This window comes from Ureibacillus xyleni (assembly GCF_900217795.1).
GTDB classification, from domain to species: Bacteria; Bacillota; Bacilli; order Bacillales_A; family Planococcaceae; genus Ureibacillus; species Ureibacillus xyleni.
In genome coordinates, this window is record NZ_OBMQ01000006.1 from 57,672 (window position 1) to 115,342 (window position 57,671).

Sequence of the window (57,671 nt, forward strand, 5' to 3'; positions counted from 1 at the left end):
GCAGGAAAAACAACGATTATGCAATTAATTGCCCGATTTTACGATGTAGAAAGTGGCGAGATACTATTTGACGGAATCAATGTAAAAGACATAAAACGCTCCACATTACGTAATCAAATGGCCTTTGTATTGCAAGATTCCTTTTTATTTCAAGCAAATGTTTATGATAATATCCGTTACGGTAGGCTTACAGCGACTAATGAAGAAATTGAGGAGGCGGCAAAAAAGGCAAATGCCCATGATTTTATTTTGAAACTACCGAACGGGTATAACACAATATTAACAGCTGACGGTAGTGGGATTTCGCAAGGACAAAAGCAACTGCTTTCAATTGCGCGGGCACTTGTAGCTGATCCTAAAATATTATTGCTAGATGAAGCAACAAGTAGTATTGATACTTTAACAGAAATGAAAATTCAACAGGCGTTAGAAGTGTTGATGAAGGGTAGAACTAGTTTTATCATTGCTCACCGATTAAATACAATTCGTCATGCGGATATCGTTTTAGTACTAAAAGAGGGACAATTAGTAGAATCTGGTTCTCAACAACTACTATTACAAAAAAATAGCATATACGCTAATATGCTTAGGCAATCTGGTATTTTATGATAAGGGAATTACATGCAATTACTGATTTAACCTTGCTACCTGAATAGTGTTCCTCTAAAATTAAGAACATATTAAAATAGGCTTTAGGAGCGAGAGCATTACATGAACTTTTCAATTATTACAGCATCCTTTCCAATTGATGAGGAAACATATAAAGAAATTAAAACTTTGTGTGATGATGCTTGTACAATAGATCAATATAATTATAGCGCAGTGTTAAATTTAAATGATTCCCAAAAGGTGAATATTAGAGGATTTTTTGTGCTTGCTTACGATGATGAAAAAGACGAACTTGTCGGAGCGGCAAGTGCAATGGATCAAATGGGGTTGAATACATATGAATGGTCGATTCTAGTAGCCCCTATGTATCGTGAAATTGGGATTGATGAAGCTTTGTTAAAAGTATTAGGTGATGGCCTACATCAAAGGGGAGCAGAAGGTGAACTTTCATTAGTCATTGAAAGTGATAAATATAGAAGAAACTTTGTTGAGAAGTACGGATATACTTATAGCTTTTCAGAAGCCACTTTTGAAGCAAAGCCACAAATATTTGAGCAAAACGAACGAATTTTTATAAGACCTTACTTTGAAGTGTCAGATATAGACCAGTTAATTGAAATTTATGGTGAAGCATTCGGTGATATTAGGGAAGAATCTCTGGAACTAATTTCATATAATACAACAACTGAAGGGCGCATTTTGTGGATTGCACTTTTAGATGATAAGCTTGCAGGAACTGTTACATCAGCTAAAGAAGGTGACGTGCAATGGATTACAGCACTAGCAGTTCATCCAGATTTTCAAGGACAAGGTGTCGCAACGGCTCTACTTAATTGGGTAAAAGATTTTGCTTTAAGAAATGGTGAAAATTTAATTATGCTTGAAGTAGAAATCGAAAATGAAAGAGCGCTTGCTGTTTATGAAAAAGCAGGATTTATTAAGTCCATGCAAGTGGATTATTTTATATATAGTGGAGAATGATTTTAATGAAGTCCTCAGATTGTAATTTGATCTGGGGCTTTTTAGTTAGCAAGAGAACCATTGCCATTACAGCTTTAGTGGGGGGTTATTAAATCCGAAAGTTACTGATTGAGCAATGAAGTGTTTTTGTTATAATGTAAAGATGTGAACTTAAAGGTAAGGAAGTTGAATAGATTATGGAACAGGAAAACTTGAGTCCAGCAAAATTAATGTGGAAAATGACTCGACCACATACATTAACAGCAACCTTTGCACCGGTTATTTTAGGAACTGTTATTGCTCTTTTTGAAGCAAAAATAGATTGGTTGTTATTTATCGCAATGATGCTTGCCTGTTTAGCATTGCAAATTGCAACGAATTTGTTTAATGAATACTATGATTTTAAGAGGGGATTAGATACAGCCGAATCAGTTGGGATTGGTGGTGGGATCGTTCGTCATGGTTTGAAACCAAAAAATGTACTTACGGTTGCATTGCTTTTATATGTAGTAGCAATGATTATCGGTGTCTATATTTGTATGAGTAGTAGCTGGTGGTTAGTAGTCATTGGATTATTTGGAATGGCGGTAGGTTACTTATATACAGGAGGACCAATTCCAATTGCTTATACACCATTTGGAGAACTGTTTGCGGGTGCTTTAATGGGGACCGGTTTTGTATTAATTTCTTATTTTATTCAAACTAATACGTTATCAGATACAGCAGTGTTAATATCTATACCAGTAGGAATTCTAGTTGGTGCAATTAATATGGCCAACAACATTCGTGATATTGCGGAAGACACAAAAGGTGGACGTAAGACTCTCGCAATCCTTCTAGGTAGAAAAAAAGCAGTAAGTGTATTAGCAATGTCATTTATTGTAGCTTATTTATGGATTATTATTCTTGTCTTAATAGGAAATATTAGTCCGTGGGCGCTTATTGTACTGTTAACAATTAAAAAGCCTATTTCTGCAGTGAATGGATTTAAAAAAGGAGCAACTGAGCCACAATACATGCGCGTTGCAATGAAGTCCACAGCAATTACAAATACATTATTTAGTTTTGTGTTATCCATTGGTTTATTTATTAGTTATATAATTTAACATTAAAGAAGTAGAGGGAGTAGCTTCAGTTGCACCTTCTATTTTTTATATCAGTTGCACCTTCTATTTTTTATACACATGTGGTAAAAAATGTATCCCTATCTTATAGTATAAGAGTAGTTTTTGTTAATGCTATTAAGGGAGAATGAGTCATGAATTCATTACGGAGAGAAGTTTATATTTTTAGTAAAGATGGAATGCAAGTAGAATACTCTATTGTCGGAAAGGGAAAGCCGATTCTAATTTTTCACGGTGGTCATTCAAATTGTAATGAAGAATTTGGTTATAAGGAATTAGTAGAGAATGGTTTCTCAATCATTACTCCCACAAGACCAGGATATGGTAACACAACTCCTATAGAAACTCTCGACGCGGCTTGTAGTCTATATGTAGATTTACTAGATCATTTAAACGTTGAAAAGGTCCATGTGATTGCAATCTCTGCAGGTGGACCAAGTGGGATTACATTTACATCGCTTAACCCAAGTCGTGTTTTGAGTCTTACTCTGCAATCAGCTGTTACAAGGAAATGGTTAACCACGAAGGATAAAGAATATAAGGCAGCACAAATAATATTTCGCCCTGGGGTAGAGAAATATACTTGGAAGTTAATCAGCTTACTGAGTAATCTTTTGCCTAAATTTATTTTTAAACAAATGGCATCTTCTTTTAGTAAACTTCCATACTCCCAAATAGTTACCAATATTGATAACCACGACCTTGTTGCGTTTAGGAAGATGAACAATAGGCAACGTTCTGGTTCTGGTTTCTTAATAGATTTATCACAAACTGCCTTATTTTCAATGGCCAACTTAAACCCAATAGAATGTCCTACTCTAATAGTGCATAGTAAAAACGATAGTTCCGTTCCAATTGAACATGCATACTACGCGCAAAAAAGTATGAAAAATTCAAAACTATGTATATTAGATACTTGGGGTCATTTAATTTGGCTTGGAAAGGGCTCAAATCAAGTGCATGATGAATTGTTAAAGTTTCTTTCTACAATAAAATAATGTTCCGAAAAAGTGTTAGACTGTATAGGTTTATCACTTTTTTTATGGCGTATTTTCTAAAAGAGGTTTCCTAGCTTTACTATAGACATGGGGTTACGTTGTTAGCATGAACTTTTCGATTGTTAAAAAGAGAAGATATTGGGCAAATTGTACGAAACATACTGGGGAATCGAGCTTGTAACGAAGTGTCGAAATGAGTAATGAGTAGTTACACGGGAATATAATAAAATATTTTAAAGAATATTTACGTTTAGAGGAAACTAAATAGTTGAAATGGCAAGCGGTATCAAATTATTTGTCAACCTAGATGACAAAATTGTTATACTAAAGATGTGAAATTTCACGAAATTTGTTATTGATTTGAAACTATTTTTTAAAATTACTTTTTCATATAATTTTAATGAAAATATGAAGATTGTCCCGGTAATATTTATTTTCAACTATTGTTTTTTCGTAAACTTGATTGACGAAAAAGTTATTGCTATATAAAGCGGAATGTAGAAATTTTAAGAAAATGGGCGAAAAGTAAAAACAATTCATTAATAATCTCTCTTTTTTGTTCAAACAGTTGAAATGGAAGGGAGACGAGGTGAATTTTTTGTGAACTAAGTTGACTAAATTAGTATTTTTGAATAATTAATTTGTCTGAGAAAGTAAATGTTTGTCGCCTATCAATGTAAAATAAATAAAATTAAATGAAATTATAAAAAGTTACTAAAACGCTATTATTAAAAGATAATATGTCCAATTTTTTGTAAACTTAATTGACGATTAAGAAATATTGAAATAATAATTGTGTAGATTTCTAGCTGTTTCTGTCGTTATGTGCACATATAAAAAGCGGATTTATAAACTAGTGTGTATCAACGTGTAAACTTCCCGTAGTTTTCCAAAACAGATTGGTTTAGTAGAAGTAGAGTTTCATAATAAAGCAGATGAAATAATATGATGTGAAGAAGTAGAAATGTTGCTGTGGGACAAGGTGGTAGAATAATTGAAACTTGTACAAGCTTTGTTTTTATTTGTTTTGATTTACATTGCATCGTTCATTCTTTTGTATGATGGTTCGGTATTAGAGACTCTGCAATATTCAATTATAATGTGGACAATCGTAATAATGATTAAAAGATAGCTTAATGTTTAGGATCCTGTGAATTAACAGGATCTTTTTCTTATAACTATTTGAAAATATGAAAATGTCAACTTGATTGACATAAAAAATAATACGCTACATTAATGTATCTATTTTCGCTGGTGACTCAAAAAAATTCTTTGGATTAAATTATTATATTTAAATATCTATAAAAAGATAATATGAATTTGGGTTTATTATCTGAATAAAGTTTATTTGTTAACTAAGTTGACAAAAAAATTAGGATGGCTATCTTTCATATCATTATTTTGGATTTCTAGAATTAATTAATGATATTCCAATTTTTTATTGTAAAAAATCATTTGTATTAAAGTTAATAGAGTACTATTGAGCTCTCTATTAAAATAGTAATGTTGTAAATTAAGTTGACAAAAAATAATGATACTGCTTCTTAAGTGATAACATATGAGTAGTTTACAAGATTAATTTGAAATTGGACATTAACTTTATTAGTAAAACAAACCGTATCGTATTAATAAAAGTTTCTGGTTATAAACCAATTAATATCATGACTTTGTGTGCTGCTTTAGGAAATATGAGTGTTTATTAAGGTGAATAAAGAGTTTATTATTAATAAAAAGTATTTTTGTCAATAAAGTTTACATAAAAATCGCATATTGTTGTTAATTTATTGCCTTCGTTTACAACCTTTAATTAAAAATAAAAAAACCATAACGTATATCAATAAAGTATTTTCTATCAAGTGAGTTATTATTTTTTGCACAAGTAAAATTGTCAATTAGGTATACAAAAAACCCCTTATAGAATGGTCAATTAATAAGGGGTTTGTAAGAGTATGTGATTATAAGGAAAATAAATAATATTATTTTAGAAGATTAAGATGTTGTTGCAACAAGTCAACCGGGATAAATAAACCAACCCTTCCATATTGTTTTGTTTTTGTTGTTGCAAAGATAATTCCAATAACGTTACCTTCATTATTAATGACCGGACTTCCGCTATTTCCATGATAAACAGGGGCATCCAACATAATTACTTCTTCATTCCAATTTTCTAGCAAAGTATAATCGATCACCTTACCTTTATTAGCAATTCCAGTAAAGTATAATGGGTTTCCAATAAAATAGATGGCTTCATCCTTAATCGGTTCATATGTATCTGCCAGTGAAAGATGGGGGAGGTTCTTACCTTCGACTTTTAATATCGCTAAATCAATTTCAGGGTAACTTTCAATGATTTCTCCTTTATACAGGCCATCATCTGGGAATGTTATCGTGATTGTAAGTGCATCATCTATGACATGTTCATTTGTAACGATATATCCATCTTCTGATATAGAAAAACCTGTTCCTTTCCCACTATTTGTTTTTACTTCAACTACTGATTGTTTATAATTTTGAATGTCTTCCTTAGTAGAAAGGGATGCTGATGTTTTTAAAAATTCAATTGCAGGAATTGAGTAAATTTCAAAAATCAATGCAAATGTACTAAACATTAACATCAGTGCCATTACCCAAGCAAAAATACGAACAAATCTCGGTTTCTTCTTCACTGGTTGAACACCGGATAATCTTTCTTGTCGTGCTTTCTCAAGAGCTTCTTTTTGGGCTTCTAGGACTAATTCGATAAGCTCTTCTTCACTAATTGAGTCTTGCTTATCATCGTGATTATTCTCCATTCAACCCCTCCTAACAGTAGTCTCTCATTCTACTATAATAGACAAAATAGATATTTGAAAACATTCGCAAAAAAAACACTTCCAAAACCTTCAAAATGATACAAATTGAAATCCGTTAAAAGATGTGAAATAATAAATGCAACTACATATATTAAGTTTTCTAGGGTTCCGCATAATTGATTGATGGTCTGGTCCGAGAGAAAACCACAAATATTTTGTGACACGGAAGGATAAAAGCCTGGGAGATACTATTAAATAGTAATCTCTTTAGGCTTTTTTATTTTGAATGGAGGTAAGAAAAAATGAATATTCAATGGATCAAAGTACTCGTCGCGGCTGTATTCGAGGTATTTTGGGTTATTGGACTAGCCCACGCAAATGACGTATGGACTTGGACGGGTACAATCATCGCGATTATCATCTCGAACTATTTGCTAATTACAGCTGCCCAAACTTTACCAGCCGGGACGGTTTATGCAGTCTTTGTAGGCTTAGGTACTGCTGGGGCAGTTTTATCAGAAATCTTGTTTTTTGGCGAACCATTTAAACTGGCTAAAATCTTATTAATCCTATTATTACTTGTAGGTGTAATTGGTTTAAAGCTGGTTACAGATCAAGATGAGCAAATAGGAGCTGAAAACTAATGGCATGGGTGGCATTGATTTTGGCTGGACTATTTGAAACTTTCGGTGTTGCAATGATGAACCAATTGAGTAAAGATAAAAACTGGAAACCCCTTGCACTATTTATTCTTGGCTTTTGTATGAGTTTGTTTCTTTTACAATATTCCATGGACTACATCGCAATGGGTACAGCATATGCAATCTGGACAGGAATTGGTGTTGTAGGGGGCACCGTTGTAGGAATGATTTTTTACGGTGAGTCAAAGGATTTGAAGAGAGTGTTGTTTATATCAATTATTTTAATTTCAGCCATAGGATTAAAACTAATTGATGGATAGTTTACTTACAGATGGAAAGTATAATATTGATATACAATTTTACAGGGGTTGAAAGAATGGCAGAGAGATATCATTACTTTTTTGCAGTAAAGCTTCCAAATGAAGTGAAAGCCTTTATAGGGAATTGGATTGAGCGTAATAAAAGAGAATTTCCATTTAAACGTTGGGTGCATGAAGCAGATTATCATATTACACTGGCATTTTTAGGATTTGCTGAGGATGAAATGAAGGCAAAAGCTGTTGAATCGATGGCTACAGCTATTTCGGATATTCCGCCATTTTCTTTAACTTTAACTAAAATAGGAACATTCGGACCAGCGAAAAGCCCACGTATTTTTTGGACTGGTGTGAATGAGTCACAAGTTTTAAACGATTTACAAAAACAAGTGTATCAACATTGTATAGAGGCTGGATTTCAATTAGATAAGAAACCTTTTCGCCCACATATTACTTTGGCTAGAAAGTGGGAGGGAGAACAACCTTTTGAAAAAGGAACAGCTACCCCTATTGTCACGGAGGATGGTAAGGAAGTTTCATTTCAAATTAATGAAGTTGTACTGTATGAAACTCACTTAGATAAGGCCCCTAAATATAAAGAATATGCTGTTTTTCCTTTGATTAATAAAAAGTGATTCTTTCGTATGAAGAATCACTTTTTCAATATTTCTCTCCACACGATTTTGGTAATAGTACTCCTATAATTTATTAATAATTTTCTTGCATTGGAGACATATTTTATTTCGTATTCTATATATTAAAGTAAAGGAGTGAATAGTATGAGAATACCTGCGTTGCCACAACCGACAGAAACTAAGAAGATCCCAAGAAGAAATATAATTCATTATGTTAAAAAATTCTTTTATAACAAAATAGGGAAGAAGCGATCTTTTGTACGAATCCCACCTAGACATTAGCTGTTCTGTGCCAATCTTTGTTGCATAGAACAGCTTATTTTTTTATTTACCTAATAAAAAGGTCTCCTTATTAGGCCCCACTAAATATAAATCGTGCATTGCTCGAGTTAACCCGACATATAACAATTTTCGATCAATTGGTGTATCAAAATAGGGTGTTTCAAAGGCTACAATAATGACAGCATCGAATTCTAGCCCTTTTGCTAAGTAACTTGGAACGATTAGTAATTGGGTTTTACCAAGAACAGAATCCTCTTTTAAAACAGTTGCCTCAATTCCGAACGCATTCAATTGTTTTGAATATTGTGTAGCTTCTTTAGATGTTTTACAAATAAGGGCAATGGATTGATGTCCGCTTTGTAGGAGCTTTTCATAAATTTCTTGAATTACTTCATTGTTAAATTCTTCGCTTTGCACAAAAGTGGGAATATTGCCATGACGCACAACAGGTTCCACTAACGGAAGATCTTCATCCATTTTCGATAAAATCTTGTTTGCAACTTCCATTATTTCAATGGTTGTACGATAACTTTTTTGCAAGGTGAAATAGTTTGCCCGGGGAAATAAATCTAACACTGAATCCCATTCGGTAATAGAACGGTAACTGTGAATCCCTTGTGCTAAATCTCCAACCATCGTAAACATATCCGTTTCTAAACCAGCTTTTAATGCCGCTAATTGGAAAAGGCTATAATCTTGTACCTCATCGATAAACACAACACGCATTTTCCATTGATCGGGAATCCCTTTAATTTTTGCATGTAAGAAATATAGAGCAGCTAAATCTTCTACAGCCCATTGTTCTTTTTTATGATATTTAAGAAACTTTTCTTGTTCATCTATTGACCATTCAGGTGCAATTTCACTTAAAATAGTGCGGTCTGTCAAAAATTTACGGTAAAATGGTTTGATTTTTATCTTCTCAAATCTTCTCATGTAGGTTGAAGCCGTTGATTTAGCTTCTGCTTTAATCTTTGGCAAGCGCTCGTCCCGTTCATCAATAAATTTTGTTACCATCTCTCTTCTCTTATCTGGATCCCGAAGTCCACTAAGAGCTTTTCCAATCATATCCTCATAACGTTTATTTAACGTGTCAATAACTGATTTGGATTTCCTTTTGACCTCTGCTTGTATAATCTTCTTAATTCGCTCTAAACGCTTTTCAATAGGCATATAGGAAAATGCAATTAAGAACAGTTTCTTTAGATGACTACCTCGTATAATTTTATATTTTTCAATGGCTACATCTTCATCAAAAAGACTTGCTAAATGCTGTTCATGTATAGTTAAATAGCGCTCTAAAATCTCTCGGTAAAATAAAGTTCCCTTTATTTGAGGGATGTTAAAAGAGGGAAGCGTATCAAGCCCATCTTCAACAATAGCTTCTAGTTGTTCGTTAGGGTTTTGTAATTTTAACTTAATGCCCGTTGCATGTTGAACATATTCTTCATAGGTTGTTTGGCAAATGTGTTCAACACCAAGTTCGGGTAGAACATCCCCAATATATTCGATAAACAATTTGTTTGGTGCAAGAATCATTAGCTGCTCCGGGTTAAAGTGTTCGCCCATTGTATATAAAAAATAGGATATTCGATGAAGGGCAATTGTTGTTTTTCCACTTCCGGCAGCACCTTGGACGAGTATAGGTTGACGTAGATGAGCGCGGATAATTTCGTTTTGTTCTTTTTGAATTGTTGCGACGATTTCTGTTAATCGAACATCTGCTTTTCCGGAAAGTGCATCTTGTAAGAGCTCGTCATTTGTAGTTAAGTCCACATCTTGGAAACTTAATAGATTGCCATTTTCTATTTTATATTGGCGCTTTGAATAAAGATGTCCCGAATAAACTTCATCGCGAACAGGATATGTAATCTCCCCAAGGCGTCCATCGTAATACACATTGGCAACAGGAGAACGCCAATCTACAATAATAGGTTCAAATGTTTCGTTGTGAAATAATGATGTTTTCCCAATATATAGAAGTTCTTCTGCTTCTCCAGTTCTTTGAAAATGGATTCGGGCAAAGTAAGGTTTCTTTTTAACCGCTTCTAAGCTTTCCTTTTGATTAAGAGCTAATTCAAAAAAACGTGAATTGGTTAAAATATTAATGTAGCTATCACTGGAATCGATATATTCAAGGTTAGCCATGGATTCTTTAATTTTATCTTGAACAGCTTTTAAATCCCTTTGTGAAGCTTCAAGAATTTCATCCATATATTGTTTTGTGTATTCTAATCGTTTAACTTCTTTTTGAAATTCGAAGTGTTCTTTCTCAGCCATTATTTAACCCCCAATCTTTTTTAGTTTTCGTGCCTAAAATTTAGATATTAATCTTACTAAATTTCCCTTTAAAAGTGAAGTTTCACATTATATTCCTCCATTATTTTCAATTATAGGAACGTACTCCTAGTCAAATAGGAGTAGAAACTTGTATAATGAGAATGCAAGGTGATACACATTTAATCCATTTAGGAACATAATATAGTTATTAAATGGTAATCATAGTATTAATAGAAGACGAATTCTGGGGGTAGGTTTCTTGGAAAGTATAATTTATTCCACAATGGATTTAGAAAATGAAATATACAATCTGCGCAAACGTATGATCGAAATGGGAAGAAATAAAGGTCTACTTCACCCAGAGACCATTAAATGTAGTCAAGAATTAGATGAAATAATGAATCAATTTCAAAATGTAAAACCAAATTAAATTATAAGGAAGCTAGTTACTAATAAGTAATTGGCTTCTTATTTTTTTGGCTAGATAACAAGAAAAATATTCAAATGAATGTTTGACTATTTAAATGTTAGTGCATATATTATAGTCAAATGGATGTTTGAATATGAGGTGAAGCCAGTGGGCAAAGAAAAAGATTTATGTGAAGTGACATGTGTTGATGGAGAAAAGGTATCAAAAATTCAAAATAAATTAATAAAGGAACAACCAGTAGAGGTTGCCAAAATATTCAAAGCATTATCGGATGATACAAGAGTGAAAATTGCATATGCTTTATCTATTGAAGCTGAACTTTGTGTTTGTGATGTAGCAAATATTGTTGGAGCTTCCATTGCAACAGCATCTCATCATCTTAGATTATTACGAAATTTAGGGCTTGCTAAATACCGCAAAGAAGGAAAATTAGTTTTTTACTCATTAGATGATGATCATGTGAAAAAACTTATAGAAGTAGCTTTTGCACATCAAAAGGAGTTGGCAAAAGTTGAATGAAAGAAATGAGTGTGAAAAAACTGTTTACAGAGTCGAAGGGTTTTCATGTGCGAACTGTGCAGGGAAGTTTGAACGGAATGTAAAAGAACTCCCCGGCGTTCAAGATGCCAAGGTGAATTTTGGCGCATCAAAAATTAATGTTGTTGGTCATACAACAGTTGAAGAACTGGAGAAGGCAGGAGCGTTTGAAAAGTTAAAGATATATCCCGAAATGCCTAAACGACAAAAAGTTTATAGGGTTGAAGGTTTTTCCTGTGCCAACTGTGCAGGGAAATTTGAACGAAATGTAAAGCAATTGCCGGGCGTACAAGATGCAAAAGTAAATTTTGGTGCATCGAAAATAAGTGTATTTGGGGAAACGACTATTGAAGAACTAGAGAAAGCAGGAGCGTTTGAAGGGTTAAAAGTAACGCCAGATAAGCCTGCTAAAGAGGTAACTAAAACAACTGAGAAAATTCCACTATATAAAAAACATCAAGAACTAATTTTTTCTATCCTACTCATTGCTTTAGGCTACATTTCTTCATATATAAATTGGGAAACCAATGTAATTACAATATTATTGTTCTTATCAGCTATTGTCATCGGGGGATTTTCTCTTTTTAAAGTGGGTATTCAAAATCTAATACGGCTTGATTTTGATATGAAAACACTGATGACCGTGGCCATAATCGGTGCAGCCATTATCGGAGAATTGGCTGAAGGAGCAGTTGTAGTTATCCTTTTTGCTATTAGTGAGGCTTTGGAGCGCTATTCGATGGACAAAGCGCGGCAATCGATTCGTTCCTTAATGGATATTGCACCAAAAGAAGCACTTATAAGACGTCACGGTCAAGAAATGATGGTGGCCGTTGAAGACATTGCAATTGGGGATATCATGATAGTGAAGCCAGGGCAGAAAATTGCGATGGATGGAACCGTTGTTAATGGAAGTTCTATCGTAAACCAAGCCGCTATTACAGGAGAATCAGTTCCAGTAGCTAAAAAAGTAAACGATGAAGTTTTTGCTGGTACTCTTAATAAAGAAGGCTTACTAGAAATTCGCATTACTAAATTAGTTGAAGATACTACGATTTCTAAAATAATTGAACTTGTGGAAGAAGCACAAGCAGAACGAGCACCATCTCAAGCTTTTGTCGATAAATTTGCGAAATATTATACCCCAATCATCATGGTTATTGCTGCTTTAGTTGCAATCGTTCCACCACTTGTGTTTGCTGGGGATTGGGCAGATTGGATTTACCAAGGTCTATCCGTACTTGTTGTAGGTTGTCCGTGTGCATTAGTAATCTCTACACCAATTTCGATTGTATCTGCCATTGGAAACGCTGCTAAAAAGGGAGTGTTGATTAAAGGCGGCATTTATTTAGAAGAAATGGGGAATCTGAAAGCAATTGCTTTTGATAAGACAGGCACAATTACAAAAGGAATTCCGGTTGTAACAAATTTCGAATTACTTAATACGGAGGATAATGAAGAACAAATTTTATCGTTTATAGCAGCTCTTGAAATTCGTTCGGGTCATCCACTTGCTAGTGCAATAGTAAAAAAAGCAGAAGATCAACAAATTACTTATTCAAATATTAAAGTAGTGGATTATGTCTCCCTAACCGGGAAAGGTGTGAAGGGAACGATCAACGGGGTTACTTATTACATTGGAAGTCCAATACTTTTTGAGGAATTTTCTTTGCTGGACAGTGAAATTATGCAGCATATCGTTCACCTTCAAAACCAAGGCAAAACCGTCATGCTTTTTGGTAATAAACAAAAGTTATTAGCAATGGTTGCCGTTGCTGATGAAGTGCGTGAAACAAGTCATAACGTTTTAAGTGCATTGCATGAACTAGGGGTTAAAAAAACAGTAATGTTAACTGGTGACAATACAGCTACAGCCGAAGCAATTGGGAGAGCTGTAGGGATTTCTGAAGTAAAAGCCGAACTTATGCCAGAAGATAAGTTAAGATATATAAAAATGTTAAGAAATGATATTGGAAAAGTAGCAATGATTGGGGATGGAGTAAATGACGCCCCGGCATTAGCAGCCTCAACAGTAGGGATTGCTATGGGTGGAGCAGGTACTGATACAGCATTGGAAACAGCAGATGTTGCATTAATGGCTGATGATTTAAGTAAACTACCTTTCACCATCAAATTAAGTCGTAAAGCATTAAGAATTATTCAAACAAATATTACATTTTCATTAGGAATTAAATTACTTGCCTTATTGCTAGTTGTTCCAGGTTGGTTAACTCTATGGATTGCCATTTTTGCAGATATTGGCGCAACACTACTAGTATCATTAAATAGTATGCGGTTGATGGGGGTTAAAGAGTAACTTATTTTAGTTGAAACTTTTAAGAAAATGAATCGTAAATATATTATGTTGCAATTATGGAAAAATCTATTTGCAAGAAGGAGCAAGTATCTATTTTGTATCACTGATTGAAAAAGTTATTATTTATAGTCTACTTTATTACCCTTGTGGAAGCATATTACTCCACTCTTTTTATAGAGCCTAAGATGCCTCCTAGATTACAAACTCAAAATGCTCAAGTTTCTATCCAACCTACTATTTCTCTGGTGCAGATGCGGTAGCAAAGATTAATAAGTAATACAAAAGCGTTGTTCTTAATTGAATAACGCTTTTTAATTGGATTAAAATGGATATAATGGGGGGATACAATTGAAGTTACTTGATAAGCTGATAGAGCAAGCAAAAAACCCAAACGGTATTTTAGGTTCGGTTATGTTAAAAATTATGAATAAAGCTCATATTGAAATGAATAGGTGGGCTTTAGAGAAAATTAAGGTACAGGAAGATGCTGTTATACTCGATGTAGGTTGTGGAGGGGGAAAAACACTGCAACTTTTATCGAAATTGCATACAACTGCACAAGTTTATGGAATCGATTACTCGGAACAGGCAGTGAAAGATTCCATTAGAGCAAATCAAGCTGAGGTAGAAGTGGGGAAAATACACGTTCAACAAGCGAGCGTCACGAACATCCCATTTTTAGAAAGTACTTTTGATATTATCACGGCATTCCAAACTCATTATTTTTGGACGGATATGGAAAATAGCGTAAAAGAGATATTTAGAGTTCTGAAAAAAGACGGATCATTCTTCATTATTTCGGAAATATATAAAATCAATTATCATATGAAAGTCTATAAAACAAACGATGAAATGAAACATTTATATAAAGAAGTAGGATTTAACACAGTAGAATTTTACGAACATCCTAATAGAAAATGGATTTGTATTAAGGGCATTAAATAAAAAAAGTAGCTATGACCAAAACTTTGGTGATAGCTACCTTTTAACTACGATGTCACTTTTTTTGGAAAGATAATGTAAGATAAGCTGATGACACCATCAATTAATAACACTAAACCCCATACTCTCCAAACACCAGTTAAAGCTTCAATCCCTTGTGAACCAACAAAAGTAATCATTCCCCAAAACAGCAAGCTTCCTATTGTAAAGGCAGTAGCGTGTCTTGCCCACATCTTCATCTCATGAATACCTTTTGCTATGCCGGTTAATGTCTGTTTATTAGATGCTTTCTTTAAGAACCATGTTTGGAACTTCTCATCTGCCCAAGCAATCATTGTTTTTCCGTATGCTATGGATACCCCAATATAAATGACGGATATTCCGTGTGCGGTAGTAGCAGTTGCACCATTTCGTAAATCTATAACGGTCAAAGCAACTAGTGCAAGGTCGATGAATGGGGTCATAAGGAAAAATAAAATGCTTACTTTTTTCCACTGCAACACATATCTAGAAAAGAGTCCTGCAATAATCACAATCCAAAATGCAACTTCAGCAGTAATAATCCATTTTATCATGTTAAAACTCCTTTTTATTTTATTTAATACGTTTGTATTAAAATAATAACACGTCATTTTAAATAATACAAGTGTACTATTTAAAAAATGAGTTATAATATAGTCATGCCAAAAATAGTGAATCATGAAGAAAGAAAAGCGTTAATTGCAAAAGCTACGTGGAATGTTATAGCTAGAGATGGGCTTGGTGGGGCTTCTGTTCGTTCAATAGCAAAGGAGGCGAATCTTTCATTAGGTGCAGTTCGACATTACTTCAATACACAAGAAGAGTTGCTGGAGTTTGCCATGCAATTAGTCGAAGAACAAGCAACGGACAGAATTATGGAGCATGCAAAAGAGTCACTACCACCGAAAACAATTACATTGAACATGTTAATGGAGCTCATTCCACCAGAGAATCGAGTTGTTGAAATGCAAGTTTGGTTAGAATACATCTCCTACAAACTAAGAAAAAAAGAGTTAAAAGAAGACTCTGTTCATCAAGGAATTGTTTTAATCATGAATAGGCTGAATGATGCAGGGCTTTTGAAAGCGGAAGTCAATTTAGAAGAAGAGATTATTCATTTACACGCATTAATTGACGGAATAGCATTGCATCTTTTAATGGGCTTTGTCACGATTGGGAGAGATAGAATTCGTGCTTTAATCGAAAGGGAATTGGATCGAATTTTTACATAATTATGAGAGGAAGGTATGTATGAAAATTTTTGCTCACCGGGGTTATTCTGCGAAATATCCTGAAAACACGATAGCGGCTTTTCAGGCAGCTGCTCAATTACCGATATATGGTGTGGAATTGGATGTACATTTAACAAAGGATAATCAAATAGTCGTAATCCACGATGAAACCATTGATCGCACATCAAATGGTAGTGGTTTTGTAAAAGATCTAACTTTAGAGCAACTTCGTAAATTTGATTTTGGTTCTTGGCTTGGGGAGGAATATGCCGGTGAGAAAATCCCGACATTATCTGAAGTATTGGCTTTATTTTGCAAAACAAATCTAATGGTGAACATCGAATTGAAATCGGATATTTTTGTATATGCCGGTTTGGAAGAAAAAGTTTTACAAGAGGTGAGTACATTTGGAATGCAGGATCAAATAATCATTTCTTCATTTGATCATGAAGCGGTGAACCGAGTTGCTCGCCTTGCACCGAATGTTGAAAACGCAGCTTTGTTTGCCAATATGATATTAAATGTAGTGGATTACCAAAAAACAATTCCCACAAAGGCACTCCATGTTGCTTTACCAACTGCAGTTCGCAAACCCGTTCTAGAGGCTATTAAAAAGAATTCAGTTGTTCGCGTGTATACCGTAAATGAGATTGACCATGCAGAAGTGCTCTTAAATATCGGGGTCGATGCGATTTTTACGGATGAACCGGAGAAGATGCTAGAGTTTATGAAGTTACGAGGTCGGTAAACCTTTCCAACCATTTCCTGCTTTAGACGAAATGGCTGGTCTTGCATAGGGATGAAGATTTCGCTCTTGTAATGCTTGAAAACATCCTTATTCTGGTAACTCATATTCTGTTTTTTCGTGACTTTTCTTGAACTAAGGCATTCAACTTTTTTAAATACGCATTTTCCATTTCTAGACGTTCTATCTCTGCTTTCAGTGCTTTAATTTTGCGTTCTTCCTCGGTGTCTTTTATTTGCTTATTATTTTCATTTTTCATAGATGAAAGCTCCTAATTTTTTTGATTATTTAGTCTGTGCGATTTACATCCACTATAAATTATTGTGTATAACTTGTACATTACAGAACTACGATTTTAAACTCCATAATAGTATATAAGTTAATGAAATTCTGCTCCAGAGTCCCAATTTTCTTTTACTCTCCGGCACACCGTTAAAACGCGCTGGAAAAAATTGTTTCAGCACATTGATGAAAATAAAAACAGCAAAAGAAATTAGTAAAAACGGTCATCATCACACTAATGAATATAAAAAAATATTTATTGAAAACTGTATTCATCACAACACTGAAACAAACCGTAAAAGAAATTTAATAAAAAATATTTATAGCTGCAATGACAACACGTGACTCAAACAAATCCAACAAAAAAAGTAACAAATAAAAAACCGGGCATGAACTTAAGCCCGGATTACCATTTCGCTACATGTTCCTCTATACAGCCCAACATTTGTTGGATGAATAGGGTTTCTCCATTATCTAGTTTAATTTGACCGCTATAGTAGCCGACCATTTGATGGATTTCTGATTTGACCAGTTTTGCATTTGTTTCAGAAACGCGCTCAAAGAATGGGTGGAACGTTAACATCACTTGATCTGTAAATTTCGTAGTGATGTACCACGGTTTCATTAAGCTAGAACGGTCATAAGTGAAAATAACGTCTTCGTGGATTTTTGTCATGTGTCCATTAACGAACACCGCGTTTTCCGTCATTCCGGTTCCGTCCGTCCATTTCCCACCAAAATTAATGCCGATTCGCTTATCACGAATTCGTTGGGAAGCCATACCCCAGTTCCATATCGCTTCTCGTGGCCAAACTCCACGCCCGAAATCCAAAACTGTAAAACAATCCTCAAGATTAAAATTAAACATTCGATTTCCAATACGCACAAAACCACTTGTAGGCAATGTATGATGTTTTGCAGTGAATTGGAAACTTTGACGATTCCAAGGCACAACCACATTTAACGTATCATCATCTTTTGGATGCTGGATAATTAGCTCTGTTTGCAGCGATTCATTATCGAAGTTATTTGATGATATATTTAAAAACGTTTGATTTTGAAAATGTGTAATGTCTAGATTTATCTCATTATTTGAAAAACATAAAGGTTCCAACACTTTTGTGGGCATTTTTAGTTTGCTGCCGATTCCGAGTGGTATTGTAACCGTCTTTTCATAAAATCTTTGCGTTTCATATTCTAAAAAATAGATGGAACAAAGAGCAGCATAATCAAAATGACAAACAGTAACTGAAAATAAAATTTCCTCACCATACACACACCAGTAATTCCATTTCTTTTTCCGTAAAAAGTGGCCAGTTAAATTGCAATCAATAATTGGTTTTCGAGCATAACCAATAGCCTCAGGATTTAGATTGCCCTTTTTGTCACAAAGCATTGTAAAGCTCACTATTTCTTTTTCAGCGTGCTGCGTCAAAGCCAACATCCTCTCACTCACATTCTATCTATTCTATGTTTCCTATCTATTGGAAGTAATATGATAGTCCTTTGTAAAATATATCGTTTAATGTGCATTTGTAATAATTAAAATAAATAAATTTAGATACCCGAATTTTCATTAAATTTATTGTATCAAAAAATTAGCAGTGTTGCTTAAAATAGGAATCTTCTTTCAATTTCAAAATTGTAGAAAGTTAAAAATCCAAGATGCATAGGATAAATAAAGGAGGTCAAAAAATTACAACCTATTATAACCGTAGTGCGGCTGTACAGTATGCTCGAACTTGGTGGAATGGGAGAAATCCGAATTACCCTGCATTTCAAGATGATTGTACAAACTTCATTTCTCAATGTTTGCGTGCAGGGGGGGCCCCAATGTCAGGTTATCCAAATCGTGCTCGAGGATGGTGGATCACGGATGGATGGAAAAGCGGGCGCAATGTAGGAGGATATTTTTCAAATGAAACATGGAGTTATAGCTGGTCAGTATCCAATAGCTTACGTTGGTATTTAGAGAATGCAAGGACGGGACTAACGGCGAAACGAGTTCAATCACCGTCTGAGTTAGAAATAGGCGATGTAATATTTTATGATTTTCAAGGAGACGGACGTATCGATCATAGTACGATTGTGACGAGTATTGTAAATGGAGTTCCCTTTATCCATGCACATACTGTAAATAGTGCAGATCGGCATTACGACTATTCGAATTCATATGCTTATACCCCAAATATAAAATATTACTTTTTTAAAATAGATGATGTTTTCAACTGAAAATTGCAAATTGTAAGCAATATTTAAAATCCCAAATATTTATGTTAAGGTTAAATTGATATAACCATTACAATACGTCTAGATTTTAAGATAAGGAGAGACACAATAATGAACGAACAATCGTTATCTGTAAGGGAAGCAATTATCGGGAGACGTTCAATTAAAAAATTTAACGGCCAACCAGTAGATCGAGATGATTTAATGCGAATCATTGATGATGCTGTATGGGCACCGAATCATCAAAACAGAGAACCTTGGCGATTAGTCGTAGCGTGTGGAAAAGAGATTTTCCAACTATATAAACTATTGCGTGATACAACTATCCCTAAATGGAAAGAGCTTACGGATGAAGCACTAGATAAACAAATGCAAAAGTTTACGACTGTTGGGGCTTTTGTTTTTGTAATTGTCCCTGAAGACGTTCGCCAAAAACAAAGATTAGAGGATTATGCAGCAGCAAGTACATTTATTCAAAATATCCAGCTTCTTGCTTGGGATTACGGAATTGGATCCTGTTGGAAAACTCCAGATTTTTTAGATGCGCCAACGTTCCGTGAAGCAATTGGTGCTAAACCTGGAGAGCGGATTATTTCAATGCTTCAATTAGGTTATTTTGATGAACTTCCTAAAGCGGTAGAGCGCAAAAAAGCGAAAGAAATTGTGACGATTTTCGGAAAATTGGATGAAGAAGAAGAGAAAGAAGTATAAAGAGTTGTTCAATTAATTATATTGATATATTTTTTGCGGTGTGTAAATACTCGTTCTAACATCGATATTTTAAAGATACACCTTATAATTTTTTTATTGTATATCTAATAATTTTTTTAAGTACCTCACTTTTTTAAAATAGGTAAATTTGAGGAAATAAATTGAAAAACAGTTTAAAATTAAACGCAAGGACACTACTCGTCTTTGCGTTTTTTATATATACAACTGAAGAGAAGGGGAAGCACATTGTCAAAACACTTGATGGAAAAGTTGGGGAATTTAGTTGGGAATAAACGTTCTCGCTGGGTAACCCTCGTTGTTTGGATTTTATTAGTCGGAATTTTATCGATGTCATTTCCACAAATAAATAGTGTTGAAAATTTTAGTGGCAGTGACCTACCTGAAGATGTAATGAGTGAACAGGCGAATGCTATTTTAGAAGAACAATTCCCATCAGATTCAGGGATACCATTACTAATGGTTTGGTATAAAGAAGCTGGGCTAGAAATTGGTGACATACAAGGCATTCAGAAGGTTTATAAAGAGTTAGCAAGTGATCCTTTAGAAGGACAAACGACACTTCCGCCATTTGGTGATCTCCCACCTGAAGCACTTTTAACCAATGTTTCTGAAAATGGCGCTTCAATCGTAACACCAGTATTCTTTGATGAAACATTAGATTCAGAAGTTATCAAAGAAAACCTCGCAAAAATTAAAGATATTACTGATGAGGCAATTGGTGAAAATCCATATAATACAAATTTAGAAGATGATGTTTTGCATGCTCGTTTTTCAGGTCCAGCAGGGATTTCTGTTGATGCAACAGATTTATTTATGCAAGCGGACGTTAAACTGTTAATTGCTACAGTCATTTTAATTTTAGTATTGTTAATCGTCATTTACCGTTCGCCAATTTTAGCAATCACCCCAATTCTTGTAGTCGGTATTGCATATGGCGCTATTAGTCCATTACTAGGATGGTTTGCTGAAATTGGTTGGATCAATAAAGATGCGCAGGCAGCATCAATTATGACCGTATTATTATTTGGTGCAGGAACGGATTATTGTTTATTCTTAATTACGAGGTATCGAGACAAATTACAAGAAGTAGAGAATAAATATTTAGCGCTGAGCTTAGCAATGAAAGAATCAGGTGGGGCTATTTTAATGAGTGCGCTAACTGTTTTCATCGGCTTGGCTACATTAGGTTTAGCAAACTTTGGAGCATTTGAACGTTTTGCAGTGCCATTTAGTTTTGCTATTCTTGTAATGGGAATTGCAGCGTTAACTGTCTTACCTGCAATATTAGCTCTTATGGGTCGTGTAGCATTCTTCCCGTTTGTGCCACGTACGGAAGAAATGGAACGTAAAAGGGCACAGGAGAAAAATAAACCATATAAAGAACCGAAGCCAAAGCATCCAATCATGTCAAAAATCGGTGAATTCGTAACGGAAAAACCATGGTTGGTTATTATCGTGACGATGGTGGTTCTTGGAGGGTTAGCTTTAACTTCTACACAAATTAAATACAATTATGATTTATTATCTTCATTCCCAGAAGATATGCCTTCTAGAGAAGGGTTTGAAATTATTGCAGAAAACTTCTCCCCGGGTGAACTAGCACCAGTGCAAATTCTTGTGGATACAAAAGGTGAAGATATTAATTTAACGAAACAAATTGAGTCTCTTTCATATATTGATTTAGTCCATGAACCTGTAACAAGTGAAAGAGACTCAAACATTCAACTTTATGAAGCAGATTTAAATGTGAATCCTTATTCCAATGAGGCAATGGATTGGATCCCTATATTAAAAGAGGATATGAAAACAATGCTTTCTGGGGCAGGTGTTGACGATGCAGATGAAAGTTATTGGATTGGTGGGGAAACAAGTTCACAAGTAGATAAAAAGGCTGTTCAGGAACGAGATGAATCGATAATCCAACCCGTAATGGTAGTTATTATTGCGATTTTATTACTTGTTTACTTGCGCTCGATACCAGCTACAATCTACTTAGTTGGAACGGTTCTAATTTCATTCTTTGCAGCATTAGGATTAGGATGGTTAGTGTTAACTACATTCTTTGGAGCAGAGTCTATAGCAAGTGCTCTACCTCTGTATTCCTTTGTCTTCCTAATAGCACTTGGGGAAGACTATAACATCTTTATGATTTCGGAAGTGTGGAATAATCGAAAAACACAAAGCTTAAAAGATGCAGTTAAAAATGGGGTAACACAAACTGGCTCAGTAATTACGTCAGCCGGGTTAATTTTAGCAGGAACCTTTGCCGTATTAGCCACATTACCAATTCAACTACTCGTACAATTTGGTGTTATTACGGCAATTGGAGTATTAATTGATACATTTATCGTACGTCCATTATTAGTTCCGGCTATAACGGTCGTATTAGGTCGCTTTGCATTCTGGCCAGGAAAGTTGTTTAAGAAAGAAGATTAAAGTAAATGAGCTTATTCATATCCTTAGGGTGTTGAATAAGCTTTTACTTTTAAGAAAAGGATGTATAAAGATAAGCAAATTAACGATAACTGAACTGAAAAAGAATTAAAACAACTTGACCAAAAACAACTGATTGGACTAATTACCGATCTTTATAAACTGAATGATGATGTAATACAATTCAATAGAGTGGACAATTGATTAGGAAGAATAGTTCAATAAGTGAGGAGAAATTAATGAAAATTATTGAAAAGGCAATCAATTTTGCAGCAAAAGCTCATGACGGACAGATGAGAAAGTCGACAAATGTTCCATATATCACTCACCCGTTTGCAGTAGGTATGCTTTTACAACAATTGAACTGTTCAGAGGAAGTAATTGCTGCTGGAATTTTACATGACACAATAGAGGATACAGAGGCAACCTACGAACAACTAGTTCAGGAGTTTGGTGAAAAAATTGCTAACTTTGTACAAGCGGCATCAGAACACGATAAAAGTCTCCCATGGGAAGAACGTAAACAACATACAATACATTCCCTCGCTAGCGCTTCTTTAGAGGAAATCCAAATCATCATAGCGGATAAACTACATAATTTACGTTCTATTCGTGAGGAACTCGAAAGCCAAGGGGATGTCGTGTGGTCTAGATTTAATCGAGGAAAGGCACAACAACACTGGTATTACAGCAGTATTGTAAAAGCTGTTTTACACCGTAAAGAGGAATATCAATTAATTGAGCAACTAGAAGAAGAAGTCCAAGCAGTATTTGGATAAAGGAGGGATTTCTAATGGATGATCTAAATTCATTATTTCGCAAAAGAATTGGCATTTCTGCAAATGAGGAAATTACATTTGAAACTTTAAATTACATTCTTGAACAAACGGCGCAAAACATCCCTTTTGAAAACTTATGTATCATTAATAACAAAACGAATGACATCACAAGAGAGAACATGACTAATAAGATTCTAGTAAAAAATGAAGGCGGACTTTGTTATGAGTTAAACTCTATTCTGTATTTCTTTTTAATCGAAAATGGTTTGAATGCACACTTGGTAAGGGGAGTTGTCTACGATAATGTTCATCATGAGTATGTAGCCCTTGGAAGAACTCATGTAACGATTCTTTTAACACACGAAAAACAAACATTCCTAGTCGATACCGGCTTTGGAGGGAATTTGCCATTAAAACCTGTGCCTCTATCCGGGGAAACGGTAACTTCTAATAATGGGAAATTTCGAATCAAAAAAGTAGATAGTGAACACGGGGACTATTGTTTGGAAATGAAATTGAAACATAAGGATACAGATTGGAAAATAGGATATGCCTTTGATTCTAGGGAGCTGATAAATGATGTATCTCAGTTTAATGAAATTCAAACGATTATCGCAGAGCACCCAAAATCGTCTTTTAACAAAAATCCTTTAATTACACGGCTTACTCCAGATGGAAATATCACCTTAACGAATTCTTCATTTACAGAGTGGCATAATGGAACCCTGACAAAAGTGGAAATTGATGATCCCGCTTTTAAAGATTTATTGAAAAAGCATTTTGGTTTATAGAAAAGAGTAGCATGAAACTACTCTTTTATTTTTGGCTAAAAGCAATTTTTAACCCGATAACAGTAAACAGACATCCTTGAATAATATTAATTTTTTTAGACAATGTAGTACTTTTGCGTAGGTAATTACCAACCTGTCCAGCAAAGATACTGATGAATGTGAATATGACCAAAGTTTGCACTAAAAATAAAATTCCATAGACAAGCATTTGAAAGGATACATTACCATTTTCATAGTTAATAAATTGCGGGAAAAATGCTAGAAAAAACAAAGAAACTTTTGGGTTTAGTAGATTCATAATAACGCCTTTTTTGTATAGAGATTTGTAATCTAAAAGATCTTCGCTATTAAGGCTAAAACTTGAACTCTTTTCTCTAAAGGACTTAAATGCTAGGTATAACAAGTATGCTGCTCCAACATATTTAACGACTGTAAAGGCAAAAGCTGATTGATAAATAATGGCTGTAATTCCGATTGTGGCAGCTGTAATATGCCCTAATAATCCTGTACAAAGACCCAATGTAGTATAAATACCTGCGCTCTTTCCTTTAGCAATACTTTGCGCCAAGGTAAACAAGTTATCTGGGCCCGGCATGATAGTAAGAACGATTGCTGCACCTAAAAAAGATAAAATTGTTAGAAAATCCACAGTTAGTCCTCCTATTTTTCAAAAAACTTTTCTCTTTCTATTGCAATCCATCGATCTAAATCTTCATTACTACCTTTTACAATCCGATTAACTAACACATCATGCCATATATAATCTTCAAGTAAATAAATATGAACGGGATCATTTGTGTAAAAGGCTAAGTTTCGTGCTTCTAAAGAAGGTCCATAAATCATTTCTTGTGCATCAATTGATAAAATAAACCAATGTTCACTAGTTAGAGCTTCTGTAAATTGAGTTGGGCGATGGGTTTCTATAGTGCTAACCGGGTTATTCACATGAATTGTGAGTCCTTTGATATCAATATGTTTCGCCGCTTCTTCTAAATCTTCTTTCAATACATCATACATATCATCCCACATGGAGATAATAATTCGCTTTTTTGCTTTCTTTAATAAGGTTTGGCAATAGCTTATGATCATTTCAGGGTCTTTCAATGTCATAACCCGGTTTGTTGAGAGATTTTCAATTTTTTCTACCTCTTTTAAGGAAACACTAATGTCTTGAAAATTTTGAATCCAACTTGATTGAACTTTTTGTAAAAAAACGTCTACAGGTAGGGGGGAGTACTGAATTGATTCATCAATTTCTTCCTTAATCACGATTCCTTTTTCTACGAGAACATCTAATATTTCATAAATGCGGGAACGAGGTACTCCTGAATCTTTACTCACTTGATAAGCTGTTACCGTCCCTTGCTTTACAAGCGAGATATATGCCTTTGCTTCATATTCATTAAAATTCATATTTTTTAATTGTTGTATTAAATTCTTCACTCCAAATCCCTCCAGAACGAATTTATTAATCCTATCATACCAAAAATTAATAGAACTATTTACAAAAAGCGAAAATTTAGTTACTATTCGAGTAGTAACTAGAGGGAGTGGTCCTATGTTAGGAGATTTAGATATCTCAATCGTCATGATCTTAATTGTTTTTGGATTTTTAGGAGCATTTATTAATTCAATCGTTGGTGGTGGAGGATTGATTACATTACCTGCACTCTTATTTGCTGGACTACCACCTGCAACAGCTATCGCCACGAATAAGCTTGCAGCAACATTAGGAAATTTAACGAGTATGTTGACATTTTTACGCGCTGGAAAAATTGACTTTAAATTAATAGGACCAATTGTGCCGCTCGTATTTATTGGTTCAATGCTTGGGGCATTCACTGTAAATTTTATTTCACCTGATTTACTTAAGCCGCTTATTTTCATCATGTTAGTCGTTGTTTTAATTTACACAATCATGAAGAAAGATTGGGGCAGTATTGAAAAACGACGAGAAATGACAAAGAAAAGCAAAGCGATTTTTCTGGGTGCGCTAATTGCAATTGGCTTTTATGACGGTTTTTTAGGACCTGGTACAGGCTCATTTATAATTTTTGTTTTTATCATAATGGGATTTGATTTTATACAAGCCTCAGGAAATGCTAAGTTGCTTAATTTCACAAGTAATTTCGCAGCACTAATTATGTTTTTGTTTCTTGATGCAGTGAATTATTCTTATGGCTTGATTATGGGGATATCGATGGTTATGGGGGCATTTGCCGGAGCGAAATTTGCATTAGGACGTGGAACGAAATACGTTCGCTATATCTTTATTTTTGTAACATCTCTTCTTATTATAAAAAATGGTTATGATTTTATAATGGAGAAAATTTATTAATATACGAACTTTAGGGCGCTTATCAGTAGAAATGATAAGTGCTCGTTTTTATATCTTACAGTGTTTAGTCTCATAATAAGGGAAAATAACCTACAGGAGGCAGTAGTTTGTTTAGAAAAGTAATATTATGTCTGGTGTGTGCATTGGTTTTACCTCCAATGCTTTTCCTAAGGGCTGATGTTACGCACAAACTTAACATTGGTGAAGTGAATTCAATTCAAGTAAAACGTTTAGTAGGGGAATCCCGGACATTTCAAATAAATGATGGTTATGAAGAGATAATAATTAATAAAGTAATTAATTGGATTAACACATCAATTGCTACCAATGGAAGGGAAATTAGAGCATATAAATCCCCTGTGAAACTGTTTATAACAATGAAAAATGGGGATATAGCACAAATTGAACCGTTATTTAGATGCGATACTAATAATGGTAAAACAGAATGTGCAATAGTTGATGGGCAGGTTTTATATACTCAAAGTAACTTGAAAATTCCACTAATGTCACAAGATTTGTATGATTGGCTCTTAGTCGGATGGAAATATGAAAGTTATGGAGCATCTAAAGAAGAGTTACTTTCTGAGACATTGTATTTCCGGTATTATACTCATCTTGACGAGAAATACGCAGATTTTATAATGTGTCCTAAAATCGAAAGTATTGAAAGAATAGAAGGTGCACTTCGAAGTCATATAATTCAAGCCAGTGCATTAAATTATGGAGCACATCACGGTAATGTTCTCTATGATCGGATTCGATTTACAATATCTGATACCCAAGAAAACGGTATTAAAATAACAAATGTTTCTATAGAAAAAGGCATTTCAGAAATGGAAAGTCTTATTCAATGTAGAAGGGAAAATTAACACATTTACAAATTTCGATATCTTCACTAGAAATATAGAAGTATTTCCCGAGAAATGTTTTATTTTGCGATAAATATCGAAAATCATTTTACAAAAATTGAGTACCACACCTTATTGGACTATGGTAGAATCTTCTAGATAATTCGTAAGAGGAGATAAATATGAAAGCTAAAGTATTCATAATGATTATGCTTTTTGTACTGTTTTTGGTAGGGTGTGATTCAGAAGAGGAAGTCGATCGGAAAGTACAAGATCATATAATGGAAACGTATGGATTTGAAGTTGACATAACTTACCGAGAGTCACTTAATGAAGGCAATATGGGGGATCGCATTTACCAAGTACAACGCAAAGATGACCCGAAAGTAGAGTTTACAGTGGACCTAATGGGGATGTGGGAAACAAAAATAGCAGGAGATAACTATGAAATTCAAGAGGAAGCCTTCTTTATCGGGGAAAAGTTCGTAAAAAAATATGAAAACGAATTATCTAAATTAAAAATTTCAAATGTAGTTTTTAGGAAAAGTAGTGGCCTGTATATTGAAACAAGTTACAATTCTACAATCTCCAACTTTAAAGAAGAAACATTACAACCTTTGATGGAGTTTATAAACTTATTGAATAGTTATAAGGAGTCGGAAAAATTTGAGGATAATTATGCCGAGCTAGATATTAACTATTCTAATGATAAATCAGTTCAATTAACTCAAATTCACGAAATTAAAACATTGGGACAATTAAAAGAACAACTTTATCAAGATTTGGATATATCAAATGAATCATTAAAAGCAAAAGATGAAGAGTTATTTATTGAATTAGAAAATGACCTAAGAAAGTTAGGCTATCAATATGAATATGGATTAAACAGTGATGATCCGAGATTTGAATCTTTTGGCTGTTTTCAAGAGTTCTATGAAAATGGTGAATGTAATGAAGGATATCGGATGTATTTAAAAGGTGATAGTTTGGAAAAAGATAAAATTTTTGAATTGATTCAGTTTTTAAATAGCCACTCATCCCTTATTTTCCAAGATGTTATTATCTCAAATTCAAAGGATGAAAGAATTATATTTGAAGATATAAAATTAATTAAAAGTATGGCAGACATCGATACTGTATACTCTGGTGTAAATGAATCGTTAGGAAAAACCATTTTAAACTAAGGGGTTAGATATGACAATTGTAAACAGATTAGCCACACAATTAGATAGAAGAGATGAAGAGCCGAATATTGAGCTAGCACAAGAACTAGTAAGAGAAAATAATATTGAAGGCATACATGAAATTATTCACAATCTGACAAACAAAAACAAAAAGATTCAACAAGATTGTATCAAAGTGGCATATGAAATAGGGAATTTGAAACCGAAACTAATCTCTCAATATGCACCTACCTTTATCACATTATTAAAAAGCCCAAATAACCGGTTAGTTTGGGGTTCAATGCAAGCATTAGCAATAATCGCTAAAGAGGTGCCAGAGATTTTAATGGAACAAGTGCATTCCATAAAACTAGCAATAAAAAATGGTTCAGTTATCACTGTAGATAAAGGCGTTCTTACTTTGGCTTTACTAGCTTCTATAAATAAAGAAAACAATGAAAAAATCTTTCCGTTTTTAATGGATCACTTAAGGACATGTCGAACTAAGGAAATCCCACAGCATTCAGAAAGTATTATGATTGCGGTAACAGACTCTAACAAAGAAGAATTTCTAAACATATTACAAGAACGAGAACAATATTTAACAAAACCTCAACATAAGAGGGTAGCGGCTATAATAAAACAATTCACAACATAGGAGTTACAAAATGAATTTGAGACAACAAATTGAACAGTACACACCATTTAACGCACAGGAAACGAAAGATCAACAAATGTTATTAAGATATATGGATACATTCGATAACTTATTAACTCGTGAAAATGAATTTGCACACTTCACTGCATCAGCATGGCTTGTAAATGACGATTTTTCCAAAGTATTAATGGTGTATCATAATATTTATCAATCATGGTCTTGGGTTGGTGGGCATGCTGATGGAGATGCAGATTTACTTCAAGTTGCATTGAAAGAAGCAAAAGAAGAAACGGGATTATCTAAAATATCCCCTGTAAGCGAGGACATTTACTCGTTGGAAATTTTAGGTGTACCCGCTCATGAAAAAAAGGGGAAACATGTTGCAACACATATCCATTTAAATGTTACCTATTTATTACAAGCGAGTGAAAATGAACCCATACAAATAAAGGCTGATGAAAATAGTGATATCAGATGGTTTGGACTAAATGATGCAATTGAAGCAAGTACTGAACCAGAAATGAAAGTAGTTTACAGAAAACTAAATCACAAACTTAAGAATTTACTTTAACGTGAGGTATCTAAATGGATACCTTTTTTTATTTCATACTTAATACCCTTCACTTTTAAGGAAATTAGTCTATTATATGAATTAATAGAATTTTTACACAATTTTGTCGAATTTCTATTATGTGAAAATAAAGGGGGATTACTCATGGGGAAACAATATAGAGCAACTACCATGTCAACGAAAGGAATGGTAACAACTCCACACTATTTAGCATCACAAGCAGCGTTGTCAATTTTACAGAAGGGTGGAAATGCGATTGAAGCAGCAATTGCAGCAGCTTCAACAATTGGAGTAGTCTATCCTCATATGAATGGTATTGGTGGAGATAATTTCTGGCTCATATATAACGCGAAAACAAAAGAATTAAAAGCACTTAATTCAAGTGGTCGTTCAGGGGAAAAAGCAACTATTGAATTTTATAAATCACAAGGTTTATCAAAAATTCCATCAAGAGGGGCAATAGCTGCAAATACGGTGCCTGGTGCTGTAGCAGGTTGGGGGCAAGCTTTTAACTACGGGAATAATGAAATGGAAAGCTCTTTATCTTGGAAAAGTTTATTAGAGTCTGCATTAGATTACGCGAAAAATGGGTTCCCTGTAACACCTAGTCAAACTCATTGGACAGAAGTTAATCTTGAAGCAAGCGATACAGAATTCCGAGCACTCGGCCGATTCCAAGAATTTAATAAAGTTTTCTTAAAAAATGGGAAGCCATATCAAGCTGGAGAAATCATGAAGCAAGAGGATCTTGCCCGCACTCTGGACTTAATTGCTGAAAATGGTGCAGATTACTTCTATAACAGTGAGTTAACAGAGAGAATGGTTGAAGACCTACAAAAACATGGTGGAATCCTAACTGTTAATGACTTTAAGCAACATACGAGCGATTGGGTTAATCCAATTTCAGTAAAATATCGACAGTACACAGCTTATAATTTACCACCAAACACTCAAGGCATGGCTTCATTATCGATTTTAAATATTTTAAATCATATTGAGATGAATGAAATTGAAGAAGGATCTTCAACTTATTACCACGTGCTGGTTGAGGCAATAAAACATGCTTTCAACGACCGTGATCGCTATTTGACAGATCCGGAATTTGTAAATATACCAGTTAAAGAACTATTAAGTCCACAACACGGGTTAGAATTAGCGGAAAAGATTAAAGATAGCGAAAGAGCGAAAGAGTTGCAACTCCTTGATGCAAAGGGCGACACAGTTTGGTTTGGTATTGTGGATGAATACGGCAATGCTGTGTCTATGATTCAAAGCATTTATCATGAGTTTGGTTCAGGTTTCATTCCAAAAGATACGGGAATTATATTACAAAATAGGGGCAGCTACTTCTCACTCGATGAAAATCATGTTAATGCTTTAGCACCACGCAAACGCACATTCCATACGCTAAATCCGGCGATGTTATTAAAAGATGGTAAGCCAGCACTCGTTTATGGAACAATGGGCGGGGAGGGGCAGCCACAAACTCAAGCTGCATTAGTAACACGAATTGTAGATTATAGAATGAATGTGCAAGAAGCAATTGAAGCACCAAGATGGCTATACGGTCGAACTTGGGGGGCTGCGTCAAATAGTTTGAAGGTGGAAAATCGAATTTCACAAGAGGTTTGTAACGAATTAAAGAGTTTGGGGCACGAACTAGAGGTGTTAGAGGAGTTTACAGACATTATGGGGCATGCTGGTGCAATCTTTATTGACGAACAGACAAACGTGAAATACGGAGGAGCAGACCCAAGAGGAGATGGAATGGCGATTGGTTACTAAAAAAGAGATAATCCCGTTCTCAGAGAAAGAAAGATTTTCAAAACAAAAAGATATTTTTATCGCGTTCTTTAGATCAGGGATTCTTGGATTTGGAGGGGGACCTTCAACAATTCCACTTGTTCATAAAGAGGTGGTGGAAACATTTAAAATGATGAATGATGAAGAATTTTCAGATGTATTATCAATTGGAAACACTTTGCCCGGGCCAATTGCGACAAAGATGGCGGGGTATATTGGTTATCGTGTTGGTGGCTGGTTAGGGATGATAACAGCTCTAATTGCAACGATTTTACCTACTGTCTTATTAATGGTGATACTGTTAGTTTCTTTAAAGGAGTTTCGGAATTTTGACTTTGTTAAAGGGATGACAAATGGTGTAGTTCCTGTTGTAGCTGTCATGCTTGGTGTATTAACTTGGGATTTCTTAAAAAAATCAAAAACGTCCCTTGGTTGGAAAGTGGGCACTATCATATTAGTAGGTTCCTTTATTGGCATGGTATTATTAAGATTACATCCGGGTATAATTATTGCTACACTGTTGTTACTTGCACTGTTCCTTCCACTTAAAAAGAGAGAGGACGGTGAAGGGAAATGATCTACTTTCATATTTTTTTAGCTTTCTTTTATCCAGGAATTCTAGGCTATGGCGGAGGTCCTTCTTCTATTCCGCTAATCGAGCATGAAGTCGTCGAAAACTATGGCTGGATGACAACTAGTGAATTCAGTGAAGTGCTTGCCTTAGGAAATGCACTGCCTGGACCAATTGCAACAAAAATGGCAGGATATATTGGTTATGAAGTAGCAGGCATACCCGGCGCACTTATTGCTTTATTTGCAACTGTAGGACCTTCATTAGTTGCAATGATAATTTTATTAAATATTTTATACCGCTATCGAAATTCCAAGCGTGTAAAAAGACTATCAAGCTTTGTATTACCAGCAATTGCGATTCTTTTAGCAGATATGACTCTAGATTTTTTTAACACTTCATATCATGCAATAGGGCTAATCGCAACGATTCTTTTAATTGTATGTTCTTACTTTGCCCTAGAAAAGATAAAGATTCACCCAGCCTTTGTCATAATGGGAGGACTTGTGATTGGTGGGCTCTTCTTATAAAAATTTATTTGTGCCTATTCATGTGGTGAATGAATAGGTTTTTTTAATTTATTTGAAGTCTGAGCAAAAGTATAAAATAAGATAATGGAGATAATAATATGGTTCAACTCCAGTTTCTAATTAAAATACGAAAAAAAAATTAACTTTCCACTTTACATACCCTATACAGGTATGTTAAATTGTAATTAAGCAAGGAGGTTATGCGAATGGAAGAGCCAGTGAAGGAAGTAGAATGCCGTACAGAAAATGATACATGTAGGAAAAGTCATCATCCTGAACGTGTAAAAAAAGATCTAACAACTCGTCTAAACCGTATTGAAGGTCAAATTCGTGGCATCAAAGGAATGATTGACAGGGACGAATACTGTGATGATGTCATTACGCAACTTTCTGCCACACAATCTGCATTAAATAGTGTAGCCAAAATTCTTTTAGAAGGTCATCTTAAGGGATGTGTAGTAGATCGCCTTTCTGAAGGTGATAATGAAGTAATCGACGAATTAATCGTAACAATTCAAAAGTTAATGAAGAAATAATTTTTTTAACTTCTATATACCCCTGTAGTGTATGTAATAAATTCTTTTAAAGGAGAGAAAAAATATGCAAAATGTAACTTTAAACGTTCAAGGTATGTCATGTGGGCATTGTGTCAATGCTGTTGAAGGTAGCGTTGGTAAATTAGAAGGTGTAAGCGAAGTAAAAGTAAATTTAGGTTCTGCTCAAGTTGATGTTTCATTTAACGAATCAACAGTATCAATTGAGAAGATTAAGGAAACCATTGAAGAACAAGGCTATGATGTAGTTTAAGGGTGCTTTTAAAGCACTCTCTCATTTTCGAAAATATATACCCCTAACAGGTATAAGAAAGGTGGGAAAGATCATGAGTACAGAGGCAAGTAATGTAAAAGAAGCAACAATACAAATTACAGGGATGACTTGTGCAGCCTGTGCAACACGGATTGAAAAAGGGTTAAATAAGATGGAAGGTGTTGAACAGGCTTCTGTTAATTTAGCCCTTGAGAAGTCAACTATTAAATATGACCCGACAAAATTGAGTGAAGTTGACTTTGAAAAGAAAATTGAAGCTCTAGGATACGGTGTAGTGAAACAAAAAGCGGAGTTTGATATTACAGGAATGACTTGTGCAGCTTGTGCAACACGGATAGAAAAAGGACTAAATAAAATGGGTGGTGTTGCAAGTGCAAGTGTTAATTTAGCCCTTGAAAAAGCAACAATTGAATTTAATCCTTCCGAAGTAACTATTGCAGACATAATTGCGAAGGTCGAAAAGCTTGGCTACGGTGCACATCAAAAGCAAGAAAATAAAGAACAGGTTGATTATCGTGAAAAGCACATTAAAGATCAACAACGTAAGTTTATTATTTCAGCTATTTTATCGTTCCCTTTACTATGGACGATGGTAGGTCACTTTGCTTTTACATCGTTCTTATATGTACCAGATTTCTTGATGAATCCTTGGGTACAATTAATTTTGGCAACACCGGTACAATTTATCATTGGGAAACAGTTTTATGTAGGTGCTTATAAATCTCTTCGTAATGGTAGTGCTAATATGGATGTGCTAGTTGTTATGGGTACATCTGCAGCATATTTTTACAGTGTTTATCAAGCGATTGTCACTGTAGGATCCCACCATGCACCACATCTGTATTTTGAAACAAGTGCGGTTTTAATTACGCTAATTCTTTTAGGAAAATTGTTTGAAGCAAAAGCAAAAGGTCGTTCCTCTGAAGCAATTAAAAAATTAATGGGGCTTCAAGCGAAAACAGCTATCGTTGTTCGTGATGGAGTTGAAAAGGAAGTACCTCTGGAGGAAGTTGCCATTGGTGATACGATTTTAGTGAAACCAGGTGAAAAGATTCCAGTTGATGGGGAAGTATTAGAAGGAACAACAGCTGTAGATGAATCCATGTTAACAGGGGAAAGTTTACCAGTGGATAAAAGTGCTGGTGACGTACTATATGGATCTACAATCAATAAGAATGGTTTCATTAAAATGAAAGCAACAAAAGTTGGTCGTGATACAGCTCTAGCCCAAATTATTAAAGTTGTAGAAGATGCACAAGGATCGAAAGCACCAATTCAACGTATGGCGGACCAAATTTCAGGAATATTTGTACCGATTGTAATAGGAATTGCCCTTCTTACTTTCCTAGTATGGATTATTTGGGTTCAACCGGGTGAATTTACACCTGCACTTGAAGTGTTAATCGCGGTTTTAGTTATTGCTTGTCCATGTGCACTTGGTTTAGCAACACCAACGTCGATCATGGCAGGTTCAGGTCGCTCAGCAGAATTTGGTATTCTGTTCAAAGGCGGCGAGCATTTAGAACAAACTCAGAGTATTGACACGGTAGTAGTTGATAAAACAGGAACTGTTACACACGGTAAACCTGTATTAACGGATGTTTATGTAGCAGATGGCCAAGATGAAGAGAGATTTTTATCCTTAATTGGTGCAGCAGAAAAACAATCCGAGCATCCATTAGCACAAGCGATTGTTCAAGGTATTCAAGAAAAAGGAATCGAACTTGGAACTATTCAATATTTCGAGGCAATTCCAGGTTTCGGTGTGCAAGCAACGATTTCAGGTCAAGGAGTAGTTATAGGTACACGTAAACTTATGCAACAATACGGAATCGATATACGAAATGTTCTTCCTTTGATGGAGGAATTAGAGCGCGATGGAAAAACAGCGATGCTAGCTGGAATCAATGGGCACTATGCAGGTCTAGTTGCCGTAGCAGACACAATTAAAGATACCTCAAAAGAAGCAGTTCACCGATTACAAGAAATGGGCATTAAGGTAATCATGATGACAGGTGATAATGAACGCACAGCTCAAGCCATTGGTAAAGAGGTTGGGGTAGACGCAGTAATTGCCGAGGTTCTTCCTGAAGGTAAAGCAGAGGAAGTGAAAAAACTTCAACAACAGGGTAAAAAGGTAGCAATGGTCGGCGATGGGATAAATGACGCACCAGCATTAGCGACAGCTGATATTGGGATGGCAATTGGTACAGGTACGGATGTTGCAATGGAGGCTGCGGATATTACATTAATTCGAGGTGACTTAAATAGTATTGCAGATGCGATCTTAATGAGTCGTAAAACGATGCGTAATATTAAACAAAACTTATTCTGGGCTTTTGCTTACAATACACTAGGAATTCCAATTGCTGCGATTGGTCTCCTTGCACCTTGGGTAGCTGGTGCAGCGATGGCGTTTAGTTCTGTTTCAGTGGTGTTAAATGCATTGCGTTTGCAAAGAGTGAAATTAGATAAATAATTATAGTATGAAGGCGTAATTTCATAGCGGAATTACGCCTGATCTTATATTTGAAAAGCAAGAATTATTGGATTCGTAAGATAGGTTTTATTGCTTCACCATTTTTTGATGCTTCAAAGGCTTCATTAATTTGATTGAATTCATAGAATCTTACTAACTTATCAAATGGAAATTGACCAGCTTTGTAATATTCAATTAGTTGAGGTATAAAGACATTTGGAACGGCATCCCCTTCAATTACCCCCATCATTGTTTTACCTTCAGCCATAATATCGTTATGCACGTCAATACTCATTTCCGGTGTAACACCAACAATTGCCGCAATGCCTAATGGTCGTAATGCTTTCAAACTTTGACGAACTACTGGGGGTACCCCAGTTGTATCGACTGCGTAATTAGTACCGCCATTGGTAATTTCTTTGATTTCCTTTACAACATCTACTTTTGTTCCGTTAAAGGCATGTGTAGCTCCAAGCTCTTTTGCTAGTTCTAAGCGAGAATCGTGTACATCAACGGCAATAATTGTTTTACAACCTACAATTTTTGCAGCCATAATAGCGCTTAACCCGACGGCACCTGCACCATAAATAGCAATTGTTGAGCCGAATGGTGGTTTAATTTTATTTAAAACAGTACCAGCTCCAGTTTGAATCCCACAACCTAAAGGACCGAGTAATGCTAAATCTACATCTTTATCTACTCTCACAACATTGCGCTCATGAGCAATAGCGTATGTTCCGAATGAAGATTGACCAAAGAAAGTTGAAAGAGGTTGCCCATCTTTTGATAAACGGTGTGTGTAGTCGTCATGTGTGCCACCGAAGTTTAAATCATTAAATGTTTCACAAACAGTTGGATGGCCTGTTAAACAATGATCACAATGACCACAATGTGCGAACGACAATACAACGTGATCTCCCTTAGCTAATCGAGTAACACCTTCACCAACTTCTTCAATTATACCTGCGCCTTCGTGTCCAAGTACTGCTGGTAGAGGGGCAATTGCTGCATCACGAGCAACAGCATCTGTATGACAAACCCCTGATGCAACGATTTTTACTAGTACTTCATTAGATTTAGGTGTTGCTAATTCTACTTCTTCAATTACAAAATCTTGGCCTTGTCCTGGTGTAACTGCTGCTTTAATCTTCATGTGTAAACACTCCTCATATAGAAATTCCCTGTAGCGATTGTGCTATGAATTTAAACCAATTCTTATTCATTTTGATACATAAGAAGGTATATTATGCAGTTAAAGGAATTGTGAGGATGAACTACCCAAAATAATAAATTTTTGAGAATAAGGCGATACTAACGAAGTGGAATTTTATTGCTAAAAGGAGGCTAACAATTGAGAAAAGTTGCAATTATTACGGGGGCTGGTAGTGGATTTGAAGTTATTCGAATTGATGGTGGTTTTACAAATACCAAATAACTACCATTTAAACAAGAAAACTTGCACAAAATGAATTACCTTAATGAAACATCGATTTGTCACATTGTTGCGATAAAAAGATGTTTTTATTTTGTGAAAAAACCTGTGTTATTTTATTACATATACATGAGCGAGAAATTTCCATACAATTGTAAAAAAATCACCACATTTCTGAGTAAATATCTATTATACTATTATTAAGTAGAAATGGAATATTTAGTAAAACTACTTTGAGTACACACTTTTACACCCCACTACATTAAAAGAGAGGTGAAAGGTTACAATCTCAGGTTGCATTATAGAGTCTTGAGATTTGTAGCTGCGTATGATGGAAAATAAGCGAAAACGTATTGTAAAAACATCTATTAACGGAAAGTTAGGGTTTGCCTTTTTACTTGCATTACTATTACCAAGTTTATTAATTGCTTCAACATCCTTTATTGCCTCTAAAGAAGAACTTGAAAATCAAATACATAGTAGTGCCAACCAAAGTGTAGTCACCATCGATGGTTTTATAAATAAACATTTCGAACCGATTGTAAAGAGTGTTGATTATTTTTCTGGTCAGCTTACTCCAAAAGATTTACAAAGGGAAAATTGGGAAAATACTTTAACGATATTTAAAAATTATTTTGAAACAAGTGAAGGTATTGTTTCTACTTTTATTGGAACTTCAAAGGGTGAAATGATTCAATATCCAGATTTAGGCCTAATGGATAATCCTGATTTTGATCCAACTACCCGTGAATGGTATTTACAAGCAAATGAAAAAGCAGGTCAAGTAGTTATTTCTGACCCACATGAGGCAGCTTCAACAGGTGATTGGGTAGTGACCGTTTCTAAAAAACTTGAAAATGCAGATGCTGTTTATGCAATAAATTTAAGTATGGATAACTTATTTGAAATTATTAATTCAATTAAAGTAGGACATACCGGTTATCCATTTTTAATGTCTCCAAGTCAAGTCATCATTGCCCACCCAACTTTAGAATTAGGATTAGATGTATCACAAGAGGATTGGGCTAAGCGAATGATAGAATCTGATGCAAAATCATTCGGCTACATGTTTGAAGGCAAAGAGAAACAAATGTTTGTTCAGACAAACGAATTAACAGGATGGAAAATTGGGGGCACGATGTTTACAAGTGAAGTTACCGATGCAACAAAACCAATTCTTTATTCTACGGTATCTGTTGTAATCGGTTCACTAATTTTACTTAGTGTTTATCTGATCGTGATAATACGCTCTATAACGAAACCTCTAAAAACTATAACGGCTGCCTCAGTTGAAATGAGCGCGGGAGATTTGCGTACGAAAGTAGATATATCTAAAAGAGATGAGATAGGTATTCTCGGAAAATCATTTAATAAAATGTCGACGATGCTAGCCTCTATTATTTCACATATCCATAATAAGTCTGAAGTAATTCTATCATCTTCTGAAGAGCTAAGTGCAACAATCGATGACAGTGCGAAATCGTCAGAACAAATCGCGTCTGCTATGGGCTTAGTACACAAAGGGTTAGAAAATCAAACTGAAAAACTAAAACAAAGCTTTGCCTCTTTAAAGGTTGTATCAGAAGACATTCAAAAAATATATCAAAATACGAATACGGTTACACTAAAAGCAGAAGAAGCTGAATCTAAAATAGACGTTGGACATGAAATTGTTACCTCTACACAACAACAAATGCAAACAATCGAAGGGACATTCAACATGCTTTCGAACGATATTGGTACTGTAAATAATTATGCTAATGAAATTAATGAGATTGTAACCGTTATTACATCAATCTCAGAACAAACGAATTTATTAGCCCTTAATGCGGCGATTGAAGCAGCTCGAGCTGGAGAACATGGCAAAGGATTTGCAGTAGTTGCTGAAGAAGTGCGTAAGTTAGCAGAGCAAACAAACAATTCTTCTAACCAAGTACAAGAGATCATCACAGCTATTCAAAGAGAGTCATCTAAATCAGTAGAATCCATGAATTCAAGTCGACTAGAAGTTACGAAAGGTTTAGACATGTTTGCTCAAACTGAAAAGAACTTCATGGAAATTAAAACATTAATTGAACAAATAACAGATCAGCTTCAAAATGTTGTGGAAAGTGCTCACCAAATTGCGCAAAATAGTGAAAAAGTAGTATCAGATATGATGGTTGTAGAGGATATATCAAATTCCTCTAAACGTGAAATAGAAAGTGTTTCTACAGCCACGGAACAACAATTAAGTTCTATGGAGGAAATTGCAGCAACAGCAGAAGCTTTAGAACATATCGTAGAGGATCTATTAAAAGAAGTAGAAACCTTTAAACTTCCTTCTAATAATAAATAAAAACATTGGGTAGCGGAAATTTTTCCGTTACCTTTTTATTTTATCGAGGAAAGTAAAATGAAATATTTACTATGTAAGACAATTGCATAGTGGTAAATATCGTTCAATCATAAACTAACTTAGAAACTGTAAAAATCTACTTTTTAAGACAGTACAATCTATTATCGAAAGGAGAACTATATGACAGTCGGACCAATTAATGCACTCAACGGTTATCCGATTTGGTACAAAGATGAAAACGGTTTACGGCTAATGTTAAATACGAATCCGGATGACCCTTATGCAATTATAGATCCTCTACCGAATCCCGGGCAACCTGTGTCATTTCCAGATAACTTTCCAAGTGAAGCTTTCTATTTTATTGCGGAAGCAGAAATGACTACCGGAACAGGTGAAAGAGCACGTTTAGTATTAGCTTTAGAAGCTGCGTTTGTCAATGAAGTTCCAGCAGAAGGCGACCAAATCGTATTTGGCCGTGTACGTATACGTGTTGCCGGTTTACAACCAAATGTAGAGTATAAAGTAACCCATCCATATGGGGTAGATACGTTTATCGCTGAACCAGATGATGATGGATTCGGGGAGATTAATTTTACAGAAGATATTGGAGGAATGAATGGGGGAAATTTTGAACTTGCGCTAAACTCACGTGTTTTCCCGTTTTTGCAATGGGATCCAAATGTAGGTCCACAAGCGCCTGAAGGGTATATTGGAGATCCAAACGTTCCACATCGGGTAATTGGAAGTCTGTTTACAGATGATTTTGGAGAGCCTCAAAATATTTTTAGAATTGAAGGACTCGGAATAGGTATTGGTTCGCCCGATGCTGCAACAACACCCGGCCTAGACCCAGATAACTGTATTGAAACAAGGGAATTCAGCATTGCAGGAAAAATCTCTACGGTATCTGGTGTAGATGTACCTCGAACAACATATTCCCAAAGTATTGCTACTAGTGGGGCAATTGATGTATTTGCAACGACAGATATCGGTTTAGAAACAATTCAAGTTTCCGGAACAGGATTAAATCCAACGCTCTTACAAGGGGAGAATGGGGTTTATTTTGCACGTGTAGAGTATTTAGGGGCAACTCCACCAAGTAGCATTACAGTTGCAAATGTAAGCGACAATCCTCCAAGTGTAAAAGAAGCTATTCCTGTAGATTTTATTACAGCTACAGTAACATATGGCAACGACGCAAAAGTCTTATCAATCAATGCATCCTCTAGTGACCAGGTTAACACTGTAACATTAACAGTTCGAGATTTTGGTATTGGTGAGCTACTTATACCGGCAGAGGGGGTAACTGTAAATACACTAGTAGTGCCAGCAGATGTGACAATTCAATCTTCAGCGGGAGGTATACAAACATTTCCGGTAGTCGTAACAGGCTCTGGAAATAATCCAGTAGGTGTGTTATCGAATGCAGGAACAGATCAATCAGTTCTTATTAATTCTCAAGTAACACTAGATGGAAGTGGTTCATCGGGGCCAATTACTGCTTTTCAATGGACGCAAATTGAGGGTCCACCTATTGCTCTACAAAATGCCAATAGTGCAGTCGCCACATTTATTGCACCGAGTGAAGCTGCCCAGCTAACGTTCCAACTAACCGTGCAAGGAGAAGGAGGTCCTAGTTCAGATACAGTAATTATTAATATATTAGAATCTGCTGAGCTCCCAGTTGCTGATGCAGGAATAAACCAAGTTGTTGAGCAAGGATCTTTAGTAACATTATCAGGAAGTGCAACTGGAAATGTGACGACATTCCAATGGACACAAATATCAGGCCCATCAGTTGTCATTAACAATGCGAATTCCCCTATAGCCACTTTTACTTTCCCAAGGCAATTTACAACGTTATCATTCGAATTAACAGCTACCGGCCCAGGTGGAACAGCAACAGATACAGTAAGCATTTCTACAATTCCTGACCGTTTAACTGTCACTCGCGCTGAATATAGAACAGGTGACTCTGAATGGCGTATTGTAGGAACAACTAGTATATCAGGCCCTGGTGTAACGATAACAATCCATGTAGGTAATACAGTGAATGGACCTATTCTTGCTCAAGTTGAAGTAGATGCACTAGGTAGTTGGGAATATAGAGTTGAACCATCCCCAGTAGCACCTGATGCAACAAGAGCTATCTCAATCCAATCTAGTTCAGGAGGTGTCCTTTTAAATGTTCCACTCAACGTCCGAAACTAAAAAGGAAATTAAAAATCTCGAGACTATAATTGATTTGCTAAAACCGTTATCTTCTAAAATTTCTGATGGATTAGTTGATCATTTCACTAAAAAAATTGACATGTTAAAGGGAAAAATTAAGTCGGGTAGTAAAGGGTGTTATTGTGAGGGAAAATATTGCGATTGTTGGTTAAAAGATAATCCGTGGGAAATGCCGTGTGATGAATACCCAAACCCAACCCCACCAGCACATGTTCCTCATTATGCATTTGCATATACAACTTCAGAGAGTAGTGAAAATGGGGCAGTAAAATTTAGTATTGCAAGTCCAATACAAGATGAATTAGAACTAAATGATGAAGGAATAACGGTTGCTAAAGGCGGAGTATATCAGATTAATTATTCAGCAAATATAAAATCGTCAGCTACAAATTTAACAAGTCCTGCTCGGTTTTATATTCGGATAAATGATGCCATTCAACTTCCTTCATCAATTACCGAAACTTCTACAAATCAGAATCTTGTGTCTTCCCAATTGGTTTCACTACTAGAGGGAGATATTGTAAAACTAATTGCTGAAATGCCTGAAGGATTTAGCTATACAATGGCATCTCTGCAACTAATGCTTGTAGAGTAAAATGAATGAAGAGACAATGCTATGTAAAGTGTTGTCTCTTATATTTTTGACAAATTATTAATAATCATTGGGATTATCGACAAATAATCATTTTATTTCCCGAGAAATGTCTATTAATGCGTTTATTGGTTTTGTTAATGAAAGTGGTAAATCTATCATAAATTGTAAATAAACTGGTTATCGAGAAAGGGGCGAGCGAACTATTGGCTATTGTTATTTCTACGATTAACTTAAAGGGCGGTGTGGCAAAAACAACAACAACTGTAGGCCTTGCAGAAATGTTAACATCAGAATTCAAGAAAAAAGTATTAGTAATTGACCTAGATCCACAAACTAATGCTACATTAATGCTGATTGGTGAATACAGATGGAAAGATTTAAATGATGATGGATATACGATTGCAACACTTTTTGAAGAAGCATTAGATCCCGATGAAATAAAATTTATTTTAGAAAAAACAATCCAAAAAAATGTCTCAAACATTTCCGCAGTTAAAAACTTAGATTTATTACCATCAAGTTTAGACTTAATGGATGTCCAGGATCGGCTTGCAAAAATGTCGACAGGGCCATTCCATGTAACCAATCCAATTGATATCCTAAAAAAGGCCATCCGTCCAATAAAGTATCATTACGATTATATTTTAATTGATTGTCCCCCAAACCTTGGAATCATTACTCTAAACGGCTTAAGAATCGCAAATGGATATATCATCCCAACCGTACCTGATATCCTCTCTACATACGGCATCCCTCAAATTGTTAACCGAGTAAAAGAATTTGCAAAAAACATGGATATAAAAGTAGAAACATTAGGAATTGTAGTAACAAAATATAAGGAAAATTCAAAAATTCATAAAAATACATTAGAGACATTAAAAAAAGGAACCGATGCACCATTATTTAAATCAATCTTTAAAGAGAATAATCAAATGGCAAATGCAGCGGACTTCACCAATCTCTATAGTACCTTTAAACAAAAGTGGGGTTATGATAGCCAATCTCAAGCCTTTTATGATTTAGCGAAACAAATTGTTGAAAGGTATGAAAGAAAGTGAATATCGAAGGGAAAATAAAAAATTTATTTCAAGTTATAATCGATGAAACAAAAAATAATAATGATTTCGCGGAAAAAATATCCTGTGTTTTTACTGAATCAAAACCGGTGCAAGTACACAAAAATAAGAGGAAACCAGCTCTTTTTCATCCTATAATAATATTGGATGAAAAAGGAGAAGAAGCATTGTTACATTCTCTTAATAAGCTGGATATTGACCAACTAAAAGACATAGTAGCAGAATATGGCATGGACCCGGCAAAAAAGGTAATGAGGTGGAAGAAGAAAGAAAAATTTGTAGCCCATATCATAGAAGTTTCTCACAATCGTTTGAAAAAAGGGAATGCTTTTCGAGAATAATGATAAAGGTTCAATTTGGGCTACTTTTACAACCTAAGAAACAAGGTCGATTAAAAATTGTTCTATTTTCCGAGCATCTTCTAGGTGAAACATATGGGATGAATTCTCAAACCATATTAATTTCTTTCCAGAAGGTGCTTTTAAGTTATTATAGAATCGGACAACCTGAGATCCATCAACATGGGCGTCGTGGCTACCATGTAAAAAATAGACAGGGATTTCTATATCGGAAATTTGGTGCAAATCAATTTTTGCAAAGTCCTCAATTAGTTCTTGTGTATAAGTAAGCTTGTAGGCACTATAGAATGTATGAAAAATATCTAAGATACTATATTCAGAGGAAGTGAAAAATAGTTTCAAACCGCCAACCATACCGGAGTGTTTTACAGTATCACTTTCATAAACCATAGATTTGTATTTAGTAAGGGGACTTCGAAATGAGATCCACTGTTTTACACTTTTTGTATAAGGTGGTAAACCTAGTTCTTCAAGCTTTTTAAGTGTTTTCTTATCCTTAGCTTGTTCGGCCTTTGTTTTTAGCCATTGATAGCAAAGTTGGTCGTTTTCTACCCAGTTGAGTAGTTGAGATATCCCTATATACGCATGAAGTTTTTCCGAATATCTTGAAGAAAATAATAAACCAATAAAAGAACCCCAAGAATGTCCAGCGAGGTATATCTTATCTTGAGAAAAACGTTGCCTTAATAAATCTACTAATTCATTGCAATCACTAATATATTGTTCTACACGTATTGTATTTTGCAAAATGGAGCGGTGATAAGATTTCCCTGCACCACGTTGATCCCAAAAGACAACAACATACTGCTTTACCAATTCCTTTGTAGTTGTAGCTATATTATAATCTTGCCCCCGTGACACTACTCCTGGGATAGCCATACATGGACCGCCATGAATAAATAATAAGATAGGTTTCGATGTATCATAACCTTGTATTAAAATTGCTTGATCAACGCCACCTAACCTTACCTTCTCAACTGAATCAATCCCACTTGCAGGAATGACAAAATCTCTTTTTTTATTCATAATTATTAACCTCCTATTACTAGAGTATATTGGAATATTTTACATAATAAAACAAGTCACCTTAAGTAATTTGAAGTTTGGGTAAATAAAATCACCTTTTTGGGACAAACTATTTTACGAAAAGCAGATACTGTTTCTGTATTTTCATTTCAAATCAATGAGGAGGATAGCTATGTCAAATATTGAAGCGAACAATAATTGTAATTCCAAAGCAAATGGAAATGTTTGTGGTGCAAATAAGATTCAATTAAATAAGAATCAGCAAGCCAAAAACAACAATGAGGAGTTTGCTTCTGAATTCCATACAGAAAACAATCGGCGGCATCAAGCAGCTATCGATCGAGATTCGTTCGAACAGGAAAGACCTGTAAGTGAACGAACTGCATGGAACTAAACTGTTTGGTAGCTATACAAAACATTGATCTGAGGGCTAAAGAGGAAACTCTTTAGTCTTTTTTATTGTGGCATTTATAAAGCACATTTGGAGACAAAAACCAAGTTAGTTGGGTTTGAAATGGTATTCATAAAGCGGATGAAGACAAAAATTTAATGTGAGTTCGGTTCAAAATGGTATTCATAAAAAGGATAAAAACCCTAAAGTACGGTAGCGTCGTGTAAATCCACAATAAACAAATATAAACTGTACAAGGAATAAGCTCAAATTCAACCAATCTATGTGTATGAATATTGGAAAATACTTCAAAATAATTATTTGAAAGTAAAATGAAGAAGTTGGGTCTTCAAATTTTTTATTTAGAGCTATATAAAAGCTTATTTTAAGAACTTCCTAAAATTCAGGAAGATAGGGATAGTCCACAACCTATTGACAATATATCAACAATTCCTAAAATTAGAAGTACCTTCAACAACTCCTTTAACTCATCTTCTTTAATTATGAAAACTCGTGAATGTGTCCAAACCACTAGACAATAATAAATGTATGCTTAATAATGATTTTACTACGGTGTATTAAATAACGTAAGGGAAATTGTGGGTTCATGAAATATAGCAAAAGCAAAGTTATTTTAATATTATCTACTGTTCTATTACTTGTATTTACAAGTCTTAGTTTTATTGCAATTAACTTAAGGCTGAAAATGACAGTAGAAGAATCAATTGTCAATCATAATTTAGAAGTGGCTAAGGGACTTGTAAACGATTTAGACATTGAAACGTATAAAAAGTTTTTAATTAGTAGAGAGCAAAACGAACAATACTGGAAAATTCGAGAACAGTTAAATGAGTTTAGGGAACAGTTAGGGGCATTATATGTATATACATTGGACATAGATAATCCTGAAGTTTCGAAATCCCTAATTGTTGGTATGCCTAGAAGTTATGATAATTTTAAAATAGGTGAACAATGTACCGTACCAAAAAAGTATGTTGAAAGAGCCTTTTTTTATAATGAACCGTATGTGACGGAAGAAATCCAAGATCCTAAATATGGTACATATATGTCAGTAGGGGTTCCGATTAAAGAGAAGTCTGGAAATGTAATTGGTTATTTGGGAATGGATATTAGTTCTTCGGCAATTCACGATATAGAGGAATCGGTAATTAAAGATAATGTAGTCATCTTTATATTCATTGGGCTGTTTATCATAATGATTATAGTGTCGTTTTTACTTTTACAAAGATGGTATCAAAAAGAAGTAGCAAAAGAAGTTGGACACGCTGAAAATACATATCAATCCGAGTTAAGAACCCTTATTGCATCCGTATCTTCATTCCGGCATGACTATATAAATCATATCCAAGTTATTCAAGGGTTACTTCAAATTGGTGCGCAAGAAAAAGCGTTAGAATATGTCACATCCCTTAATAAAGAAGTACAAATGATTAATAAACTGAAGTTAACTATTGAACATCCTGGATTAGCTATTTTGTTGCAAACTAAAAAATTGGCGGCTGAAAATTATCAAATCATCATGGATTTGGATATAACTCAAAATACTTATAGCTATATAAAGTCCATTGATTTGATTAAAATTTTATCTAACCTTATTGATAACGCAATTGATGCAACGATGGAGCTTCCTGAAAGTAATCGGAAAATAGAAGTCAACTGTATTGCAACGGATACAAAATACATTTTTCAAGTTACCAATCCAAGCTCAAAAAAAGTTGAAACTGACCTTATTTTTAAGCAAGGTTATACAACGAAAAATAGTAACGACAGTAAAGTAAGAGGGCAAGGATTATTTATCGTTAAAGAAATTGTTAATAAATATAAAGGCATCATTTCCCTTGTTTCAACTAACGATCAGAAGGTGATCGCAAGAGTTGAAATCCCTATTAAGCTAAAGTAAGGCTCTCAAAAAATGAAATCCACAATACACACTTATAATTTTTACCCAACCAGCTAAAGATAAGGTAAAACTTTTTGAAACGAGTGTGTATAAATGAAAAGATGTATATCAGTAGTATTTGGATTATTGAGCCTTCTTTTGGTAATGACTGCTTGTACCGATAATGGAGATGAAACACCGGTAGAGGCGAATTCAACAGACCCCGCAATTAATGAAATGTTGCATAAGGTATAGCGAATAGCACAAGTTAAAATATAGACTTGATTTTTATATTAATAAGTAGTAATATAATATTAAAGCTGCGTTGTACGTAACATATTAAGTTTTAACCTTTAAGCTGTAAAAGGGAGTTTTAGATTGAAGGTGGAATGGCGAGCGTCACACAATTTGGTGAATGACGATATACAGGAAATCTTTTGCGAACACCCACTTTGAGGAGTGGTGGTTTAAAACTTTCTATAATAAATACGGCAAAGCGGCTTGCTAAATTTTACAAGTCTAAAAATAAATGGGGCATTCAGAACTAGAATCTGAATGCCTTTAATTATATCTCTTTAAGTGAAGTGCCAAGATTGCTTGTTTGATGTTATATTAAATAGAATGTAGTTCAAAAAAATATAAGATTGGTATTTTTTATGAGAAATCGAAAATATAAACTTACTACCTTGTTGACAGGGCTTATTTTAACTTCTGTATTGTTAATTACGGTATTTTTACTGTTCGCTTCGTATCAATTTGAGAAGAAATCCTTAACTGAAACCTATCTGACACTTAATTATTCAAAGTCCGAAAAAATTAGTCAATCTGTTAACTCGTTATCAAAATCAATGAGGTCTAGTCTGCAAGAAATAACGAAATTTCTCTCTGAAAATCCTGAAATGACTAGTCGAGAAATTCAAGAACATTTAGAACTTTTGAAGAATAATAATAGATATTTTAATTCTCTAACTTGGATTGATGAAACAGGATTAGTTCGCAATATTGCTCCTGTTAATGTGGGGATACAAGGAGATTACGTAACTGGGGTTATTAAAGAGGCTGTCGATTCAAAAAAGCCAATGTTAACACCGCCATTTTCTGGGCTAACTGGACGCATTATTGTTTTAATGAGTGAACCTTTTTATGATGCTAAAGGAAATTATAGAGGAATTATCGGGGGCTCAATATTCTTACAAGAACAAAATGTTTTAAATGAAATTTTAGGGAACGACATTGTTGATCAAAATGGTTCTTATTATTATGTAGTTGGACCAGATGGAAAGTTATTATTTCATCCTAATCTAAACCGTATTGGGGACCGTGTAAAAGGTAATCAGGTCATTTCGAAACTTATACAGGGGCAAAGTGGAATGGAAAGAGTGGTAAATACAAAAGGTGTTCCAATGTTAGCGGCATATAGTTATATTCCTGAAATTGGTTGGGGAGTTGTTCAACAGACACCCGTTTCCTATGTTGAAGAACTGTTAAAAAAACATATTCAAAAATTACTTGCTACCATATTTTTACCTTTTCTAATTTTACTTTTTCTTTCGATAAGTTTTGCTCGAAAGCTTGCAAAACCTTTTATTGATTTAGCTGATGTTGTTAATCAATTTGGTTCGGATAAGCCAATTCAACCACCTAAATTTCAATCCCATTGGAACCGTGAAGCAGACCTATTAACGAAGAGTCTTATTATCGCCATTAGTGCGGTAGAAAAAAACAAAAACAAACTTGTTGAAGAGGCGATGACGGATTCACTAACACATTTACCTAATCGGAGAAAATTAACGGAAGTTGTGAATAAGCTTTCAAAAGATAAACAACAATTCTCTTTAATTGTATTAGATATTGATCATTTCAAATCAATTAACGATACTTATGGCCATCAAATTGGGGATGAAGTTTTAAAATTCATGGCAGAAACTGTACAATCAGTTATTAGCCAAAAAGATGTTTTTTTCCGCTATGGAGGAGAAGAATTTATTCTAGTACTTCCACATTTAAATTCAAATGAAGCGTATCTTATAGCGGAAACTATTCGAACTACAATCGCGAATAAAATTAGTCCTATGGGGAAACCAATTACTGTTTCCCTCGGCATATCAGAATTTCCATCTCATACCGAGTCTTTGAAAGATTTGTTTTTATTTGCTGACAAAGCTTTGTATGAATCGAAATCTAAAGGCAGAAATTTTGTAACCATTTGGCAAGGTAATACGTCTAAGTAAATGGTAAATCTATTAACCGATTCCAATCTCAGGAGTCGGTTTTTTATTGTTTGCTGTAAAAAATTGCAAACTATAGTAGATAGTGATATTTAGTAATTAACAAATCAAAAAGGGGAAAGAGTTATGGGAAAGTCGAAATTTATCTTAGCTTCTTTATTTGCTGTAAGTGTAATTACACCGATAGGCACTGCAAATGCAAATGAAGTTCGTCCAGTAGAAGGGGTTACTAGTGTACAAAACTCATTTTTACACTTTACAGAAGTTGATTTAAAATCGTTAACAGATGAAGAAAAAAGTTTTGTAGAAGAAGCCAAAAAAAGAAAGCCGGGCTTATATAGTCAAGGAAATTTATATGTGATTACGCTTGGTGAAAAGCCAACAACAGGTTATAGTTTAAAATTCGTGGAAAGCAAAACAAATTTTGAAAAGGAACAAATCTTCGTAAAAATGACAAGTCCGGCTTCAGGGACATTTGTTGGTGATGCAATAACATATCCATATATCGTCGGAAAGTTAGAGTTACCAAGCAAATATATGTCCATTGAAGTTATAGATGTAGACACTGGCAAATCCGCCTTTTTAGATAAGCAGGACATATTTGAATCTGTACACATTCATAAAGATTGGACGATACGTTTTAATACGCAAATAAATGAGAATACAGTTACTCCTGAGAACATTTACATTTATGAAAAAGCAAACGGAAAAGAGAAAAGTAAATTTCCAGCTAAGCTATCATTATTGAGTGATGGAAAAACGGTAAAAGTGACTCCGCTAACAAGTTATAAATATAGCAACAACTATACAATATTCATCTCGAAGGAAGTCTCATCGACAAAAAATGTAAAAATGAAAAATGATAAAGAAGTATCATTTTCTACAATGAAAGAGCCGGAAGTCGTTCCTGTGGATCCATCGAAACAAATAACTTTCTCTTATAAATTTATAGGAGGAGCAGAAGGATGGGAGGGGGCTTTCTCAGATTATGAAGAAGATATGGACATTAAAGCGACATTTGAACATAAATTCTTACCATCAGAAGTAGGTAAAAGTTTAGAAGGTTTATATTTGAGTAGTTCGAATCGCAGTGATGACGTTTTTATGTATATTAAGAAAAAGTTAAGCACTGAAGATGGGATAAAGCCGAACACAACATATCAAGTAAATTTAGCATTTGATTTAGTAACAAATATTGGGCCGGATTTAGATATTGGTGCTGGTGGATCCCCAGGTGGAAGTGTTTTTGTGAAAGCCGGTGCTACAGCAGTGGAACCAAAGCCAATACTAGAAAAAAATTATTATCGAACAAATATTGATCATGGCGACCAATCAGAAGGTGGCACAGATGCTGAAGTAATCGGCAATATTACGAAAACATCAGAAGGTGACCTTTATGAAATAAAACCTTTTGAACATAAAGTTGAAGTCACAACAGATGAAAACGGTGAGCTTTGGCTAGTGATCGGTACAGATTCTGGTTTTGAAGGTATAACAAGCCTTTATTATACTAATATTCACGCTACAATAACTGAAAAATAATACTACTACAAAAGATGACTTTGGCAACATGCCGAGGTCTTTTTTTTGTTAACAATCATAGAAAATAGAGAATGTTTTAGAACTGAAGTGATGAGAAGAAAGGTGAAATTTTACGGAAAATTTATAAAAAGTTTACAAAAAATTTAAAATATATATATCGTAATCTACAGTAACATCTGCTAAAATAATATTAATTAGTTTACAAAATAATCCAATTTTTTTAATATAAACACTATTTTTATAGTGTTATAAAACTTTAAATTAATATCTTCGTGGAGGCTATGAAGATAAGTCGGTAATTGGGCACTTAGACTTATTGGAGCTAATAGTGCAACCGGCCACGCTTTTTAATTTTTGACCTTGTCATGAATTGAGAAGCGTGTTTTTTTTGTAAAAGTTCAAGTAAAGGAGGCAATTAATATGGACTATAGTGTTGTCATTCCATGTTGTAACGAAGAATGGGTAATTGAAAAAACCGTTGAACGCTTTCAACAACTTTTCAATCATACGTCATTTGAAATAATCCTTACCATCGAACAGAGCGACTCTATGACAATTGAAGTAGCTAAACAGTTAAAGAAGAAATATCAAAATGTACGATTGTTAGAAAACAACGCAAAGCATGGAAAAGGCTACAGTGTCCGAAGAGGAGTATTAAGCAGCCAGGGGGACTATGTTTTAGTTATGGATGCAGATATGCCTGTTCAAATTGAAAAGTACTTTCCAATCATGAATAAGTTAATAGAAGATCCAAGTGTAGCTGCTATATATGTAACAGCTTTAGGTGATAAAACAAACGGAGCAAAACGTGGAAGATTAAGAGCGGAGGCATCTTTTTGGTTGTTTTTCTTAAGAAGACTATTTTTAAAACATAACATTACCGACACACAAATGGGTTGCAAATTATATAGAGGGAATATTGCAAGAACCTTTTACAAATATCTCAATGAGAAGGGCTTCTTATTCGAACTGCATATTACAGATTTAATCCTAAATGCTGGCTATAGTATTGAAGAATGCTCCGTAAGAATTGAGGAATTCTCTGAAAAAAGTTCCATACGTTTCTCCTCTTTAATAAAAAGTTTCGGTGAGTTTTTCTTTTATATCTTGAGGGGAAGAAAGGTGTTACTTAAAAAATCGTTCACTTCCCGTCAAATATTTAAGAGTGATGCTAATACGATGGACATGCATTAACAAATTTTTTTAAATAGTAACAAAAATGGGGGAGTAATGTGGAAAGTGTTGATTTTTATGATGCTAAGCATAATAAAGCAATAGAGAGAGGCTTTTTTCCAAGAGAGAATATTGCTTTGGAAGAGATAGAAAAGTATATACCTCAAAATTTATCTGATTTCAGTATATTAGATTTAGGTTGTGGGGAAGGTTTAGTTTTATCTTATTTATCTAATCAATATAACCACAATTCGTTGAGACTTCATGGATTGGATTATTCAGAACACCAACTAGAATTTGCAAGGAAAAGAGTACCCAATGTGACGTTTAATCAAGCAGATTTCAGTAAAGGTATACCATACGAAAACGACTCCTTTGATTTAATATACTCGGGAGAAGTGATTGAACATCTCTATGATCCAGATTTTTTTGTACAAGAAATATATAGAGTATTAAAAAGGGGAGGTGTTTTAGTTATAACTACTCCTAACTTATGTAGTTGGATATCAAGGTTATTTTTCTGTATGGGAATATACCCAATTTTTTATGAATCATCTACCAAAAATGCAAAGTATGGATTTAAATTTTTGAAAAATATCAAACAGCAGAGTATACCTGTAGGCCATATTCGGTTAATGAATTTAGATGCTTTAGAATCTTTACTCAAAGAACAAGGCTTTTTCGTTCAGAAAAAACAAGGTTTTGCTTTCCATGGTTTTTCGGGTTTAATTGCTTCGGTGGACAAATTAATGATTAACATTCCCTCGTTATCATCAGGATTTGTGGTAACCGCTATTAAGAATACATAAGTAACACTATTAGAAAGAGAGGTGTTATTATATTTTCAGCAACTTGGTAAAGACAGATAAGATGGCTCGTAGTCTTTGTATTGCTTTCCTTATTGGAATCGTTTTGTTTCTTTCAAGGGAAATGATCTTTTCAAGAAAATATATTGTTTTTAGTGATTTAGATTTTGGTTATTATGATTCTTTGTACATCGAACGGATATTAGGTCTATTTAATGAAAATTTTTCATCAATGAACTTTTTTAACTTATCCAGACTAGTATTTGTATACCCATTACATTTGATTTCGAGTTTCTTTGATGATTCTGTTCCGCAACTCATTTTAAAGCTTATTATAGGAACTATTTTGCTACTTTCCAGTATAGGTGCCTATAAGCTAATTGAGTATTTGCTTTTGGGACATTTTAACAGTTTCCCTTCTCGCCTTCACTACGTTGGAATAATTATTCCCGCCCTTTTTTATACTTTAAATCCATGGGTGATTATTAGGATTCAACATATTTTCTTGCTAGTAGGTTATGCATGCTTTCCTTGGATCATCTTATATTTTTTGCGGTTGTTTCCAATATACGTAGTTTCTAAAGAGAGTTCGAAAAGATTAACATGGGATGATTATTCAGCATCTATTAAAATAAGTTTTTTTGTTTGCTTAGGATCTGCTGCAATCCATTATTTTTTCTATTATGTAATAGCTCTTGGTATTATTTTTATATTTATCTTATTAAAGAATATTAGGTTGTCTAGACCTTCAATAAAAAATTTACTGTTAATTACAATAAAGAAGGTATTCCTTTTAATAGGATGCATTACCCTATTTAATGCATATTGGATTTTAACTTATATAAATTCTATGTTTATAACATCTGTAGAACCTTCAAATGTAAATGTTGTAGATACACTACAAATGTTTTCTAGGTTCAGTTCAATTCCAAATGTTTTATATCTGATTTCATATTGGTGGCCGATGTTTGAGGTGAATAGGTACCTTAATTGGTCATTTTGGGTTGGCGGCGGAGTTTTTTTGGCTCTTATTATTTATATTATTTCCTTTAGATATGGATGGCACTTTTATATTAGGCTTTTTACATGGTTGACCATTTTTATTACTGTACTTTCTCTAGGTGTTAATACTGCTATAATAAGTGACTTTAATGTATTTGTCGTAACGAAAGTTCCAATCATTGGGCATATATTTAGGGATCCAAATAAACTAATTGGTCCAATGGCTTTATTCTATTCAATTCTAATTGGGTTTGGAGTAGACCGAATTCTCTTTTCATTACGTACTTTTGGATTTCCAAGGATTATACAAATGATATCAATCTTTATTTTATTGACAGCACTATATTTTTATTTTAAACCTTTCTCAGAAGTTTTTATAAATCATTATTATGATACAGTGCGAGTACCTGATGAGTATGAGGAAGTGCAAAAGCATTATTTAGATGAGGGAAAAATCTTATGGACTCCATCTATGGAACATATGTTGTTACCAAATGGAATATCTAGTTTCGAATGGAATGATATAAATAATAATGAACTAATAAAGGCTAGTAGTGATTTTCATCTGTATTCAAGTAAAAAACCGACAATATTTCAAAATGAAAATAATCATGGGATGGTAAGATATGTATCCTCCTACATTCAACATATTTTAGATAATGGAACTGCCCAACATTTAGGTGAAACCATTTCCTGGATGGGATTTAATGAAGTAGGTTATCATGGCGATGTTTTCGGCCATAAAGAAAGACAAGATTTCAATAAAAAAGTGATTGAAGAACAGCATGATTTAGAAAAACACTACGAAAATGATGTTTTTTCTTTATATAAAACTGGGGCAAATGATAGCAATGTACACGGTGTAAATAAATTTGTCTATTCCACTAAGCCATTACCAAATGTTTCATCCTTATTAGATTATAAAGGAGATTTGAATATATCAAGCAATGACACAGGTTTGTTTTGGGCACAATTACAAAAACAGCAGCCACCATTAAATCAAAATACATTGCTGGTAGGAGATTCTTATTTGGATTTTTTAATACCTTTTTTAGCTGAAAAGTATTCGTATTATCCCTTCGATTTTATTAACACAGGAAATCCCTATAAAGGGTGGGGGAAAACGCGTGTACAAGAAGCAGATTGGGTCTGGGCTTTAAAGATGAATCAACTGAATAATAATTGGGATTACGACTACGGAAAAGGGCTTATTTATACGTATGCCCCTTTTAAGTTAAATATCGAGCCACACAAAGTATCATCTTATAAAGGGAAAGCAATTATTACAATGGATGATGTTCTGAATGGTTTTTTTGAACCAGAAAATGAAGAGGTTTTTAGGCTTACTCCATTTCTACAAAATAATACTAGTAGCACGGTATTAGAGGGCTTTGTACAAACAAAAGATGTGAACGGTAAACTATGGAATGTTGCTAAATCCAAACTTATAAACTTAGAACAAAAAGAATTATCTAAATTTCTTAGAGTCCGAGTAAAAATGTCGGGGGTAAATGCTGGTTCGGTTCATTTTAAAGTACGGTTTTTTGATAAAAAATCGGAAGAAATACAAGTAGGATTTGTTTCTTCAAGTAACGTACTTTCAGAGTATAATCAGTCGGAATTTTTTAACGATTTTGTTATACCAATGGAAGCTAAGTATTTTAGAATTGACATTTTATCAAATCAATATGAAGCAAACCCTACATATCTTTGGATTCATGATTTCGAGATATCAAACTTATCAAATATAGGGGTTCAAAATGAGTTTATTTTACCAATAAGGAAAGATAAAGAGGATACATACCGTGTTCTTGTTAGAATGTTTCATTCAAAAGTAGGAGGAACAACGACTTTTTCATCTGGATCAAATTTTACTGAAATAAATACAAAACAAGAGAACAATAAGTTTGTTTGGACAGATTTAGGTGAAATGCCCATTGAAAATGGAAAGTTAAAAATAATTCCTAGCGATGGATTAACTGCAATCAACGCAGTTGTTGCCATTCCCTCGTCTGAATTTGAACAAGTTAGGGAAATTGCTGAAAATCATTTAAATGGAGTTCAAATGGATACTTCCTTAATTAGACAGGATTACGTTGTTCAAGATGAAATCGATACGTCGAGTGTCAAAGATTATTATTCTACACCAGCAAGTATTGGGGATAATGTATTTCCAGTTTTACATGGGAAAGTGACGAAAAACCTTGAAGTAATCTCTAATCAAACATTTATTCCTTCAATAATAGGTAACATTAAAGATGGACATTTTGTGAAATATAAAATTTTACAAGATGGGAAGACAATTTATGAAGATAGTAATTTTGCAAAGAAAAAATTAGAACGCAACTTTCAAAACTACGATGGAGAAATTAATAATACCCCAAATCGGTATTTTTTATCTTTAAGTTTGAGAAAAGATAATAAATGGAGAATGGAACGTTATGATTTTAAACCTGTCTCACTTAAAAAAGGTAAGTATAAAATTGAAATTATAGCCCATTCAAATATATCTAATTTACTAGATAAAAATAATGTACATTTATTAACCTACAAAGAGATAATTGTTCCTCAAGAAATGAAGGGTTCAGATGAACAAGCAATACGTTTCGCTAATTTTGGATACGAGCAGGGGAACATAAGTATAGAGAAAATACAAAAAAACAATAGCATTAAATTGAAAAACGGACCTACAAGAAGTGAACAGTGGATTATTTATACAACAGACCCAGTAAGGGTAAATGAAGGGGAACGCTACCTCTTCGATTTTGATCTTACTCATTCTGGAATTTCTATGTTACATGGTAAATTGCAGTGGCTTAACAATTCAAAGGAACTATATAAATCTACGGTTTTAGAAGGTTCTTCTACACATATGAAATCTGTAATTAAAATAGAGAAAGATGGTTATATACAACCTACTTTTTTATTTAAAGGAAAACAAAAAGAAGAAGGAACATTCGTGCTAAAACATGCAAAAATGTATCCAATAGATAATCTGATTAAATTAGAAAGTTCTCACTTGCTTCCTGAAAATAGTTTGAAGGACATTACGGACGGTAAGCTTGAGGAAAAAAACGGTCATATATTATCGAGTGGCTATGACTATCTAATTCATAATGAAGCTTATCAGGGGGTATGGAGATTATATGGTAACGAAGTAGAAAGCCCATTTATTATAAATTTCTTTCATAATGGGTTCTATATTGGGGACCAGAGTACTCTATATAAAGGAAGTATCCAATTATCAACTATCTTAAGAATTCCATACTTCATAGGGATTGTTCTTTTAGTGCTTGCGTTCATATTTTTATTGTTCATTCTCTTCTTAGAAAGTAGATTTTCCCGTAAAAAACGTAAAAAACAAAGAGTGTTATTAAATAGGGATTAATGCTAATAACTATAATTTGGAAAGAAGGTCTATTTTGAAAAACATAACGGATACGCGACCAGATTTAGAACTTCATGGACGGCTACTTTATACAGTTCAATATGTTGATAATGAAAATATAAAGGGAAAAGATGTTCTTGATATTGGCTGTGGTTATGGCTGGTTTGAGTTATATGCACTAAAAAATGGAGTAAATAAAATCATTGGAATTGAAATAACAGATGAGGACCTTTCCACTGCTAGAAAGTATATTCATGATAAAAGAGCTGAATTCCATACAGGAAGT

The 57,671-nt window shown here is 34.3% G+C and carries 52 protein-coding genes, 1 other RNA gene and 2 riboswitches (2 of these 55 cut by a window edge); of the genes, 44 read left to right on the forward strand and 9 right to left on the reverse strand.

Translation table 11 applies throughout. The features are described from left to right. From CRO00_RS10235 to CRO00_RS10250, 4 genes are all read left to right on the forward strand, one after another. Nucleotides 1-609, forward strand: partial view of an ABC transporter ATP-binding protein gene (locus CRO00_RS10235; protein ID WP_097073577.1) — the end only. Its footprint begins 1,218 nt before the window's first position; the window shows 609 of its 1,827 coding nt (coding positions 1,219-1,827); its start codon lies beyond the left edge, outside the window; the stop codon is at nucleotides 607-609. 102 nt (nucleotides 610-711) lie between these two features. Then, nucleotides 712-1,590, forward strand: coding sequence for a GNAT family N-acetyltransferase (locus CRO00_RS10240; RefSeq protein ID WP_097073578.1), 879 nt, complete (start codon nucleotides 712-714; stop codon nucleotides 1,588-1,590). Nucleotides 1,591-1,766: 176 nt separating this feature from the next. Then, nucleotides 1,767-2,675 (forward strand): 1,4-dihydroxy-2-naphthoate polyprenyltransferase, encoded by a 909-nt coding sequence (locus tag CRO00_RS10245; RefSeq protein WP_419865876.1) that lies wholly within the window; start codon nucleotides 1,767-1,769, stop codon nucleotides 2,673-2,675. Nucleotides 2,676-2,827: 152 nt separating this feature from the next. After that, complete coding sequence (locus CRO00_RS10250) at nucleotides 2,828-3,691, forward strand: alpha/beta fold hydrolase (protein WP_097073580.1); 864 nt, start codon at nucleotides 2,828-2,830, stop codon at nucleotides 3,689-3,691. A gap of 1,976 nt (nucleotides 3,692-5,667) precedes the next feature. Here CRO00_RS10250 and CRO00_RS10255 read toward each other — a convergent pair. Further along, nucleotides 5,668-6,483 carry a S1C family serine protease gene (locus CRO00_RS10255; RefSeq protein ID WP_097073581.1) on the reverse strand — a complete coding sequence of 272 codons (816 nt, stop codon included), beginning with the start codon at nucleotides 6,481-6,483 and terminating at the stop codon, nucleotides 5,668-5,670. Nucleotides 6,484-6,632: 149 nt separating this feature from the next. Next, a riboswitch (guanidine-I (ykkC/yxkD leader) is annotated at nucleotides 6,633-6,730 on the forward strand. Nucleotides 6,731-6,785: 55 nt separating this feature from the next. Here CRO00_RS10255 and CRO00_RS10260 point away from each other — a divergent pair. The 3 genes from CRO00_RS10260 to thpR are packed head-to-tail and all read left to right on the forward strand — an operon-like array spanning nucleotide 6,786 to nucleotide 8,076. Next, the gene (locus CRO00_RS10260; RefSeq protein WP_097073582.1) at nucleotides 6,786-7,127 is read left to right on the forward strand and encodes a DMT family transporter; all 342 of its coding nucleotides are present in this window, start codon (nucleotides 6,786-6,788) and stop codon (nucleotides 7,125-7,127) included. After that, nucleotides 7,127-7,444 carry a DMT family transporter gene (locus tag CRO00_RS10265; RefSeq protein ID WP_097073583.1) on the forward strand — a complete coding sequence of 106 codons (318 nt, stop codon included), beginning with the start codon at nucleotides 7,127-7,129 and terminating at the stop codon, nucleotides 7,442-7,444. The genes CRO00_RS10260 and CRO00_RS10265 overlap by 1 nt, the downstream gene beginning before the upstream one ends. Nucleotides 7,445-7,500: 56 nt before the next feature. Next, nucleotides 7,501-8,076 carry an RNA 2',3'-cyclic phosphodiesterase gene (gene thpR / locus CRO00_RS10270; protein ID WP_097073584.1) on the forward strand — a complete coding sequence of 192 codons (576 nt, stop codon included), beginning with the start codon at nucleotides 7,501-7,503 and terminating at the stop codon, nucleotides 8,074-8,076. Between the two features lie 324 nt (nucleotides 8,077-8,400). Here the strand turns inward: thpR and helD are convergent, their stop codons facing one another. Next, the gene (helD, locus tag CRO00_RS10275; RefSeq protein WP_097073585.1) at nucleotides 8,401-10,638 is read right to left on the reverse strand and encodes an RNA polymerase recycling motor HelD; all 2,238 of its coding nucleotides are present in this window, start codon (nucleotides 10,636-10,638) and stop codon (nucleotides 8,401-8,403) included. A gap of 259 nt (nucleotides 10,639-10,897) precedes the next feature. On the opposite strand from helD, the gene CRO00_RS10280 reads away from it, so the two are divergent. The 4 genes from CRO00_RS10280 (at nucleotide 10,898) to CRO00_RS10295 (ending at nucleotide 14,867) form a co-directional block, all read left to right on the forward strand. After that, nucleotides 10,898-11,068: an aspartyl-phosphate phosphatase Spo0E family protein gene (locus tag CRO00_RS10280; RefSeq protein WP_237658380.1), complete on the forward strand. Its 171-nt coding sequence runs from the start codon at nucleotides 10,898-10,900 to the stop codon at nucleotides 11,066-11,068. A 123-nt stretch (nucleotides 11,069-11,191) separates the two neighbouring features. Next, nucleotides 11,192-11,587, forward strand: coding sequence for an ArsR/SmtB family transcription factor (locus CRO00_RS10285; RefSeq protein ID WP_097073736.1), 396 nt, complete (start codon nucleotides 11,192-11,194; stop codon nucleotides 11,585-11,587). Then, the gene (locus CRO00_RS10290) at nucleotides 11,580-13,922 is read left to right on the forward strand and encodes a heavy metal translocating P-type ATPase (RefSeq protein WP_097073586.1); all 2,343 of its coding nucleotides are present in this window, start codon (nucleotides 11,580-11,582) and stop codon (nucleotides 13,920-13,922) included. The genes CRO00_RS10285 and CRO00_RS10290 overlap by 8 nt, the downstream gene beginning before the upstream one ends. Before the next feature lie 348 nt (nucleotides 13,923-14,270). After that, nucleotides 14,271-14,867, forward strand: coding sequence for a class I SAM-dependent methyltransferase (locus tag CRO00_RS10295; protein ID WP_097073587.1), 597 nt, complete (start codon nucleotides 14,271-14,273; stop codon nucleotides 14,865-14,867). 44 nt (nucleotides 14,868-14,911) lie between these two features. On the opposite strand, the gene CRO00_RS10300 is transcribed toward CRO00_RS10295, so the two are convergent. Beyond that, nucleotides 14,912-15,439: a hypothetical protein gene (locus CRO00_RS10300; protein WP_097073588.1), complete on the reverse strand. Its 528-nt coding sequence runs from the start codon at nucleotides 15,437-15,439 to the stop codon at nucleotides 14,912-14,914. A gap of 87 nt (nucleotides 15,440-15,526) precedes the next feature. Between CRO00_RS10300 and CRO00_RS10305 the strand changes: the two genes are divergently transcribed. After that, on the forward strand, nucleotides 15,527-16,117 hold the full coding sequence (locus tag CRO00_RS10305) for a TetR/AcrR family transcriptional regulator (RefSeq protein WP_097073589.1): 591 nt from the start codon (nucleotides 15,527-15,529) through the stop codon (nucleotides 16,115-16,117). A 19-nt stretch (nucleotides 16,118-16,136) separates the two neighbouring features. Further along, the gene (locus tag CRO00_RS10310) at nucleotides 16,137-16,865 is read left to right on the forward strand and encodes a glycerophosphodiester phosphodiesterase (protein ID WP_097073590.1); all 729 of its coding nucleotides are present in this window, start codon (nucleotides 16,137-16,139) and stop codon (nucleotides 16,863-16,865) included. 100 nt (nucleotides 16,866-16,965) lie between these two features. Here the strand turns inward: CRO00_RS10310 and CRO00_RS20305 are convergent, their stop codons facing one another. After that, entirely contained in the window at nucleotides 16,966-17,121 is a 156-nt protein-coding gene (locus tag CRO00_RS20305; RefSeq protein ID WP_097073591.1) for a transposase, read from the reverse strand. Between the two features lie 429 nt (nucleotides 17,122-17,550). Beyond that, nucleotides 17,551-18,579: a DUF2804 domain-containing protein gene (locus tag CRO00_RS10320; protein ID WP_097073592.1), complete on the reverse strand. Its 1,029-nt coding sequence runs from the start codon at nucleotides 18,577-18,579 to the stop codon at nucleotides 17,551-17,553. A 230-nt stretch (nucleotides 18,580-18,809) separates the two neighbouring features. On the opposite strand from CRO00_RS10320, the gene CRO00_RS10325 reads away from it, so the two are divergent. From CRO00_RS10325 to CRO00_RS10345, 5 genes are all read left to right on the forward strand, one after another. Further along, complete coding sequence (locus tag CRO00_RS10325) at nucleotides 18,810-19,376, forward strand: amidase domain-containing protein (RefSeq protein ID WP_237658381.1); 567 nt, start codon at nucleotides 18,810-18,812, stop codon at nucleotides 19,374-19,376. A 108-nt stretch (nucleotides 19,377-19,484) separates the two neighbouring features. Beyond that, entirely contained in the window at nucleotides 19,485-20,084 is a 600-nt protein-coding gene (locus CRO00_RS10330) for a nitroreductase family protein (RefSeq protein ID WP_097073593.1), read from the forward strand. Nucleotides 20,085-20,330: 246 nt separating this feature from the next. Further along, nucleotides 20,331-22,541 carry an MMPL family transporter gene (locus tag CRO00_RS10335; RefSeq protein ID WP_097073594.1) on the forward strand — a complete coding sequence of 737 codons (2,211 nt, stop codon included), beginning with the start codon at nucleotides 20,331-20,333 and terminating at the stop codon, nucleotides 22,539-22,541. 236 nt (nucleotides 22,542-22,777) lie between these two features. After that, nucleotides 22,778-23,317, forward strand: coding sequence for an HD domain-containing protein (locus tag CRO00_RS10340; RefSeq protein ID WP_097073595.1), 540 nt, complete (start codon nucleotides 22,778-22,780; stop codon nucleotides 23,315-23,317). A 14-nt stretch (nucleotides 23,318-23,331) separates the two neighbouring features. Further along, on the forward strand, nucleotides 23,332-24,108 hold the full coding sequence (locus CRO00_RS10345) for an arylamine N-acetyltransferase family protein (RefSeq protein WP_097073596.1): 777 nt from the start codon (nucleotides 23,332-23,334) through the stop codon (nucleotides 24,106-24,108). A gap of 25 nt (nucleotides 24,109-24,133) precedes the next feature. On the opposite strand, the gene CRO00_RS10350 is transcribed toward CRO00_RS10345, so the two are convergent. Together CRO00_RS10350 and CRO00_RS10355 are read right to left on the reverse strand one after the other, a co-directional pair. Further along, the gene (locus CRO00_RS10350; protein WP_097073597.1) at nucleotides 24,134-24,757 is read right to left on the reverse strand and encodes a LysE family translocator; all 624 of its coding nucleotides are present in this window, start codon (nucleotides 24,755-24,757) and stop codon (nucleotides 24,134-24,136) included. 11 nt (nucleotides 24,758-24,768) lie between these two features. Then, entirely contained in the window at nucleotides 24,769-25,521 is a 753-nt protein-coding gene (locus CRO00_RS10355) for a TrmB family transcriptional regulator (protein WP_097073738.1), read from the reverse strand. Nucleotides 25,522-25,666: 145 nt separating this feature from the next. Here CRO00_RS10355 and CRO00_RS10360 point away from each other — a divergent pair, with 145 nt between their 5' ends. From CRO00_RS10360 to CRO00_RS10410, 11 genes are all read left to right on the forward strand, one after another. Continuing rightward, nucleotides 25,667-26,446: a TSUP family transporter gene (locus tag CRO00_RS10360; RefSeq protein ID WP_097073598.1), complete on the forward strand. Its 780-nt coding sequence runs from the start codon at nucleotides 25,667-25,669 to the stop codon at nucleotides 26,444-26,446. A 107-nt stretch (nucleotides 26,447-26,553) separates the two neighbouring features. Continuing rightward, a complete protein-coding gene (locus tag CRO00_RS10365; RefSeq protein ID WP_097073599.1) occupies nucleotides 26,554-27,315 on the forward strand; it encodes a hypothetical protein in 762 nt (253 codons plus the stop codon). Nucleotides 27,316-27,476: 161 nt separating this feature from the next. Continuing rightward, nucleotides 27,477-28,478: a hypothetical protein gene (locus CRO00_RS10370; RefSeq protein ID WP_097073600.1), complete on the forward strand. Its 1,002-nt coding sequence runs from the start codon at nucleotides 27,477-27,479 to the stop codon at nucleotides 28,476-28,478. 10 nt (nucleotides 28,479-28,488) lie between these two features. After that, nucleotides 28,489-29,115, forward strand: coding sequence for a hypothetical protein (locus CRO00_RS10375; RefSeq protein ID WP_097073601.1), 627 nt, complete (start codon nucleotides 28,489-28,491; stop codon nucleotides 29,113-29,115). 10 nt (nucleotides 29,116-29,125) lie between these two features. Continuing rightward, nucleotides 29,126-29,686 (forward strand): NUDIX hydrolase, encoded by a 561-nt coding sequence (locus tag CRO00_RS10380; protein ID WP_097073602.1) that lies wholly within the window; start codon nucleotides 29,126-29,128, stop codon nucleotides 29,684-29,686. Between the two features lie 144 nt (nucleotides 29,687-29,830). Beyond that, entirely contained in the window at nucleotides 29,831-31,471 is a 1,641-nt protein-coding gene (ggt, locus tag CRO00_RS10385; RefSeq protein ID WP_097073603.1) for a gamma-glutamyltransferase, read from the forward strand. After that, nucleotides 31,461-32,066, forward strand: coding sequence for a chromate transporter (locus CRO00_RS10390; RefSeq protein ID WP_419865877.1), 606 nt, complete (start codon nucleotides 31,461-31,463; stop codon nucleotides 32,064-32,066). The genes ggt and CRO00_RS10390 overlap by 11 nt, the downstream gene beginning before the upstream one ends. After that, nucleotides 32,063-32,590: a chromate transporter gene (locus CRO00_RS10395; RefSeq protein ID WP_097073605.1), complete on the forward strand. Its 528-nt coding sequence runs from the start codon at nucleotides 32,063-32,065 to the stop codon at nucleotides 32,588-32,590. Before CRO00_RS10390 ends, CRO00_RS10395 begins: the two co-directional genes overlap by 4 nt. A 206-nt stretch (nucleotides 32,591-32,796) precedes the next feature. Beyond that, a complete protein-coding gene (locus tag CRO00_RS10400; RefSeq protein WP_097073606.1) occupies nucleotides 32,797-33,126 on the forward strand; it encodes a metal-sensitive transcriptional regulator in 330 nt (109 codons plus the stop codon). Between the two features lie 64 nt (nucleotides 33,127-33,190). Continuing rightward, the gene (gene copZ, locus CRO00_RS10405; RefSeq protein WP_097073607.1) at nucleotides 33,191-33,397 is read left to right on the forward strand and encodes a copper chaperone CopZ; all 207 of its coding nucleotides are present in this window, start codon (nucleotides 33,191-33,193) and stop codon (nucleotides 33,395-33,397) included. A gap of 73 nt (nucleotides 33,398-33,470) precedes the next feature. Further along, nucleotides 33,471-35,897, forward strand: a complete 2,427-nt coding sequence (locus CRO00_RS10410; protein WP_097073608.1) for a heavy metal translocating P-type ATPase — start codon at nucleotides 33,471-33,473, stop codon at nucleotides 35,895-35,897. 64 nt (nucleotides 35,898-35,961) lie between these two features. Here the strand turns inward: CRO00_RS10410 and CRO00_RS10415 are convergent, their stop codons facing one another. Next, nucleotides 35,962-37,050, reverse strand: a complete 1,089-nt coding sequence (locus tag CRO00_RS10415; RefSeq protein ID WP_097073609.1) for an NAD(P)-dependent alcohol dehydrogenase — start codon at nucleotides 37,048-37,050, stop codon at nucleotides 35,962-35,964. Between the two features lie 607 nt (nucleotides 37,051-37,657). Here CRO00_RS10415 and CRO00_RS10420 point away from each other — a divergent pair. The 5 genes from CRO00_RS10420 to CRO00_RS10440 all read left to right on the forward strand — a co-directional run bounded on the left by CRO00_RS10420 (nucleotide 37,658) and on the right by CRO00_RS10440 (nucleotide 43,911). Beyond that, entirely contained in the window at nucleotides 37,658-39,667 is a 2,010-nt protein-coding gene (locus CRO00_RS10420; protein ID WP_097073610.1) for a methyl-accepting chemotaxis protein, read from the forward strand. Between the two features lie 180 nt (nucleotides 39,668-39,847). Further along, nucleotides 39,848-41,878, forward strand: a complete 2,031-nt coding sequence (locus CRO00_RS10425) for a PKD domain-containing protein (RefSeq protein ID WP_097073611.1) — start codon at nucleotides 39,848-39,850, stop codon at nucleotides 41,876-41,878. Beyond that, nucleotides 41,853-42,494, forward strand: a complete 642-nt coding sequence (locus CRO00_RS10430) for a hypothetical protein (RefSeq protein ID WP_097073612.1) — start codon at nucleotides 41,853-41,855, stop codon at nucleotides 42,492-42,494. Before CRO00_RS10425 ends, CRO00_RS10430 begins: the two co-directional genes overlap by 26 nt. A gap of 203 nt (nucleotides 42,495-42,697) precedes the next feature. Next, nucleotides 42,698-43,552 carry a ParA family protein gene (locus CRO00_RS10435; protein WP_202615654.1) on the forward strand — a complete coding sequence of 285 codons (855 nt, stop codon included), beginning with the start codon at nucleotides 42,698-42,700 and terminating at the stop codon, nucleotides 43,550-43,552. Continuing rightward, entirely contained in the window at nucleotides 43,549-43,911 is a 363-nt protein-coding gene (locus CRO00_RS10440; RefSeq protein ID WP_097073614.1) for a hypothetical protein, read from the forward strand. The genes CRO00_RS10435 and CRO00_RS10440 overlap by 4 nt, the downstream gene beginning before the upstream one ends. A 33-nt stretch (nucleotides 43,912-43,944) precedes the next feature. On the opposite strand, the gene CRO00_RS10445 is transcribed toward CRO00_RS10440, so the two are convergent. Then, nucleotides 43,945-44,955, reverse strand: coding sequence for an alpha/beta fold hydrolase (locus CRO00_RS10445; RefSeq protein ID WP_097073615.1), 1,011 nt, complete (start codon nucleotides 44,953-44,955; stop codon nucleotides 43,945-43,947). A gap of 172 nt (nucleotides 44,956-45,127) precedes the next feature. On the opposite strand from CRO00_RS10445, the gene CRO00_RS10450 reads away from it, so the two are divergent. The 10 genes from CRO00_RS10450 to CRO00_RS10490 form a co-directional block, all read left to right on the forward strand. Then, entirely contained in the window at nucleotides 45,128-45,349 is a 222-nt protein-coding gene (locus tag CRO00_RS10450; protein ID WP_097073616.1) for a hypothetical protein, read from the forward strand. Between the two features lie 604 nt (nucleotides 45,350-45,953). After that, complete coding sequence (locus CRO00_RS10455) at nucleotides 45,954-47,267, forward strand: GHKL domain-containing protein (RefSeq protein WP_097073617.1); 1,314 nt, start codon at nucleotides 45,954-45,956, stop codon at nucleotides 47,265-47,267. 93 nt (nucleotides 47,268-47,360) lie between these two features. Further along, the gene (locus tag CRO00_RS20135) at nucleotides 47,361-47,501 is read left to right on the forward strand and encodes a hypothetical protein (RefSeq protein ID WP_161946659.1); all 141 of its coding nucleotides are present in this window, start codon (nucleotides 47,361-47,363) and stop codon (nucleotides 47,499-47,501) included. Between the two features lie 59 nt (nucleotides 47,502-47,560). Then, nucleotides 47,561-47,753, forward strand: a non-coding RNA gene (gene ssrS, locus CRO00_RS10460) — 6S RNA. A gap of 149 nt (nucleotides 47,754-47,902) precedes the next feature. Beyond that, on the forward strand, nucleotides 47,903-49,477 hold the full coding sequence (locus CRO00_RS10465; protein WP_097073618.1) for a sensor domain-containing diguanylate cyclase: 1,575 nt from the start codon (nucleotides 47,903-47,905) through the stop codon (nucleotides 49,475-49,477). 123 nt (nucleotides 49,478-49,600) lie between these two features. Continuing rightward, nucleotides 49,601-51,016: a protease complex subunit PrcB family protein gene (locus CRO00_RS10470; protein WP_097073619.1), complete on the forward strand. Its 1,416-nt coding sequence runs from the start codon at nucleotides 49,601-49,603 to the stop codon at nucleotides 51,014-51,016. 265 nt (nucleotides 51,017-51,281) lie between these two features. Beyond that, a riboswitch (cyclic di-GMP riboswitch) is annotated at nucleotides 51,282-51,365 on the forward strand. Between the two features lie 71 nt (nucleotides 51,366-51,436). After that, entirely contained in the window at nucleotides 51,437-52,210 is a 774-nt protein-coding gene (locus CRO00_RS10475) for a glycosyltransferase (RefSeq protein ID WP_097073620.1), read from the forward strand. A gap of 38 nt (nucleotides 52,211-52,248) precedes the next feature. After that, the gene (locus tag CRO00_RS10480; RefSeq protein WP_097073621.1) at nucleotides 52,249-52,998 is read left to right on the forward strand and encodes a class I SAM-dependent methyltransferase; all 750 of its coding nucleotides are present in this window, start codon (nucleotides 52,249-52,251) and stop codon (nucleotides 52,996-52,998) included. Between the two features lie 970 nt (nucleotides 52,999-53,968). Then, the gene (locus CRO00_RS10485) at nucleotides 53,969-57,385 is read left to right on the forward strand and encodes a polysaccharide biosynthesis protein (RefSeq protein WP_141396958.1); all 3,417 of its coding nucleotides are present in this window, start codon (nucleotides 53,969-53,971) and stop codon (nucleotides 57,383-57,385) included. 34 nt (nucleotides 57,386-57,419) lie between these two features. Continuing rightward, nucleotides 57,420-57,671, forward strand: partial view of a class I SAM-dependent methyltransferase gene (locus tag CRO00_RS10490; protein ID WP_161946660.1) — the start only. 450 nt of this gene lie beyond the right edge of the window; only the first 252 of its 702 coding nucleotides appear in the window; it begins with the start codon at nucleotides 57,420-57,422; its stop codon lies off the right edge, out of view.

Excerpts from the sequence above, each read along its gene's own strand:
- CRO00_RS10465 (WP_097073618.1), top strand. The coding sequence starts at position 47,903 with ATGAGAAATCGAAAATATAAACTTACTACCTTGTTGACAGGGCTTATT.
- CRO00_RS10325 (WP_237658381.1), top strand. The coding sequence starts at position 18,810 with ATGCATAGGATAAATAAAGGAGGTCAAAAAATTACAACCTATTATAAC.
- copZ (WP_097073607.1), top strand. The coding sequence starts at position 33,191 with ATGCAAAATGTAACTTTAAACGTTCAAGGTATGTCATGTGGGCATTGT.
- CRO00_RS10330 (WP_097073593.1), top strand. The coding sequence starts at position 19,485 with ATGAACGAACAATCGTTATCTGTAAGGGAAGCAATTATCGGGAGACGT.
- CRO00_RS10245 (WP_419865876.1), top strand. The coding sequence starts at position 1,767 with ATGGAACAGGAAAACTTGAGTCCAGCAAAATTAATGTGGAAAATGACT.
- CRO00_RS10260 (WP_097073582.1), top strand. The coding sequence starts at position 6,786 with ATGAATATTCAATGGATCAAAGTACTCGTCGCGGCTGTATTCGAGGTA.
- CRO00_RS10455 (WP_097073617.1), top strand. The coding sequence starts at position 45,954 with ATGAAATATAGCAAAAGCAAAGTTATTTTAATATTATCTACTGTTCTA.
- CRO00_RS10310 (WP_097073590.1), top strand. The coding sequence starts at position 16,137 with ATGAAAATTTTTGCTCACCGGGGTTATTCTGCGAAATATCCTGAAAAC.
- ggt (WP_097073603.1), top strand. The coding sequence starts at position 29,831 with ATGGGGAAACAATATAGAGCAACTACCATGTCAACGAAAGGAATGGTA.
- CRO00_RS10425 (WP_097073611.1), top strand. The coding sequence starts at position 39,848 with ATGACAGTCGGACCAATTAATGCACTCAACGGTTATCCGATTTGGTAC.
- CRO00_RS10255 (WP_097073581.1), bottom strand. The coding sequence starts at position 6,483 with ATGGAGAATAATCACGATGATAAGCAAGACTCAATTAGTGAAGAAGAG.
- CRO00_RS10370 (WP_097073600.1), top strand. The coding sequence starts at position 27,477 with ATGAAAGCTAAAGTATTCATAATGATTATGCTTTTTGTACTGTTTTTG.
- CRO00_RS10410 (WP_097073608.1), top strand. The coding sequence starts at position 33,471 with ATGAGTACAGAGGCAAGTAATGTAAAAGAAGCAACAATACAAATTACA.
- helD (WP_097073585.1), bottom strand. The coding sequence starts at position 10,638 with ATGGCTGAGAAAGAACACTTCGAATTTCAAAAAGAAGTTAAACGATTA.
- CRO00_RS10285 (WP_097073736.1), top strand. The coding sequence starts at position 11,192 with ATGTTTGAATATGAGGTGAAGCCAGTGGGCAAAGAAAAAGATTTATGT.
- CRO00_RS10240 (WP_097073578.1), top strand. The coding sequence starts at position 712 with ATGAACTTTTCAATTATTACAGCATCCTTTCCAATTGATGAGGAAACA.
- CRO00_RS10340 (WP_097073595.1), top strand. The coding sequence starts at position 22,778 with ATGAAAATTATTGAAAAGGCAATCAATTTTGCAGCAAAAGCTCATGAC.
- CRO00_RS10450 (WP_097073616.1), top strand. The coding sequence starts at position 45,128 with ATGTCAAATATTGAAGCGAACAATAATTGTAATTCCAAAGCAAATGGA.
- CRO00_RS10470 (WP_097073619.1), top strand. The coding sequence starts at position 49,601 with ATGGGAAAGTCGAAATTTATCTTAGCTTCTTTATTTGCTGTAAGTGTA.
- CRO00_RS10380 (WP_097073602.1), top strand. The coding sequence starts at position 29,126 with ATGAATTTGAGACAACAAATTGAACAGTACACACCATTTAACGCACAG.
- CRO00_RS10430 (WP_097073612.1), top strand. The coding sequence starts at position 41,853 with ATGTTCCACTCAACGTCCGAAACTAAAAAGGAAATTAAAAATCTCGAG.
- CRO00_RS10250 (WP_097073580.1), top strand. The coding sequence starts at position 2,828 with ATGAATTCATTACGGAGAGAAGTTTATATTTTTAGTAAAGATGGAATG.
- CRO00_RS10305 (WP_097073589.1), top strand. The coding sequence starts at position 15,527 with ATGAGTTATAATATAGTCATGCCAAAAATAGTGAATCATGAAGAAAGA.
- CRO00_RS10355 (WP_097073738.1), bottom strand. The coding sequence starts at position 25,521 with ATGAATTTTAATGAATATGAAGCAAAGGCATATATCTCGCTTGTAAAG.
- CRO00_RS10415 (WP_097073609.1), bottom strand. The coding sequence starts at position 37,050 with ATGAAGATTAAAGCAGCAGTTACACCAGGACAAGGCCAAGATTTTGTA.
- CRO00_RS20305 (WP_097073591.1), bottom strand. The coding sequence starts at position 17,121 with ATGAAAAATGAAAATAATAAGCAAATAAAAGACACCGAGGAAGAACGC.
- CRO00_RS10375 (WP_097073601.1), top strand. The coding sequence starts at position 28,489 with ATGACAATTGTAAACAGATTAGCCACACAATTAGATAGAAGAGATGAA.
- CRO00_RS10475 (WP_097073620.1), top strand. The coding sequence starts at position 51,437 with ATGGACTATAGTGTTGTCATTCCATGTTGTAACGAAGAATGGGTAATT.
- CRO00_RS10360 (WP_097073598.1), top strand. The coding sequence starts at position 25,667 with ATGTTAGGAGATTTAGATATCTCAATCGTCATGATCTTAATTGTTTTT.
- CRO00_RS10395 (WP_097073605.1), top strand. The coding sequence starts at position 32,063 with ATGATCTACTTTCATATTTTTTTAGCTTTCTTTTATCCAGGAATTCTA.
- thpR (WP_097073584.1), top strand. The coding sequence starts at position 7,501 with ATGGCAGAGAGATATCATTACTTTTTTGCAGTAAAGCTTCCAAATGAA.
- CRO00_RS10420 (WP_097073610.1), top strand. The coding sequence starts at position 37,658 with ATGATGGAAAATAAGCGAAAACGTATTGTAAAAACATCTATTAACGGA.
- CRO00_RS10345 (WP_097073596.1), top strand. The coding sequence starts at position 23,332 with ATGGATGATCTAAATTCATTATTTCGCAAAAGAATTGGCATTTCTGCA.
- CRO00_RS10265 (WP_097073583.1), top strand. The coding sequence starts at position 7,127 with ATGGCATGGGTGGCATTGATTTTGGCTGGACTATTTGAAACTTTCGGT.
- CRO00_RS10400 (WP_097073606.1), top strand. The coding sequence starts at position 32,797 with ATGGAAGAGCCAGTGAAGGAAGTAGAATGCCGTACAGAAAATGATACA.
- CRO00_RS20135 (WP_161946659.1), top strand. The coding sequence starts at position 47,361 with ATGAAAAGATGTATATCAGTAGTATTTGGATTATTGAGCCTTCTTTTG.
- CRO00_RS10445 (WP_097073615.1), bottom strand. The coding sequence starts at position 44,955 with ATGAATAAAAAAAGAGATTTTGTCATTCCTGCAAGTGGGATTGATTCA.
- CRO00_RS10300 (WP_097073588.1), bottom strand. The coding sequence starts at position 15,439 with ATGATAAAATGGATTATTACTGCTGAAGTTGCATTTTGGATTGTGATT.